At 66.6% G+C, this 55,209-nt stretch carries 57 protein-coding genes, 1 tRNA gene and 2 pseudogenes; 28 read left to right on the top strand and 32 right to left on the bottom strand.

Annotated elements, in window-relative coordinates:
* Positions 1–378: HpcH/HpaI aldolase/citrate lyase family protein (locus AX672_RS16975; protein WP_202189364.1), on the top strand; the 378-nt coding region annotated here is incomplete at its 5' end.
* A 23-nt stretch (positions 379–401) separates the two neighbouring features.
* Here AX672_RS16975 and AX672_RS16970 read toward each other — a convergent pair.
* Positions 402–477: transfer RNA gene (locus tag AX672_RS16970), tRNA-Lys, on the bottom strand.
* Between the two features lie 34 nt (positions 478–511).
* Complete coding sequence (folK, locus tag AX672_RS16965; protein ID WP_066653550.1) at positions 512–1,000, bottom strand: 2-amino-4-hydroxy-6-hydroxymethyldihydropteridine diphosphokinase; 489 nt, start codon at positions 998–1,000, stop codon at positions 512–514.
* Positions 1,001–1,022: 22 nt separating this feature from the next.
* Between folK and AX672_RS16960 the strand changes: the two genes are divergently transcribed.
* Positions 1,023–1,676 carry a uracil-DNA glycosylase gene (locus tag AX672_RS16960; RefSeq protein ID WP_066653567.1) on the top strand — a complete coding sequence of 218 codons (654 nt, stop codon included), beginning with the start codon at positions 1,023–1,025 and terminating at the stop codon, positions 1,674–1,676.
* A gap of 52 nt (positions 1,677–1,728) precedes the next feature.
* The gene (locus AX672_RS16955) at positions 1,729–1,974 is read left to right on the top strand and encodes a hypothetical protein (RefSeq protein ID WP_066653548.1); all 246 of its coding nucleotides are present in this window, start codon (positions 1,729–1,731) and stop codon (positions 1,972–1,974) included.
* A 42-nt stretch (positions 1,975–2,016) separates the two neighbouring features.
* Here the strand turns inward: AX672_RS16955 and AX672_RS16950 are convergent, their stop codons facing one another.
* The 5 genes from AX672_RS16950 to AX672_RS16930 all read right to left on the bottom strand — a co-directional run bounded on the left by AX672_RS16950 (position 2,017) and on the right by AX672_RS16930 (position 6,575).
* Complete coding sequence (locus AX672_RS16950; RefSeq protein WP_066653546.1) at positions 2,017–2,517, bottom strand: YciE/YciF ferroxidase family protein; 501 nt, start codon at positions 2,515–2,517, stop codon at positions 2,017–2,019.
* Between the two features lie 90 nt (positions 2,518–2,607).
* Complete coding sequence (gene aguB, locus AX672_RS16945; RefSeq protein WP_066653544.1) at positions 2,608–3,471, bottom strand: N-carbamoylputrescine amidase; 864 nt, start codon at positions 3,469–3,471, stop codon at positions 2,608–2,610.
* A gap of 9 nt (positions 3,472–3,480) precedes the next feature.
* A complete protein-coding gene (locus AX672_RS16940) occupies positions 3,481–3,960 on the bottom strand; it encodes an AAC(3)-I family aminoglycoside N-acetyltransferase (RefSeq protein ID WP_066653542.1) in 480 nt (159 codons plus the stop codon).
* Positions 3,960–4,934 (bottom strand): agmatine deiminase family protein, encoded by a 975-nt coding sequence (locus tag AX672_RS16935; RefSeq protein ID WP_066653540.1) that lies wholly within the window; start codon positions 4,932–4,934, stop codon positions 3,960–3,962. The genes AX672_RS16940 and AX672_RS16935 overlap by 1 nt, the downstream gene beginning before the upstream one ends.
* Before the next feature lie 15 nt (positions 4,935–4,949).
* The gene (locus AX672_RS16930; RefSeq protein ID WP_066653565.1) at positions 4,950–6,575 is read right to left on the bottom strand and encodes a M28 family peptidase; all 1,626 of its coding nucleotides are present in this window, start codon (positions 6,573–6,575) and stop codon (positions 4,950–4,952) included.
* Positions 6,576–6,733: 158 nt separating this feature from the next.
* On the opposite strand from AX672_RS16930, the gene AX672_RS16925 reads away from it, so the two are divergent.
* The 5 genes from AX672_RS16925 (at position 6,734) to AX672_RS16905 (ending at position 10,965) form a co-directional block, all read left to right on the top strand.
* Complete coding sequence (locus AX672_RS16925; RefSeq protein ID WP_066653537.1) at positions 6,734–8,710, top strand: alpha/beta hydrolase family protein; 1,977 nt, start codon at positions 6,734–6,736, stop codon at positions 8,708–8,710.
* Between the two features lie 151 nt (positions 8,711–8,861).
* Positions 8,862–9,359 carry a phage tail protein gene (locus AX672_RS16920; RefSeq protein ID WP_066653533.1) on the top strand — a complete coding sequence of 166 codons (498 nt, stop codon included), beginning with the start codon at positions 8,862–8,864 and terminating at the stop codon, positions 9,357–9,359.
* Positions 9,360–9,371: 12 nt separating this feature from the next.
* Positions 9,372–9,887 (top strand): phage tail protein, encoded by a 516-nt coding sequence (locus tag AX672_RS16915; RefSeq protein ID WP_066653530.1) that lies wholly within the window; start codon positions 9,372–9,374, stop codon positions 9,885–9,887.
* 11 nt (positions 9,888–9,898) lie between these two features.
* Positions 9,899–10,423 carry a phage tail protein gene (locus AX672_RS16910; protein WP_066653527.1) on the top strand — a complete coding sequence of 175 codons (525 nt, stop codon included), beginning with the start codon at positions 9,899–9,901 and terminating at the stop codon, positions 10,421–10,423.
* 23 nt (positions 10,424–10,446) lie between these two features.
* Positions 10,447–10,965 (top strand): GNAT family N-acetyltransferase, encoded by a 519-nt coding sequence (locus tag AX672_RS16905; protein ID WP_202189363.1) that lies wholly within the window; start codon positions 10,447–10,449, stop codon positions 10,963–10,965.
* Here AX672_RS16905 and AX672_RS16900 read toward each other — a convergent pair.
* Both AX672_RS16900 and rpsD read right to left on the bottom strand, forming a co-directional pair.
* Positions 10,959–11,246 carry a DUF6916 family protein gene (locus tag AX672_RS16900; protein WP_066653525.1) on the bottom strand — a complete coding sequence of 96 codons (288 nt, stop codon included), beginning with the start codon at positions 11,244–11,246 and terminating at the stop codon, positions 10,959–10,961. The two genes, AX672_RS16905 and AX672_RS16900, sit on opposite strands and share 7 nt — an antisense overlap.
* A 9-nt stretch (positions 11,247–11,255) precedes the next feature.
* On the bottom strand, positions 11,256–11,870 hold the full coding sequence (rpsD, locus tag AX672_RS16895) for a 30S ribosomal protein S4 (protein ID WP_066653559.1): 615 nt from the start codon (positions 11,868–11,870) through the stop codon (positions 11,256–11,258).
* 233 nt (positions 11,871–12,103) lie between these two features.
* Here rpsD and AX672_RS16890 point away from each other — a divergent pair, with 233 nt between their 5' ends.
* Entirely contained in the window at positions 12,104–12,421 is a 318-nt protein-coding gene (locus AX672_RS16890) for a chorismate mutase (protein ID WP_066653522.1), read from the top strand.
* Between the two features lie 9 nt (positions 12,422–12,430).
* Here the strand turns inward: AX672_RS16890 and AX672_RS16885 are convergent, their stop codons facing one another.
* From AX672_RS16885 to rpiB, 5 genes are read right to left on the bottom strand one after another with little or no spacing between them, the layout of a single operon-like run.
* Complete coding sequence (locus AX672_RS16885) at positions 12,431–13,162, bottom strand: RNA methyltransferase (protein ID WP_066653519.1); 732 nt, start codon at positions 13,160–13,162, stop codon at positions 12,431–12,433.
* On the bottom strand, positions 13,159–13,647 hold the full coding sequence (gene nrdR / locus AX672_RS16880) for a transcriptional regulator NrdR (protein ID WP_066653516.1): 489 nt from the start codon (positions 13,645–13,647) through the stop codon (positions 13,159–13,161). Before nrdR ends, AX672_RS16885 begins: the two co-directional genes overlap by 4 nt.
* 3 nt (positions 13,648–13,650) lie before the next feature.
* A complete protein-coding gene (locus AX672_RS16875; protein ID WP_066653509.1) occupies positions 13,651–13,890 on the bottom strand; it encodes a hypothetical protein in 240 nt (79 codons plus the stop codon).
* A 1-nt stretch (position 13,891) separates the two neighbouring features.
* A complete protein-coding gene (glyA, locus tag AX672_RS16870) occupies positions 13,892–15,205 on the bottom strand; it encodes a serine hydroxymethyltransferase (protein ID WP_066653506.1) in 1,314 nt (437 codons plus the stop codon).
* The gene (gene rpiB / locus AX672_RS16865; RefSeq protein WP_066653503.1) at positions 15,202–15,648 is read right to left on the bottom strand and encodes a ribose 5-phosphate isomerase B; all 447 of its coding nucleotides are present in this window, start codon (positions 15,646–15,648) and stop codon (positions 15,202–15,204) included. Before rpiB ends, glyA begins: the two co-directional genes overlap by 4 nt.
* A gap of 158 nt (positions 15,649–15,806) precedes the next feature.
* Here rpiB and AX672_RS16860 point away from each other — a divergent pair, with 158 nt between their 5' ends.
* The 8 genes from AX672_RS16860 (at position 15,807) to AX672_RS16825 (ending at position 22,020) form a co-directional block, all read left to right on the top strand.
* Positions 15,807–16,376: a sigma-70 family RNA polymerase sigma factor gene (locus AX672_RS16860; protein WP_066653500.1), complete on the top strand. Its 570-nt coding sequence runs from the start codon at positions 15,807–15,809 to the stop codon at positions 16,374–16,376.
* Positions 16,373–17,101: an anti-sigma factor gene (locus AX672_RS16855; RefSeq protein ID WP_066653498.1), complete on the top strand. Its 729-nt coding sequence runs from the start codon at positions 16,373–16,375 to the stop codon at positions 17,099–17,101. The genes AX672_RS16860 and AX672_RS16855 overlap by 4 nt, the downstream gene beginning before the upstream one ends.
* A 125-nt stretch (positions 17,102–17,226) precedes the next feature.
* Positions 17,227–17,778 carry a fasciclin domain-containing protein gene (locus AX672_RS16850; RefSeq protein ID WP_066653496.1) on the top strand — a complete coding sequence of 184 codons (552 nt, stop codon included), beginning with the start codon at positions 17,227–17,229 and terminating at the stop codon, positions 17,776–17,778.
* A gap of 267 nt (positions 17,779–18,045) precedes the next feature.
* On the top strand, positions 18,046–19,263 hold the full coding sequence (locus AX672_RS16845) for a DUF3419 family protein (protein WP_066653489.1): 1,218 nt from the start codon (positions 18,046–18,048) through the stop codon (positions 19,261–19,263).
* Positions 19,264–19,268: 5 nt separating this feature from the next.
* Positions 19,269–19,919 carry a class I SAM-dependent methyltransferase gene (locus AX672_RS16840; protein ID WP_066653487.1) on the top strand — a complete coding sequence of 217 codons (651 nt, stop codon included), beginning with the start codon at positions 19,269–19,271 and terminating at the stop codon, positions 19,917–19,919.
* The gene (locus tag AX672_RS16835) at positions 19,919–20,356 is read left to right on the top strand and encodes a DUF3429 domain-containing protein (RefSeq protein WP_231731413.1); all 438 of its coding nucleotides are present in this window, start codon (positions 19,919–19,921) and stop codon (positions 20,354–20,356) included. Before AX672_RS16840 ends, AX672_RS16835 begins: the two co-directional genes overlap by 1 nt.
* Positions 20,357–20,395: 39 nt before the next feature.
* A complete protein-coding gene (gene recF, locus AX672_RS16830) occupies positions 20,396–21,466 on the top strand; it encodes a DNA replication/repair protein RecF (RefSeq protein WP_066653482.1) in 1,071 nt (356 codons plus the stop codon).
* Between the two features lie 32 nt (positions 21,467–21,498).
* On the top strand, positions 21,499–22,020 hold the full coding sequence (locus AX672_RS16825) for a TetR/AcrR family transcriptional regulator (RefSeq protein WP_066653479.1): 522 nt from the start codon (positions 21,499–21,501) through the stop codon (positions 22,018–22,020).
* 3 nt (positions 22,021–22,023) lie between these two features.
* Here AX672_RS16825 and AX672_RS16820 read toward each other — a convergent pair whose 3' ends face one another.
* The gene (locus AX672_RS16820; protein ID WP_168727528.1) at positions 22,024–22,434 is read right to left on the bottom strand and encodes a hypothetical protein; all 411 of its coding nucleotides are present in this window, start codon (positions 22,432–22,434) and stop codon (positions 22,024–22,026) included.
* 156 nt (positions 22,435–22,590) lie between these two features.
* Between AX672_RS16820 and gyrB the strand changes: the two genes are divergently transcribed.
* Positions 22,591–25,077 (top strand): DNA topoisomerase (ATP-hydrolyzing) subunit B, encoded by a 2,487-nt coding sequence (gyrB, locus tag AX672_RS16815; RefSeq protein WP_066653475.1) that lies wholly within the window; start codon positions 22,591–22,593, stop codon positions 25,075–25,077.
* Positions 25,078–25,296: 219 nt separating this feature from the next.
* Here the strand turns inward: gyrB and AX672_RS16810 are convergent, their stop codons facing one another.
* From AX672_RS16810 to AX672_RS16750, 14 genes and pseudogenes are all read right to left on the bottom strand, one after another.
* Positions 25,297–25,644, bottom strand: coding sequence for a copper-binding protein (locus AX672_RS16810; RefSeq protein ID WP_082730619.1), 348 nt, complete (start codon positions 25,642–25,644; stop codon positions 25,297–25,299).
* Positions 25,641–28,787 carry an efflux RND transporter permease subunit gene (locus AX672_RS16805; RefSeq protein WP_066653471.1) on the bottom strand — a complete coding sequence of 1,049 codons (3,147 nt, stop codon included), beginning with the start codon at positions 28,785–28,787 and terminating at the stop codon, positions 25,641–25,643. Before AX672_RS16805 ends, AX672_RS16810 begins: the two co-directional genes overlap by 4 nt.
* On the bottom strand, positions 28,784–29,995 hold the full coding sequence (locus AX672_RS16800; protein WP_066653469.1) for an efflux RND transporter periplasmic adaptor subunit: 1,212 nt from the start codon (positions 29,993–29,995) through the stop codon (positions 28,784–28,786). Before AX672_RS16800 ends, AX672_RS16805 begins: the two co-directional genes overlap by 4 nt.
* Positions 29,992–31,221: a TolC family protein gene (locus tag AX672_RS16795; RefSeq protein WP_066653467.1), complete on the bottom strand. Its 1,230-nt coding sequence runs from the start codon at positions 31,219–31,221 to the stop codon at positions 29,992–29,994. The genes AX672_RS16800 and AX672_RS16795 overlap by 4 nt, the downstream gene beginning before the upstream one ends.
* Before the next feature lie 97 nt (positions 31,222–31,318).
* On the bottom strand, positions 31,319–31,609 hold the full coding sequence (locus tag AX672_RS16790; RefSeq protein WP_066653465.1) for a hypothetical protein: 291 nt from the start codon (positions 31,607–31,609) through the stop codon (positions 31,319–31,321).
* A 98-nt stretch (positions 31,610–31,707) separates the two neighbouring features.
* A complete protein-coding gene (locus tag AX672_RS16785; RefSeq protein WP_066653463.1) occupies positions 31,708–32,073 on the bottom strand; it encodes a hypothetical protein in 366 nt (121 codons plus the stop codon).
* Positions 32,074–32,239: 166 nt separating this feature from the next.
* A complete protein-coding gene (locus AX672_RS16780; protein ID WP_066653460.1) occupies positions 32,240–32,932 on the bottom strand; it encodes a class I SAM-dependent methyltransferase in 693 nt (230 codons plus the stop codon).
* Positions 32,933–33,059: 127 nt separating this feature from the next.
* Positions 33,060–34,316: a sodium/calcium exchanger protein gene (locus AX672_RS16775; protein WP_231731411.1), complete on the bottom strand. Its 1,257-nt coding sequence runs from the start codon at positions 34,314–34,316 to the stop codon at positions 33,060–33,062.
* A gap of 62 nt (positions 34,317–34,378) precedes the next feature.
* On the bottom strand, positions 34,379–34,768 hold the full coding sequence (locus AX672_RS16770; protein WP_066653557.1) for a DUF190 domain-containing protein: 390 nt from the start codon (positions 34,766–34,768) through the stop codon (positions 34,379–34,381).
* 14 nt (positions 34,769–34,782) lie between these two features.
* Positions 34,783–36,567, bottom strand: a pseudogene (locus AX672_RS16765) (efflux RND transporter permease subunit); the annotation flags it as partial.
* Positions 36,564–36,866: pseudogene (locus AX672_RS18380) on the bottom strand (ArsR/SmtB family transcription factor); the annotation flags it as partial. The pseudogenes AX672_RS16765 and AX672_RS18380, both read right to left, overlap by 4 nt.
* Before the next feature lie 263 nt (positions 36,867–37,129).
* The gene (locus tag AX672_RS18725; protein ID WP_066653457.1) at positions 37,130–37,756 is read right to left on the bottom strand and encodes a hypothetical protein; all 627 of its coding nucleotides are present in this window, start codon (positions 37,754–37,756) and stop codon (positions 37,130–37,132) included.
* A gap of 176 nt (positions 37,757–37,932) precedes the next feature.
* Positions 37,933–40,257, bottom strand: coding sequence for a hypothetical protein (locus AX672_RS16755; RefSeq protein ID WP_168727526.1), 2,325 nt, complete (start codon positions 40,255–40,257; stop codon positions 37,933–37,935).
* Positions 40,247–41,332 (bottom strand): hypothetical protein, encoded by a 1,086-nt coding sequence (locus AX672_RS16750; protein WP_066653452.1) that lies wholly within the window; start codon positions 41,330–41,332, stop codon positions 40,247–40,249. The genes AX672_RS16755 and AX672_RS16750 overlap by 11 nt, the downstream gene beginning before the upstream one ends.
* 108 nt (positions 41,333–41,440) lie before the next feature.
* On the opposite strand from AX672_RS16750, the gene cueR reads away from it, so the two are divergent.
* A complete protein-coding gene (cueR, locus tag AX672_RS16745) occupies positions 41,441–41,842 on the top strand; it encodes a Cu(I)-responsive transcriptional regulator (protein ID WP_066653552.1) in 402 nt (133 codons plus the stop codon).
* Here cueR and AX672_RS19285 read toward each other — a convergent pair.
* Positions 41,805–42,356: a DUF2306 domain-containing protein gene (locus AX672_RS19285; RefSeq protein ID WP_066653449.1), complete on the bottom strand. Its 552-nt coding sequence runs from the start codon at positions 42,354–42,356 to the stop codon at positions 41,805–41,807. The genes cueR and AX672_RS19285 overlap by 38 nt on opposite strands.
* Before the next feature lie 288 nt (positions 42,357–42,644).
* Here AX672_RS19285 and AX672_RS18960 point away from each other — a divergent pair, with 288 nt between their 5' ends.
* Together AX672_RS18960 and AX672_RS16730 are read left to right on the top strand one after the other, a co-directional pair.
* Positions 42,645–43,265 carry a hypothetical protein gene (locus AX672_RS18960; RefSeq protein ID WP_066653446.1) on the top strand — a complete coding sequence of 207 codons (621 nt, stop codon included), beginning with the start codon at positions 42,645–42,647 and terminating at the stop codon, positions 43,263–43,265.
* Positions 43,266–43,275: 10 nt separating this feature from the next.
* Positions 43,276–44,178 (top strand): 3'-5' exonuclease, encoded by a 903-nt coding sequence (locus AX672_RS16730; RefSeq protein ID WP_066653437.1) that lies wholly within the window; start codon positions 43,276–43,278, stop codon positions 44,176–44,178.
* Positions 44,179–44,191: 13 nt separating this feature from the next.
* Here AX672_RS16730 and AX672_RS16725 read toward each other — a convergent pair whose 3' ends face one another.
* On the bottom strand, positions 44,192–45,034 hold the full coding sequence (locus AX672_RS16725) for a hypothetical protein (protein ID WP_066653435.1): 843 nt from the start codon (positions 45,032–45,034) through the stop codon (positions 44,192–44,194).
* Positions 45,035–45,083: 49 nt separating this feature from the next.
* Positions 45,084–46,148 carry a hypothetical protein gene (locus tag AX672_RS16720; RefSeq protein ID WP_066653430.1) on the bottom strand — a complete coding sequence of 355 codons (1,065 nt, stop codon included), beginning with the start codon at positions 46,146–46,148 and terminating at the stop codon, positions 45,084–45,086.
* 204 nt (positions 46,149–46,352) lie between these two features.
* On the opposite strand from AX672_RS16720, the gene AX672_RS16715 reads away from it, so the two are divergent.
* From AX672_RS16715 to AX672_RS16685, 7 genes are all read left to right on the top strand, one after another.
* The gene (locus tag AX672_RS16715) at positions 46,353–46,751 is read left to right on the top strand and encodes a hypothetical protein (protein ID WP_168727525.1); all 399 of its coding nucleotides are present in this window, start codon (positions 46,353–46,355) and stop codon (positions 46,749–46,751) included.
* Positions 46,742–47,500 carry a hypothetical protein gene (locus AX672_RS16710; RefSeq protein WP_066653420.1) on the top strand — a complete coding sequence of 253 codons (759 nt, stop codon included), beginning with the start codon at positions 46,742–46,744 and terminating at the stop codon, positions 47,498–47,500. The genes AX672_RS16715 and AX672_RS16710 overlap by 10 nt, the downstream gene beginning before the upstream one ends.
* Positions 47,490–48,230: a hypothetical protein gene (locus AX672_RS18955; RefSeq protein WP_202189362.1), complete on the top strand. Its 741-nt coding sequence runs from the start codon at positions 47,490–47,492 to the stop codon at positions 48,228–48,230. The genes AX672_RS16710 and AX672_RS18955 overlap by 11 nt, the downstream gene beginning before the upstream one ends.
* Positions 48,230–50,440 (top strand): DDE-type integrase/transposase/recombinase, encoded by a 2,211-nt coding sequence (locus AX672_RS16700; protein ID WP_066653413.1) that lies wholly within the window; start codon positions 48,230–48,232, stop codon positions 50,438–50,440. Before AX672_RS18955 ends, AX672_RS16700 begins: the two co-directional genes overlap by 1 nt.
* A complete protein-coding gene (locus AX672_RS16695) occupies positions 50,437–51,525 on the top strand; it encodes an ATP-binding protein (protein ID WP_066653410.1) in 1,089 nt (362 codons plus the stop codon). The genes AX672_RS16700 and AX672_RS16695 overlap by 4 nt, the downstream gene beginning before the upstream one ends.
* A gap of 132 nt (positions 51,526–51,657) precedes the next feature.
* A complete protein-coding gene (locus AX672_RS16690) occupies positions 51,658–53,289 on the top strand; it encodes a TniQ family protein (protein WP_066653407.1) in 1,632 nt (543 codons plus the stop codon).
* Positions 53,289–55,133 (top strand): TniQ family protein, encoded by a 1,845-nt coding sequence (locus tag AX672_RS16685; protein WP_066653405.1) that lies wholly within the window; start codon positions 53,289–53,291, stop codon positions 55,131–55,133. The genes AX672_RS16690 and AX672_RS16685 overlap by 1 nt, the downstream gene beginning before the upstream one ends.
* The last annotated feature ends 76 nt before the right edge of the window (positions 55,134–55,209 follow it).

Genomic DNA, 55,209 nt, shown 5'->3' with positions numbered 1-55,209 from the left:
GCGAGTACGTCGCGCGAGCTCGACGGCAGCTATACCGCACCCTATCAGCTCGCGCGGTCGCTGACATTGTTCGGCGCGCATGCGGCGGGCGTGCCAGCGATCGAGACGGTCTATCCCGATTTTCGCGATATCGACGGGCTCGCCGCCTATGCCGCGCGCGGGCGCCGCGACGGCTTTACCGGCATGATGGCGATCCACCCGACGCAGGTGAGCGTGATCAACGCTGCTTTCACCCCGAGCGCCGAGGAAATCGCCAAGGCGCAGGCGATCGTCGATCTGTTCGCCGCCAATCCCGGCGCGGGGGCGCTCAACCTCGATGGCCGGATGGTCGATGCACCACATCTCAAAGCAGCGAAGGCCTTGCTCGCACGCGCCTGATCGAGACGGCTCGCGCTTCGGCTTGGTGGGCCCGTCGGGATTCGAACCCGAGACCTACAGATTAAAAGTCCGTTGCTCTACCGACTGAGCTACGGGCCCGCACCGTGCACGGATGGCCGCGAAGGGCTGCGCGTTAGGCTGGACGTCGCTTGCGGTCAATGGCGGACAAGTGCCGTATCGTGCGCCCGGTCAGCGGGTCGCGCCAGCCGGGTGCGATCTGCGCCAACGGAACAAGCACGAAACGACGCGTCCGGTAGGCGGCATGCGGAATGACCAGCCCCGGCGACGCCCATGCCCCGCCCGACCACAGGATGATGTCGAGATCGAGCACCCGCGCGCCCCAACGCTGGCCACGCCGCCTGCCGAAACTGGCCTCGATCGCCTTCAGTCGCGCGAGCAGCACCGGCGGCGGTGCGTCGCTGGCAATGATCGCCGCCTGATTGGCGAAGCGCCGCGACGAGGGTCCGACCGGGGCCGTTGTGATCACGCGCGAGGCCGCCAGGACGCCGCCGACCGCGTCCAGCGCCGCCGCAAGCGTTGTCTTGGGGCTGCCGTGGCGGCTGCGGCGGTTCGAGCCGAGCGCGATGACGTAGCGACCGGCAGCGTGGCTTGTGAGCGGCATGGACCCCGCCTATCCCGGCCCCATGCCCGCGCCAAGCCCGCTTCCTGCCACCGAGCCGCCGCGCGACTGCCCGCGCTGCCCGCGCCTCGTCGATTATCGGGCAGCATGCCGGACCGAATTTCCCGATTGGTGGAATGCACCGGTCCCGGCCTTTGGCGACCCCGACGCCTGGCTCGCGATTATTGGCCTTGCACCCGGCAAGCATGGCGCCAATCGCACCGGGCGACCGTTCACCGGTGATTTCGCGGGCGATCTGCTGTTCGCGACGCTGGCGAAATATGGCTTCGCGCTTGGGACCTACGACGCGCGCGCCGATGACGGCCTGCAACTGCGCGGCGCGATCATCCTGAACGCCGTCAAATGCCTGCCGCCCGAGAACAAGCCGACGCCCGAGGAAAGCCGCAATTGCCGCCCGTTTCTCGAAAGCCAGCTGGCAGCGCTGCCGAAGCTGCGGGTCGTGGTCGCGCTGGGGCAGATCGCGCATCAGTCAGCGGTCAAGGCACTGGGCGGCAGGCTGCCCAAGGCGCGGTTCGCGCATCTGGCCGAACATGCGCTGCCGAGCGGGCAGACCCTTATCGATAGCTATCACTGCAGCCGCTATAACCAGAACACCGGGCGACTGACGGCAGCGATGTTCGGCGCAGTGTTCGAACGCGCCGTCGCGTTCAGGCCGTGACAGAAAATGGCGGCGGCGTTATGAATTTGCTCCCATGTTCAGGGAGTTCGCAATGCGTCTTATCCTTGCCGCCACGATACTGCTCGCCGCTGTCGCCGCGGATGCGCGCGGGAAGCCCAAGTCCGCCCTCGGCCAACCCGATTGTCGCAATGCGAGTGCAGGGCAAGTGAAGACGCAGCGCGGTGCTGGTCCGCAGCGGCTCGACCAGCTGCCCGATGCGCAGCTGATCCGCGCGGTCGATTACCGCGAGGGTGGCTGTTCGAAGCCGATCCTCGTCAACCGCACCACCGCGCGCTGAAAGGGGAACCGGCGGGCACATCGGCGCCCGCCGGCCCTGGCCTTATCCGGCGGGCTGCATCGCCTTGGCATTGGCCTTTGCGTCAGCGAGCGCCGTCAGCGCGTCGTCGGTCGCATATTCTTCCTGCAGCGTCGCATCGAGCAGCGCCGCTGCGTCCTTCATCCCGAGTTCGAGAGCCCAGCGCTTCAGCGTGCCGTAGCGCGCAATCTCGTAATGCTCGACGGCCTGTGCTGACGAGATCAGCCCGGCATCGAGCGCCGCCGTGCCCTTGTAGTCGCCGAGAATGTCTTCACCCTCGGCGAGAATGCCATTGATCGCGTCGCAGGTCTTGCCCCGCGCGGGCTTGCCGATCAGCTCAAACACCTGCTCCAGCCGGTCGATCTGGCCTTCGGTTTCGATGTAATGCTTCTCGAATCCAGCGCGCAATTCTTCTGAATCGGCGCCTTTCATCATCTTCTTCAGACCCTTCAGGATATGCTTTTCGGCATAATAGATGTCGCGCAGCGTATCGTGGAAAAGGTCGTCGAGCGTCTTCTCGGCCATGTCCGGTCCTCCGTGGGCGCCCCGCCGCATGAAGGACACACCGCATGGCGGCGCATTAAGTTCCGGTCGCGCCGGCGCGGCTGATCTGGATCAGATATCTTGCACCAGCCGCCCGTAGAGTTCCGGGCGGCGATCGCGGAAGAAGCCGAAGGCGGCGCGGTGGCGCTTGACGCGGTCGAGGTCGAGCGTCGCGGTGATGACGCCTTCCTCGTCGCGGCCGAGTTCGGCAAGGATGTCGCCGCGCTCATCGGTGATGAAGCTGGTGCCGTAGAAAATCTGGCCATGTTCGTTGCCGATGCGGTTGGCCGCGACCACCGGCACGACATTCGACACCGCATGCCCCACCATCGCCCGGCGCCACAGCCGCGCGGTATCAAGGCTTTCGTCATGCGGCTCGCTGCCGATCGCGGTCGGGTAGAACAGCACTTCGGCGCCCATCAGCATCATCGCGCGCGCGGTTTCGGGATACCATTGATCCCAGCACACGCCGACGCCGAGCGTCGTGCCCGCAGCGCCATCGGTAGGGCTGGGCCACACCTTGAAGCCGGTGTTGCCGGGCCGGAAATAGAATTTTTCCTCATAGCCCGGGCCGTCGGGGATGTGGCTCTTGCGATAAACGCCCTGCACGGCGCCGTCGGGGCCGATCATCGCGAGGCTGTTGTAGTGATGCGGGCCGTCGGCTTCGAAAAAGCTCGTCGGGATGGTGACGCGCAATTCTGCCGCAAGCGCCTGCATCGCCAGCACCGCCGGATGCTCGCCGACCGGCCTGGCGGTCGCGAACAGCCCCTCGTCCTCGACGCGGCAGAAATATTCGCCCTCGAACAACTCGGGCGGCAGGATGACCCGTGCACCGCGACCGGCTGCTTCGCGCACGCCATCGCTCACCTTGGCGACGTTGGCGCTGACATCATTGGTGAAGCTCAGCTGGAGCGCGGCGACGGTGATTTCGGTCATGCCCGCTATTTAGTCGATCGGGCCAATTTCGCCAGCATCGGCAGGCGCAATATCGAAATGCATCACGTCTTCGCGGCTGCCCAGCTTGGTGTAGAGCGCGACCGCCGGGTCGTCACCGTAATCGGCCTGCACAAACAGCGTCCAGCAATTGCGAGCAGCGGCGTGGCGGCGCAGCGCCTCAATCAGCGCCGTGGCGACCCCGCGACGGCGGCAGTCGGCGGCAACCGCCAGATCGTAGAGATAGAGTTCGCGGCGACGCTGTTCGAGCTTGTCGAGTTCATAGGCGACTGCAGCGCCGACAATGCGGTCGCCCAACTCCGCCACCAGCGCGACGACGGACTCTCTGCCAAGCGCGTCGCGCAACCAGGCGTCGTCGGGCGGTGCATCAGCATAATGCGCCGGGTCCTCGAACGCCGCGGCAAACAGCGCGTTCATCGCGCGCGCGAGATCGACATCCGCCGTGCCGAGCCGCCGGATCGTCGCAGGCATCAGCCGGGTATTTGCTGGCTGATGCAGTGGAAACTGCCGCCGCCGGTCAGGATATGATCGGCACGCAGGCCCACAACCTTGCGGGTCGGGAAAATCGCCTGCAACGCCGCGACTGCCGCCTCATCGTCGGGCGCGCCATAGATCGGCACCACCACGGCGGCATTGCCGATGTAAAAGTTCATGTAGCTCGCCGGCACGATTTCCTCGTCGCGTAGGATCCGACCCGGCGAGGGCACGCGGACGAGTTCGACGTCCGCACCCGAGAAGCGGACACGTTCGGCCGCGAGCTGATAGACGCGCCAATTGGGGTCATTCTCGGCCGCTTCGGGGATCGCCAGCCGACCCGGCGCCACGAAGCGCGCAAGATTGTCGACATGGCCGTCGGTATGGTCGTTGAGGAGGCCATTCCCCAGCCAGATCACGCGCGAAAAGCCGAGATCGTCCTTCAGCCGCTGGACAATATCGTCGCGGCCAAGGCCGGGGTTGCGGTTGTAATTGAGCAGGCATTGCTCGGTGGTGACGACAAGGCCGGTGCCGTCGCCGTCGATCGCGCCGCCTTCGAGGATCCAGTCGCAGCGTTCGGTTTCGATCCGCCGCGCCTTGGCCAGCCGTTCGCCGATGTCCTCGTCGCCGGGCAGGTCATATTTGCCGCCCCAGCCGTTGAAGCCGAACAGCCGCGCTTCGGCTTTCGATACCATGATCGGCCCGGTGTCGCGCAGCCAGATGTCGCCGAACGGCTCGAGGATCACTTCGGCGAAGGGCGCGAGCTTGCGCGCGGCGTCGACGGCATCGACGTCGGCTGCGACCAGCAGCACTTTCTCGCCCGCGCCATCGGCATGGACGGCTGCTGCAAAGGCGGCGACTTCCTCGCGCGCAGGCTCGATATCGTCGAGCCAAAGGTCGGTATGGCTGGGGAAGCCGATCCAGACGGCCTTGTGACGTTCCCATTCAGCGGGCGGGACCGGAGTCGCCATGGCGAGGCCTTTCGTTCAGCGGCCGGCGCGCTGCTGGTCGCGCACGCGGCGGAATTCGCTGCTCTTATACCAGTTCGGCCAGCTTTTGCCCTGCGCGAGTTGACGACCGAGGCCAAAATAAACGTCGAGGTCCTGCACGGCGCCCGACCAGTCCCACGCCGGATCATATTCGTCCTGCGGCTTGTGATAGCGGTTGGCGATGTAATCATCGCTGGCCGCCTGACCAGCCGCGACCCCGCCCTTGACGCGGTCCAGCCCCGACTTGGCATCGAGCATTGGCACGCCGAGCTTGGCGAAGCTGAAATGGTCCGACCGGAAATAGCTGCCGCGCTCAGGATGCGCCTCGGGCTTGATGACGCGGCCCTGCGCAGCAACAAAGGGCTTTACCAGATCCTCGAGTTCGGATTTGCCCGCGCCCGTGACCACAAAGTCCCGCACCGCGCCGCCGACGTTGAGCGAATCCATGTTCACCCCGCCGACCGTGCGGGCGAGCGGATAGACCGGATGCTCGGCATAATATTGCGAGCCGAGCAGCCCCGATTCCTCGGCCGTCACCGCCAGAAACGCGATCGAGCGCGCCGCCGGCCCGGCCTTCACATGCGCCTGCGCGAGTGCGATCAACCCGGCAATGCCGCTCGCATTGTCGACCGCGCCGTTGCAAATGCCATCGCCCTTCACCGGCGTGCAGCGGCCGAGATGATCCCAATGCGCGGTATAGAATACATAGTCGCCCGGCGTAGTCTTGCCCGGCAGCACGCCGATGACATTCTTTGATTTCTGCCGCTTGATCGTCGCGGTCATCGACACCGACGCCTTCAGCCCGAGCGGCACCGCCTTGAAGCCCTTGACCTTGGCGGCTTCGCTCAAGCCCGCAAAGTCCTTGCCGGCGCTGGCGAACACGCGCTCGGCGGCGCCCTTCTGCATCCAGCCGATCGCCGCGCTCTGGTCGAGATGATCGCCCGGCACGTCGAGTTCAAGCGACGGCCGCGTGTTGCTCGATTCGACCACCCCCCAGCCGTAGGCGGCCGGTTCGGTATCGTGGACGATGATCGCCGCCGCCGCGCCCTGCCGCGCGGCTTCCTCATACTTGTACGTCCAGCGACCGTAATAGGTCATCGCCCGGCCTTCGAAGAGGCCCTCGCGACCCGGCGTCTGCCAGTCGGGATCGTTGACGAGGATGATCACTGTCTTGCCGCGCACATCGACGCCGGCATAGTCGTTCCAGCCGCGCTCGGGGGCATTGATGCCATAGCCGACGAACACGACGTCGCTGTCCTTGACCGCGATCTGCGATTGCACGCGGTAGCTGCGCACCACCATGTCGGTGTTGGGCGCAAGGCTCACCGGCGCGCTGCCGCCCGAAAAGACCAGCGGGCTGATGTTGGCGAAGGTCGATTCGACCATCGGCACGTCCTGCGTCCAGCTGCCCTTGTTGCCGGGCTTCAGCCCCGCCGCCTTCATCTGCGCGATGATATACGCGACCGTCTTGTCCTCGGCGGGCGTCGTCGGCGCGCGGCCCTCATAGGCATCGGAGGACAATTCCTTGTCGACCGCCTTCAGCGTCGCAACCGAAATGCGCGGGGCAGGTGCCGCTGCCGACAGCAGGGCGATCGGCAACAGGCATAAGAATGGCACGCGCATCGCGGCTCTCCGGATCGAATGGTGCATGACACGCACTTTTGGCAGGGCAGGTCGCAGCGCGCAAGCGAGCGACACGCGCACCAAAATGTCGAGCAAGCGCTTGAGGAGGCGCCCGACTCCGGCCAGACTGACACCATTCCGGCGGGGGGGAAAGACTCATGGTCAGGTCGCTCGTCGTTGCACTTGCTCTATTGCCGACAGCGGCCTTCGGCGCGCCCAGCCCCGAGGCGATCGCCTTTGGCGCGCGCCCGTCGGTCGAGCAGGTCAGCCTTTCGCCCGATGGCAGGAATCTGGCGGTGATCGCGCCGGTCGGGGCGCGCGGCAACTATGTCTATGTCGTCAATCTCGAAGGGCCGCCCCAGACAAAACTGGTGATGCGATCGACCGGGTCGCCCGACCGGCTGCAATTTTGCCGCTGGTCGACGAATACGCGGCTGATCTGCGGCATTTACTTCATCGCCTACGATGGCGAAAGCATGACCAGCTTTACGCGGCTGGTGTCGATCGGCAGCGACGGCAGCCAATTGAAAGTGCTGACCGCGCGCACTGGCGAGAATGCGCTGCAGGTCAATTATCGCGGCGGTGAAGTGATCGACTGGCAGGTCGACGGCGATGACGGCAAAGTTCTGATGACGCGCCAATGGATTCCCGAAGTCACCACCGGCTCGACGATTGCCGAGCAGCGATCGGGGCTGGGAGTCGAGCTGGTCGATACGCGGACTCTCGCGCGCCGCACGATCGAAGCACCGCGCGACACCGTCGTCGGCTATATCTCCGACGGCCATGGCCAAGTCCGGATCATGGCGATCCGGCCCCGCAATAGTGACGGCTATTTCGGCAACAAGACCAATTACATGTATCGCAAGAAGGGCAGCAGGGACTGGCTGCCGCTGGTGTCCGAGACCTTCACCCCGGATGGTCTAGGCATTGGCTTTCGGCCGATCGCGGTCGATCGTGATCTCGACGTGGCCTATGGCTATGACGCGGAAAATGGCCACACCGCGCTGTTCAAGATGGCGCTCGACGGCAGCATGAAGCGCGAACTGGTGTTCGCGCGGCCCGACACCGATGTCGATGATCTGGTCCAGATCGGACGGCAAAATCGCGTGGTCGGCGCGAGCTTTGCGACCGAGCGCCGCCAGAACGAAATGTTCGATCCGGCCTTGCAGCGATTCTCCCGCGGCATGGCCAAGGCAGTGCCCGACAAGCCGCTGGTCTCAATCATCGACGCCAGCGCCGACGAGCAATCGCTGCTGCTATGGGCGGGAAGCGATTCGGACCCGGGCAGCTTCTATCTCTACACACGAGCCGACAAGCACCTTACCGAAGTGCTGCCGGTGCGCGCCGAACTCGCGACGCGCCAGCGTGCGTCAGTCAAGCCGGTCAGCTATCCGGCAGCCGATGGCACGATGATTCCGGGCTATCTGACGCTGCCACCGGGCAGCGATGGCAAAAATCTGCCCGCGATCGTGCTGCCCCACGGCGGCCCGGCAGCGCGCGACGAATGGGCGTTCGACTGGCTGCCGCAATTCTTCGCCGCGCGCGGCTATGCCGTGCTCCAGCCTAATTATCGCGGATCGTCGGGCTATGGCGACGGCTGGTACCAGAAGAACGGCTTCAAGAGCTGGCGCACGGCGATCAGCGATGTCAACGACGGCGGCCGCTGGCTCGAAAAATCGGGAATCGCAGCGCCCGGCAAGCTGGCGATCGTCGGCTGGTCCTATGGCGGCTATGCGGCGCTGCAACGCGCCGTGCTCGACCCGGATTTGTTCAAGGCGATCGTCGCCGTCGCCCCGGTCACCGATCTCGAGATCCTGCGCAGCGAAAGCGAACGCTATCTCAACCACGCCATCATGGACAAGTTCATCGGCAAGGGGCCGCATATCGAGGAAGGATCGTCGGCACGCCACGCGGCGGCGATCACGGCCCCGGTACTGCTGTTCCACGGTGACCAGGACCAGAATGTCGGCGTGCGTGAGTCGCGCATTATGGCGGCACGGCTGAAGAGCGCCGGACGCAGCGTCGATTATGTGGAGTATAAAGGGCTCGATCACTATCTCGACGACGGCGGCGTGCGCGCCGAGTTGCTCGACCGTGCCGATTCGTTCCTAGGGCGTGCGTTGGCCATCAAATGAGCGCAGTCATTGTCGCCTCGCGGGAAAGCGAAGGCTTTGTGATCGAAGCATAAAGTTTGTCCGCGCCCAGCCGTCGGTCAGGGCGATCATCAGTGGACACCGCACCAAAAATCAGTCAGCTTGTTCGAGACAAAAAAAAGGGGGGAGCCAGATGGCAGAACCGTTTCTAGCCGAAATCCGGATGATGTCGTTTGGGTTCGCGCCCAGAGGCTGGGCGCTGTGCAACGGCCAGCTCCTGCCGATCAACCAGAACCAGGCGTTGTTTTCGCTGCTCGGCACAACCTATGGCGGCAATGGACAGATAAACTTCGCGCTGCCCAATCTTCAGGGACGCACGCCGATCCACGTCGGCAGCGGGCACACGCTGGGCGAAGCGGCCGGCGCAGCCACGGTGACACTGACTCAGCAACAGTTGCCGCAGCACATCCATGGCGCGACCGCAACGAGTGCGGCCGGGACGACCGCGACGCCGACCAATAACCTGCTGGCGAGCTACCTGAACGGCTACGCCCCGGTCGCCGCGCTGACGACGCTCGCGCCGGGGTCCATCACGTCGATTGGTGGCAGCCAGGCACACGAAAACCGGCAGCCGTTTCTGACGATCAGCTTCTGCATCGCGTTGCAGGGTATCTTTCCGTCGCAGAACTGAGGGAGCAGACCAATGGCACAACCCTATGTCGGCGAAATCCGCATGTTTGCGGGCAATTTCGCTCCCTCTGGCTGGCTCTTCTGCGACGGATCGCTGCAGCCAATCTTCGAATATGAAACGCTGTTCCAATTGATCGGCACGACCTACGGCGGCGATGGACAGAATGACTTTGCCATGCCCGACCTGCGCGGTCGGGTGCCGATCCATCAGGGGACGGGAGGCGGCGGTGGCTATGTGCTGGCGGAAACTGGTGGCCTTGAGCAGGTGACGCTGACGGTCAACCAAATCCCGAACCATACGCACAGCTTCGTCGCCACGACCGCGTCCGGCACGTCGAATAACGCGACCAACAGTCTGATCGCGGCCAGCCCGTCGGTCGACATGTTCGGCGGGATTTCGCCCGACGTAAGCCTCAACGCGGCGGCCATCGGGCAGGCAGGCAGCAACCAGCCGCATACCAATTTCCAGCCCTATCTGTGCGTCAACTTCATCATCTCGCTGTTCGGGATTTTCCCCAGCCCCAATTGAAGGACTGTCCGATGGCTGACCCATTTGTCGCGGAAATCCGCATCTTCCCGTTCAATTTCGCCCCACGCGGCTGGGCTTGGTGCGATGGCCAGCTATTGCCGATCTCGCAGAACACGGCGCTCTTCTCGCTGCTGGGAACGACCTATGGTGGCAACGGCAAATCAAACTTTGCGCTTCCCAATCTGCAGGGTTCGGCGCCGATGCATCCCGGGCAGGGGCCGGGGCTGTCATTGCACGACCTGGGCGAAACTGGTGGTGTCGAGAATGTAACGCTGCTGGAAAGCGAAATGCCGGCGCATAATCACAGCATGCGCGCCAATAGCCAGGACCCCGCCGATGTGCAGGCGCCCTCACCAAGCGTCTTTCTGTCGCTGAGTTCCAAGGGGCGCGGCTATGCGCCCTCAGCCAGCCCGACACCGATGGCGTTCCAGACGGTTGCGCCCACCGGCGGCAGCCTGCCGCACAATAATATGATGCCGTACCTGACCTTTTATTTTAACATTGCGCTGCAGGACGTCTTTCCGCCGCGGGGCTGAGCGTCATCGCGTCCGCAGCCGACTTGCGCCTGCCGATTCCCGCCGCGACAGCGATCGGCGTTTCGCTGCGTGTCATGGGCGATGCCGACTTGCCCTTTGCCGCAGCCGTCTATGCCTCGACACGGCAGGAAGAGCTGGCCCCTACGGGTTGGCCGCAGCCGATGATCGATGCCTTTCTGGCGCAGCAGCATGCCGCCCAGCACGCGCATTACACCGCGCATTATCCCGGCATCCAACGCTATGCGATCCAGCGGGCAGGCGACGACATCGGCCGGCTTTACCTGTATGAAGGCGCCACCGACCTGCGCATTGTCGATATTGCGCTGCTCCCCGAAGCGCGGGGCGGCGGCATCGGCGCAGCACTGCTCGCCGATGTGATCGCTTATGCGCAGGCGCGCGGGCTAGCCGCGTCGATCCATGTCGAGCAGCAAAATCCGGCGCGACGGCTGTATCTGCGGTTGGGCTTCGTGTTCGAAAAGACCGCCAACGACATTTACGATTTATTGATTCGCCACCCGGCACCAGCGCCCGTCGATCAGTAGAACACGGCCTCATAAATCAGGCCATCGGCTTCGGACGCGACCGGCACAATGAAGATGTCGACCGGCTCGGCCCCCTCCGCCACAAACGAATAAATCGCCTGCGGCAGATAGGGCGCGCTGGGTCCGACGAATTCGAGCCGGAACGACCCACCGGGCCGTCCTGAATCGTTGAGCGGTTCAAGCGCCCGAAGCGTGAGCGGCACGGCGCCGCCGTCGCCGAGCGCAACCTGATAGGTCGTGCCCAGCTTGTCGGCGAGTTGGTCGTGCGTCAGCCCGGTCATGGGCAATCCTTAGCGCGAATAGAATTCGACGACCAGATTGGGTTCCATCTTCACCGGATAGGGCACTTCATCGAGCGTCGGGACGCGCGTGAAGGTCACCTTGGCGGCGCCGTCGGGAGCGACATAATCGGGGATCTCGCGCTCGGCGAGTGCCTGCGCTTCCATCACCAGCGCCATTTCCTGCGCCTTGCTGCCCAGCGTTACTTCGTCGCCCGGGAAAATGCGGCGCGAGGCGATGTTGCACTTCACGCCGTTGACGCGGACATGGCCGTGGCTAACGAGCTGGCGCGCAGCGAACACCGTCGGCGCAAACTTGGCGCGATAGACGATCATGTCGAGCCGCTGTTCGAGCAGGCCGATGAGATTCTGGCTGGTGTCGCCCTTCATGCGGCTGGCTTCGTGATAGCAGGCGCGGAACTGCTTTTCGGTGACGTCGCCGTAATAGCCCTTCAGCTTCTGCTTCGCGCGGAGCTGGAGGCCAAAGTCCGAGGTCTTGCCCTTGCGGCGCTGGCCGTGCTGGCCGGGGCCATATTCGCGCTTGTTGACCGGGCTCTTCGGGCGACCCCAGATGTTTTCGCCCATCCGGCGATCGAGCTTGTACTTGGCGCTCTGGCGCTTCGACATGATGTTTCCTTCAATTGCGACAACGCCCCACGCCACCATGACATGGAGCTTCCCGGTCATCGCGCTGCTGGGTCGTGGGAGACGGCAGGGCCACCGCTTCACCGGGGTGCGGGGCCAATTGCGAGCGCGCGCCTTTCGCAGAGCCGCGCCGCCGCGTCAAGCCTTGCTGTCTCGTGCCCGCAACACAGGGTCGCGGGCTGGACAAGGGGGCGCGCGCGGCTATCAGAGCGCGCATGACAGATTCTCCCTCGGGCACGCTTCCCGGCCCCGCCTGCACGACGATGGCCGAAGTGCGCGCCGGCGTCGACCAGGTCGACCGCGAGCTGGTGGCGCTGCTTGCCCGCCGCTTCGCCTATATGGACGCCGCCGCCCGCATCAAGCCGACGCGCGAGGCGGTGCGCGACGAGGCGCGCAAGGCACAGGTGATCGCCAATGTCCGCGCGCTGGCGCGGGAAGCCGGCATTCCCGACACGGCCGTCGCCGCGCTCTGGGAGACGCTGGTCGAAGCGTCGATCGCCTATGAGTTCGAGGCTTTCGACCGGCGCGGCTGAGCGCTGAAATCAGTCCCGCCCGCGATCGCGCGGGCGCTCAATCGCTGACAGCACGCCGCGCAGGGTGCGGATTTCCTGGCTCGACCAGCCCGGCTTGGTGAGCAAGGTGCGCAACGTCCGCCGCGTCGTTGGCACGCGATCGGGCGGGAAGAAGAAGCCGGCGCTGTCAAGCATTGCCTCAAGCTGGCCGATCATGCCGTCGAGCTCCTCCTGCGGCGCCGGCAGCGGCAGATCGACTTCGGGCGGCATCGCGAGCACCTCACCCTTCGACCATTCATAGGCAACGAGGATGACGGCCTGGGCAAGGTTGAGCGACCCGAAGTCGGGATTGATCGGCGCCGTGATGATCGTGCGGGCAAGCGCGACATCGTCGGTTTCGAGTCCTGCGCGCTCTGGGCCGAACAGGATCGCGCTGCGCCCCGGCTGGGTGCGGATCATCCCCGCTGCCTGTTCAGGCGTCACGACGGGTTTGGTCACCCCACGCTTGCGCACCGTTGTCGCATAGACGTGATGGCAGTCGGCGACTGCTTCGGCGACGCTATCGAACAGCTGCGCGCGTTCGATGACAATGTCGGCGCCCGACGCGGCGGGGCCCGCGGCGGGATTGGGCCAGCCGTCGCGCGGGCTGACCAGCCGCAGCTCGGTCAACCCGAAATTGAGCATCGCCCGCGCTGCCTTGCCGATATTCTCCCCAAGCTGCGGACGCACCAGCACGATTGCGGGCGGCGGCGATCCGTTCATCCCCTGCCAGCCTCGCTGATGCCGACTTCGCTGACGTTGCCGGCAAATTCCTCGAAGTCGCGGGCTTCGCGGAAATCCTTATAAACGCTGGCGAAGCGGATATAGGCGACCGAATCGAGCGCCTTCAGCCCTTCCATCACCATTTCGCCGATCAGCTTGGACGCGATTTCGCTGTCGCCCAATGTTTCGAGCTGGCGCTGGATGCCGCTGACGAGCTTTTCGATCCGCACGGCGTCGATCGGCCGCTTGCGGCACGCGATCGCGACCGATCGCATCAGCTTGTCGCGATCGAACGGCTCGCGCCGCAAGCCGCCGGTGCCTTCGTTCTTGACAACGACCAGCTCGCGCAACTGGATGCGCTCGAACGTCGTGAAGCGCGCGGCGCATCCCTCGCACTGGCGACGCCGCCGGATCGCGGCGCCGTCCTCGGTCGGGCGGCTGTCCTTTACCTGACTGTCTTCATGACCACAGAAAGGACAGCGCATCGCCTAGCGGTTCGACTTTCGCAAAGCCGCGTAGCCCGCGCCGAGCAGCGCGCCGGTGACGATCGAGATCGGCAGCACGATCGCGGCAAGCGCACCGACGGCGGCGCCGCCGATCAGCTTGTTGCCGTTTTCGCCGCCGATCAGCTTGCTGGTCTGATCGACCGCAGCGTCAAGCGCTTCGACGACATCGTCGCCAACCGCGCGCATCGTGTCTTCGAGAGTGGTCTTGGGCTTGTCTTCCATGTCAATTCTCCGGGTAGATCGGGAACCGGTGACATAGTGCAATAACACGCTGACGTACAGCCTCTTCGACCTGCGCATCGCCCTGTTCGCCGTTTTTGGCGAGTCCGTCGAGCACATCGGCGACCATATGGCCGATTTCGCGGAACTCGGCGGGGCCGAAACCGCGTGTCGTGCCAGCGGGCGAGCCGACTCGGATGCCGCTCGTCTTGGTCGGCGGCAGCGGATCGTTGGGGATGCCGTTCTTGTTGCAGGTGATGCCGGCGCGTTCGAGCGCCTCGTCGGCGTCCTTGCCGGTCACACCGAGCGGCGTGAGGTCGACCAGCGCCAGATGCGTGTCGGTGCCGCCTGCGACAAGATTGCAGCCGCGCTCGTTGAGCGTTGCCGCCAGCACTTTCGCATTTTCGACGACCGCGGCGATATATTGCTTGTAGCCGGGCTGGAGCGCTTCGCCGAACGCGACTGCCTTGGCGGCGATGACATGCATCAGCGGGCCACCCTGCAGCCCCGGGAACACTGCCGAGTTGAGCTTCTTGCCGAGCGCTTCGTCGTTCGACAGGATCATGCCGCCACGCGGCCCGCGCAGCGTCTTGTGCGTCGTCGTCGTCACGACATGCGCGTGCGGCAGCGGCGACGGATGCAGGCCCGCCGCGACGATGCCCGCGAAATGCGCCATGTCGACGAGAAAATAGGCGCCGACCTCGTCAGCAATTGCCCGGAATTTCGCGAAGTCGATTTGCCGCGGATAGGCCGATCCGCCCGCGATGATCAGCGTCGGCTTATGTTCGCGCGCCAGCCGCGCAACCTCGTCGTAATCGATCAGATGCGTGACCGGATCGACGCCATATTGGACCGCGTTGAACCACTTGCCGCTCATCGCTGCCTTGGCACCGTGGGTCAGGTGGCCGCCCGCGTCGAGGCTCATGCCGAGAATCGTGTCGCCCGGCTTGGTCAGCGCGAGCATGACGGCGCCATTGGCCTGTGCGCCCGAATGAGGCTGTACGTTGGCGTACGCACAGTCGAAGAGCGCCTTCGCGCGGTCGATCGCGAGCTGCTCGACTTCGTCCGACGGGTGGCAGCCCTGATAATAGCGCTTGCCCGGATATCCCTCGGCATATTTGTTGGTGAAGACCGATCCCTGCGCCTCGAGCACGGCTTTGGAGACGATATTCTCGCTCGCAATCAGTTCGATCTGGGTCTGCTCGCGGGTCAGCTCATGGCGGACGCCGGCGAACACCGCCGGATCGGCATCGGCCAGCCCCCGCGTGAAGAAGCCGTCAGGCTGAACGTCGTGCAGGTCGCGCGGATTGGTGCTCATGCAGAAATTCCTTCGGTCTGGCCGAGCTTGGCGACCCGGGCGGCATGGCGACCGCCTTCGAAATCGGTGCTCAGAAATGCAGTAATGCAGGCGCGCGCCATTTCCTCGCCGATCAGGCGTGCGCCCAGCGCAATGGCATTGGCGTCATTGTGCTGACGCGCCAGCGTCGCGGACAGCGGCTCGCTGACCAGCGCGCAGCGGCAGCCGGGAATGCGATTGGCGGCAATCGAAATGCCGATGCCCGATCCGCACAGCGCGATGCCGCGCTCGGCCGACTCGTCGGCAATCGCTGCGCCGAGCTTGCGGCCATAGTCGGGGTAATCGACGCTTTCCGAGCCGTGAGTGCCGAGATCATCGACCACATGACCCTGATCGCGCAGCCAGGCGGCAAGCGACTGTTTCAGCGCAAAGGCAGCGTGATCGGACGCGATGGCGATGCGCATGGTCGGCGCGGCACTCCGGGGGCAGGGACTGGGCAGGCGGCGCTTCTAGCGAACCCGCACGCGCATTACCACACCCGCTTTCGCCGCGCGGTCGGGCACGGGAATATCGCTTGCAAAAACAATTGTCGGGCGGGGTCGCTGCGGCTAGGCAACGGGGCGTGACGCAGTCTTTGCCCGATGCCAATGCCGCGCGAGCCAAGCTCGCCGAACTGCTGTGGCGCATCGGGCAGGAAGACCGTTCGGCAATCTCCCCGCTTTATACGCTCACCAGCGCAAAACTTTTTGGCATATGCTTACGTATCTGCGGGGAAAGGCAGGCTGCGGAAGATGTGTTGCAGGAAGTTTATCTGATCGTGTGGAAGCGCGCGGCCGGTTATGACCCGGGGCGAGCGAGCCCGATTACCTGGCTGGCGACGATCGCGCGCAACCGGGCGATCGACTGGCGTCGTGCGCAGGGCAACCGCGCGATGGCGGTGCTAGACGAAGCGCTGCCGGTCGCCGACGATCGCCCGCTCGCATCCGATGTGATGCTGGCGGATGAGTCGGACCGGCGGCTGCACCTCTGCCTCGACCAGCTCGAGGACAAGCAGCGTGATGCGATCCGCACCGCCTTTTTCGACGGCGTCACCTATGCCGAACTGGCCGAACGGCTCGGCGTACCGCTCGGCACGATGAAAAGCTGGGTCCGGCGCGGGCTGATGCGGCTGAAGGAGTGTGTCGAGGCATGACCGACACGCCGCTACCCCCCGACGACGACGCGCCGATGACGATGGCCGCCGAATTCGCGCTTGGCCTGCTCGAAGGCGAGGAACGCGCAGCGGCGATGCGCCGGGTGCTCGCCGAGCCCGGCTTTGCCGCCGAGGTCGAACGCTGGCGTGATCATTTCGGCGTCATGTTCGCTGCCTGGCCCGAAGCCACTGCCCCCGCCGACGGCGCCGCCCGGATCGAAGCCGCGCTGATCGCCAAGCCGGTCGTCGCCAATGACAATGACGGGTCGGCATTGTGGAAGGGAATCGCGGGCGCCACGTCGCTCGCCGCCGCTGTTCTGGTGGGCGTGCTCGTGCTGCGCCCCGCACCGACCCCACCGGCGCCGCAGATCGTGCGCGTGTCGACTGGTCCGACGCTGGTCGCCGCCATTGCGCCAACCGGCAAGGGGGCACCGATCGTCGCCGTCTATGATGCCAGCCAGAGCGCTTTGCGGATCGCCGCTGCGGATCTTGCCGACAAGCGGCATAGCGCCGAATTGTGGGTGATCCCGGCGGGTGAAAAAATACCGCATTCGCTGGGCGTTTTGCGTTCCGGGTCGATCACTCAGGTAGCGCTGCGTCAAGGGAACCGGCAGCGCGTGAGTGCCGGGGCAACACTGGCGATCACGATCGAGGCGCCGGGCGGCTCGCCCACCGGCCTGCCGCAGGGCCCTGTCATCGCTGCCGGGCCGCTCACCACCATTTGACTTTTTGCATTTGATTTTTGCGCGAGGTCATTTCGCGTGCGAAACGCAAATGCATCTTTTTGGCACGCGATACGTATCTCCGCCGCACCCTTGAGAGGTGCGTCCCCCAAAGGAGATTTTTCGCGATGAACACCGCTCTTCGTTTTTCGCTCGTCGCCAGCGCGTTCGCGCTCGGTGCGGGCTCGCTGATCGCCGCCACCAACCCGATGGTCGGCGGCGCCGCGATGTATCCGACCAAGAACATCGTCGAGAACGCCGTCAATTCGAAGGATCACACCACGCTCGTCGCCGCGGTGAAGGCCGCTGGCCTGGTCGAGACGCTGTCGAGCAAGGGCCCGTTCACGGTGTTCGCGCCGACCAACGCGGCGTTTGCGAAGCTGCCCGCCGGCACCGTCGACACGCTGCTGAAGCCTGAAAACAAGGGCACGCTGACGGCGGTCCTCACCTATCACGTCGTCGCCGGCAAGGTGAGCGCCGCGCAGCTCGCCTCGAAGGTCAAGATGGGCGGCGGCAAGGCGATGCTGACGACCGTCCAGGGTGGCACGCTGACCTTCGCCAAGGCCGGCAACGGCTACACCGTCACCGACGCCAAGGGCAACGCCGCCAACATCACGATCGCCGACGTCAACCAGTCGAACGGCGTCATCCACGTGATCGACGGCGTGCTGCTGCCGTAAGCTTTACAAAAAAAATCGTCCGCGGGGTGCAACCTTTGCCGGTTGTGCCCCGTAAACTAGCTGTCCCCTTCGAGTGGACGCCCAAGGCACCGTTTGTCCCCCCCTTGACGGTGCCCGATCGGGGCCTGCCCGCCATGTGCAGGCAGGCCCCATTTTGTTGCGGCGGCACCATGGGATCGGCGCAGTGATTGTCAGCCGCCTCGGCTTGGCCTATCGGGAATGCCACGGCCCCCTGTCCGTTTCGGGGCGCTGAGGAGATCGACCGGCATGAAACCCCCGCGCAACCGCGCTGTCCGCAGTGCGGTTCACCGTCATGACCATCTGAGCAAGCAGGGCCTGCTCGAACGCGCTTTCACCTTCGCCTTTCGCGGGCTGGTCTATGCGCAGATCTGGGAAGACCCGGCGGTTGACCTCGAAGCGCTCGCGGTCACGCCCGATTGCCACATCGTCCAGATCGCGTCGGGTGGCTGCAACGTGCTCAGCTATCTGACCGCCGACCCGAAAGCGATCACCGCCGTCGACCTCAACACCGCACACATCGCGCTCAACAAGCTGAAGCTGGTCGCCGCGCGCGAGCTGCCCGACTATGCCGCTTTCTACCGCTTTTTCGGCCGCGCCAACACGCGCGAGAATATCGCCGCCTATCGCAAATATGTGCGGCCCCACCTCGACGAGACAACGCGGCGCTATTGGGAAGGGCGCGACATCATCGGTCGCCGCCGCATCTCGGGCTTTGCCAAGGGTGTCTACAAGCGCGGGCTGCTCGGCAATTTCATCGGTGCGGCGCATCTGCTCGCGCGGCTCAACGGCGTGAACCCGAAAGTGATCCTGCGCGCCTCGTCGATCGAGGAGCAGCGCGAGATTTTCGACCGCGACTTCGCGCCGTTTTTCGACAAGGCGTTCGTGCGCTGGCTGACCGACCAGCCCGCGTCGCTGTTTGGCCTCGGCATTCCGCCCGCGCAATATGAAGCGCTGGCAGGCGATTCGAAAATGGCGGTGGTGCTGCGCGAGCGGCTCGAAAAGCTCGCCTGCGATTTCGATCTGCGCGAGAATTATTTCGCGTGGCAGGCTTTCGGTCGCGGCTATCAAGACGCGCCCGATGCCGCGCTGCCGCCGTATCTTCAGCAGGATAACTACGATGCCGTGCGCGCCCGCGCCGACCGCGTCGAAGTCCGCCACGCCAATTTCATCGATTATCTGAAGTCGATGCCCGATGCGTCGCTCGATCGCTATGTGCTGCTCGACGCGCAGGACTGGATGACCGACGAGATCCTCACCAGTCTATGGACCGAAATCAGCCGCACCGCCAAGCCCGCCGCGCGCGTGCTGTTCCGCACCGCGGGCGCGCCGTCGATCCTGCCGGGCCGCGTGCCCGATGCGATTCTCGATCGCTGGGATTACCGGGCTGACGAGTCGCTGGATTACACCCGCCGCGACCGCAGCTCGATCTATGGCGGCGTCCATCTTTACGTGCTGAAAGGCTGAGCAGCATGGCAGCGACCGGCGATCATGCCGGGCATATGGATGCGATCTATCGCAGCCAGCGCCACATCTATGATCTGACCCGCAAATATTATCTGCTGGGGCGCGATCGGCTGATCGATGAACTTGCGCCGCCGCGTGGCGGCACGGTGATCGAGATCGGCTGCGGCACCGGGCGCAACCTGATCGCCGCCGCGCGGCGATGGCCCGATGCGCGCTATTTCGGGATCGACATCTCAGAGGCGATGCTGGCCACCGCGCGCGCCAATGTCGCCAAGGCGGGGCTGAGCGACCGGATCATCCTTGCGCAGGGCGATGCGACGGCGTTCGACGCAACGGCGCTGTTCGGGATCGCGCAATTCGACCGCATTTTTCAGAGCTATACGCTGTCGATGATCCCCGACTGGCAGGGCGCGTTGCGCGAAGGGGCGAGCAAGCTTGCCCCCGGCGGGCGGCTCGACGTTGTCGATTTCGGCCAGCAGGAGCATTTGCCGGGCGCGTTTCGCGCGCTGCTGTTCGGCTGGCTCGCCCGGTTCGACGTGACGCCGCGCGCCGATCTGGCGGCCGCGCTTGATCGGATTGCGGCGGCGACCGGCCTGTCGGCGCGCTTCACGCCGCTGTATCGTGGCTATGCCTGGGCGGGGCGGCTGAGCGCCTGATGCCGCCGACGCTCGCTCGCCTGCTCGGTTTCGCCGGACTGCTGCCGCTGATCGCCGCCGTGCTCGTGCTGCTCGAACGCAACAACGAGCTGCGCTATTTCGCGCTGTCGATGGGCTATGCCTATGCCGCGCTGATCCTGAGTTTTCTGGGCGGCATCTGGTGGGGTTTCGCCGCGCGCGCCAAGGAGGCGCCCGGTTGGCTGTGGGTCGCCGCCGTCCTGCCCTCGCTGATCGCGCTGGCGAGCTTCCTGCCCTGGGCGACGGGTGAACCGTGGCCGGGCCCGTCGCTGGTGGTGATCGGCGTCGCGCTGATCGGCGCGCTCGGCGTCGATTGGCAGTTGCAACGGATGGGGCTTGCGCCCGACTGGTGGCTGCGCCTGCGGCTGCCCTTGTCGATCGGGCTCGGCAGCCTGTCGATCGCGATGGCGGCGCTTTAGCAGCGCGACATTCGCGCGAGTTGAGCTAAGGCTGAGGCCGTGCTGACCCGGCTGGACCTTACCGATTTCCGCAACCATGCGACCGCGAGAATCGCGCCGGGACCGGGCTTTGTCGTCCTCACTGGCGAAAATGGCGCGGGCAAGACCAACATTCTCGAAGCTGTATCGCTGCTGGCGCCCGGTCGCGGGCTGCGGCGCGCATCGCCGGGCGAAATGGCGCGGCAAGACGGCCCTGGCGGCTTTGCGATCGCCGCCACGCTCGTGCCCGATGTCGAGATCGCGACGGGCACCCAGCCCGATGCACCCGAACGGCGGCTGGTGCGGGTCCAACGGGCGCCCGCCGCCGCAACGTTGCTTGCGGAATGGCTGACGGTGCTGTGGCTGACCCCGGCAATGGACCGGCTGTTCGTCGAGCCGGCGAGCGAGCGGCGGCGCTTTCTCGACCGGCTGACGCTCGCCTTGCACCCCGGCCATGCTGTCCACGCCAATCGCTACGAAGCGGCGATGCGTGCGCGCAACCGGCTGCTTGCCGACATGATCGACGGCGGCCAGCCCGATCCGGCGTGGCTATCGGCGCTCGAAGCCCAGATGGCCGAGCATGGCTTTGCGATCGACATCGCACGGCGTGAGGTCGTGGCGCTGCTGACCGACCGGCTCGCCGATCAGGCCGACGGGCCGTTCGCGCGCCCGGACCTGCGCATCGACGGCTGGTCAGGCACCGGGCTTGCCGAAGAACTCGCCGCCGGGCGCCGGCGCGACGCAGCCGCCGGCCGCACGCTTGCCGGCCCGCATCGCTGCGACTTGCTCGTCACGCACCGCGCCAAGCAGCAACCGGCCGCGCTATGTTCGACCGGCGAGCAGAAGGCGCTGCTGCTCGGCCTCATCCTTGCCCATGCCGAACTGGTGACGGGGCAGACCGGGCGCGCGCCGGTACTGCTGCTCGATGAAGTCGCCGCGCATCTCGATCCGCGGCGGCGCGCGGCGCTGTTCGACCGGCTGGCGCAGCGCGGCCAGGTGTGGATGACGGGCACCGAACCGGCGCTGTTCGACGGGATCGGCACGGAGGCAACACGCCTCCACATTGCCGACGACGGCATTCACACGGCTTGACCCGGACGCCGTAGCGTCCGAAACCGGACGTCATGAAGCCAGACAAGCGCCAGGACCTGCTCGACCGGCTGACCGACCATGTGCTCGACAACGGCATCGGCGACACCGGCTTGCGCACGCTGGGCAAGGCGATCGGCACCAGCGACCGGATGCTGCTCTATTATTTCCCCGACAAGGCGGCGCTCATGACCGCGCTGATGCAGAATGTGGCGGCGCGGCTGATGGGCGATCTTGGCGAGCTGGCCGCCGGACCGCCGCAGTCCGCCGCCGTGCTGGCGCGCGAGCTGACGACGCTCGCCACCGGGGAGGCGTTCTGGCGCTATATGCGCTTCTGGCTTCAGACGGCGGCCATGGCGGCAGGCGGCGATCCGGTGTGCCGGTCGGTCGGCGAAGCGATCGGGCGTGGCTTTCTCATCTGGATCGCCGGGCGGATCGACGGCGATCCGGCCCAGCGCGACCAGCAAGCCGCCATGCTGTTGCAGTTGATCGAAGGATCGATCCTGCTCAAGGCCATCGGGCTCGACGATGTGGTCAAGGTGGCGACAGCGCCGTAAGCGCTATCGCCCGCGCGGCTGCATGATGAAGCCCAGCGCGAGTGCCACGCCGACGGCCCAGAGCAGCGCCCCGGCACAGCCGCGTGCGAGCGCCGGGTCCGCAGAGTAAAGCGCCGGGAAATAACCGATCACGATGCCGTCGATCAGTAGTGCGGTCATCGCCACCACCGCGACCGACCCGACGGTCTCGCTGCTTGGCAGGCCGGCAAGGCGGGGCGTCAGCGGGATCAGTGGGACGGTGCCGACGATGACCAGCGCATAGGCAACGAGTTGCGTGGTCCCGTGCAGCCCGTCGATCGACGCCAACCAGCGGAGAATGACCACGCCGATCGCCCAGAGGATCGTGCCCCAGGCGATCAGCACGGCCATCGGCTTCAGCGCCATGACAGTTGGTGCAGCAGTTGCTTGGGCCATCGGACATCTCCCTTGTAGTGTTCGCTACAAGCGTACCAGCCTTCTGTAGCGAACGCTACAATAAACACTGAGCGGGGAAATGGGCGCGGCGCGGGCGGGCCAAGGCCACCATCCATTTTGCTTTCGTTCCGCCAAGCGAATCCCTATATGCTCGCTATGGCAGAAGACCCCAATACCAACGACTATGGCGCCGATTCGATCAAGGTGCTCAAGGGCCTCGACGCGGTCCGCAAACGCCCCGGCATGTACATCGGCGACACCGACGACGGCTCGGGCCTGCACCATATGGTGTTCGAGGTTAGCGACAACGCGATCGACGAAGCCCTTGCCGGCCATTGCGACCGGATCGACATCACGCTCAATCCCGACGGCTCGGTTTCGGTAGAGGATAATGGCCGCGGCATTCCGACCGGCATTCACTCAGAAGAAGGCGTCTCGGCCGCCGAAGTGATCATGACCCAGCTGCACGCCGGGGGTAAGTTCGAGAATACGTCCGACGATAACGCCTATAAGGTCAGCGGCGGGCTGCACGGCGTCGGCGTATCGGTGGTCAATGCGCTCAGCGAATGGCTCGACCTGACGATCTGGCGCGACGGCCATGAACATTACATGCGCTTCGCCCATGGCGACGCGGTGGCGCCGTTGAAGATCGTCGGCGAAGCGCCGGGCCGCAAGGGCACGCGCGTGACGTTCCTGCCCTCGCCTGCGACCTTCAAGATCACCGAATTCGATTTCGACAAGCTCGAGCATCGTTACCGCGAGCTCGCTTTCCTCAATTCGGGCGTCCGGCTGTTCCTGACCGACGCCCGCCACGAGGAGGCCAAGACCGTAGAGCTTTACTACGAAGGCGGAATTGCCGCGTTCGTCAAATATCTCGATCGCAACAAGGTGCCGCTGATGCCCGAGCCGGTGGCGATCAACGGCACGCGCGACGATGTGACGATCGACGTCGCGCTCGAATGGAACGACAGCTATTACGAAAACGTCCTGTGCTTCACCAACAACATCCCGCAGCGTGACGGCGGCACCCATCTCGCCGCCTTCCGCGCGGCGCTGACACGCACTCTCAACAATTATGCCGACAAGTCGGGGCTGCTGAAAAAGGAAAAGGTCACGCTCACCGGCGACGACATGCGCGAAGGCTTGACCGCGATCGTCTCGGTCAAGCTGCCGGATCCCAAGTTCAGTAGCCAGACCAAGGACAAGCTCGTCTCGTCCGAAGTCCGCCAGCCGCTCGAAAGCCTGATGGCCGACAAGCTTGCCGAATGGCTCGAGGAAAATCCGGCGCATGGCCGCGCGATCGTGGCAAAGATCATCGATGCCGCCGCCGCCCGCGAAGCCGCGAAAAAGGCCCGCGAACTGACGCGGCGCAAGGGCGTGATGGACATCGCCTCGCTCCCCGGCAAGCTCGCCGATTGTCAGGAGCGCGATCCCGCCAAGTCCGAACTGTTTCTGGTCGAAGGCGATTCGGCAGGCGGCTCGGCCAAGCAGGGCCGCGACCGCCATTTCCAGGCGATCCTGCCCCTGCGCGGCAAGATCCTGAACGTCGAGCGCGCCCGGTTCGACCGGATGCTGTCGTCGAAGGAAATTGGCACGCTCATCCAGGCGATGGGCACCGGCATTGGCCGCGACGACTTCAACGTCGAGAAGCTGCGCTATCACAAGATCGTCATCATGACCGACGCCGATGTCGACGGCGCCCATATCCGCACCCTGCTGCTGACATTCTTCTATCGGCAGATGCCTGAAATCATTGCCAACGGGCATCTCTACATCGCTCAGCCGCCGCTCTACAAAGCGTCGAAGGGCAAGTCCGAAGTCTATCTGAAGGACGATGCCGCGCTCGATGAATTTCTGATCGACAATGGCGTCGCCGGGTCGGTGCTCGAAGGCGCCGGTGGTGCGCGCTCGGGCGCTGATCTGCGCGCGCTCGTCGATCATGCGCGGCGGATGCGCACGCTGATGCGCTATGTTCCGCGCCGTTACGATGCGACGATCGTCGAAGCGCTGGCGATGGGCGGCGTGCTCGATCCCGCGCTCGGCAGTGCGGCGCGGGCCGATCTGCTCGCGGCGACCGTCACCGCGCTCGACGCCGCTGACGAAGATGCGCGCTGGGCCGCGACCCTGACCGACGAAGGCAGCATCCATTTCAAGCGCGTGTGGCGCGGCGTCACCGATCACCACATCATCGAAGCTGCCTTCCTGCTGTCGCAGGAAGCACGCAAGCTGCACGCACTTGCCATCGAGCAGCGTGACGCCTTCGCGCGGCCCGGACGGCTGATTTCGGCAAAGGCGGCGGCCGCGCTGACCGAAGGCGATGCAGCGGCGGAGGACGACGATGCGCCGGCTGCGACAGTCAAGGGCGAAACCATGGTGGCGCGGCCGAGCCAGTTGCTTGACGCGATTCTGGCGGTCGGCCGCAAGGGCCTGTCGATCCAGCGCTATAAGGGGCTCGGCGAGATGAACGCCGACCAGCTTTGGGAAACAACGCTCGATCCGCAGAACCGGTCAATGCTGCGGGTCGAAGTCGAACAGGCCGATCTGGCCGACGAGATTTTCACCCGGCTGATGGGCGACGTGGTCGAGCCGCGCCGCGAGTTCATTCAGGACAATGCGCTGAGCGTCGCCAACCTCGACGTTTGATTGTGAACTCTTAACGGACCCAATTAGGCTCCCGTTGGCCTCAATTGGACGGTTATTGGACTCGATTAAGCCGGCGGGACGTTCTGCAGTCGGCGCGCAATGACGGGCATTCGCGAGTCCTGCGCGGCATCGACCGGTCAGCGCATTGGTCGCCGACCGGTCGTTCACGACACCCGCGGCGGCCTACCCCGGCCACAGGTCGCCGCAACCGAAACTCTCTCACCGCTTGGTGATCGACGTCAGCCTTCCAGTCTTGCCGTCCCAATCGAAGGCGAAGTCGACCTTGTCACCCACCTTCAGCCCATCCATCGTCCCCGGCTTGCCGGAGAACGTCATCGTCATAGCCGGCCAACCGAGCTCGGTCACCGGCCCGTGCTGGAGCGTGACCTCGCCGGAGTCGGCATCGATCTTGGTGACGGTCCCGCTGCCGTGGCTGGACTTAGCCTCTGACGACATGTTCATGCCCGCCATCGACCCGTTGTCGGGTCCGGGCGCCTGCGGCGCCGGCTTGCCGCACCCGGCGATCACGAGTGGCAGAGCCACCGCGAGCAACATCCTGTGACTCATTTCGCTACTCCTTCGTTGGGATTGGAATGATGGCTGCCTCGTCGCCGCAACAGCAGGTATGCAGCCGGGATCACGAGCATCGACAGCAGCGGTGCGGTCAGCATGCCGCCAACCATCGGCGCGGCGATGCGGCTCATCACCTCGGAGCCCGTGCCGGTGCCGACGAGGATCGGAAGCAGACCGGCGAGGATGACCGCGACCGTCATGGCCTTCGGCCGGACCCGCAGGAGGGCCCCCTCGCGCACCGCCGCCTGGACCGCCTGTCCATCCGGTGACGGTCCGCGGTCGGCAAGTGCGTGCTTCAGGTATATGAGCATGACCACGCCAAACTCGGCCGATACGCCCGCGAGCGCGATGAACCCAACGCCAGTCGCGACCGACTGGTTGTAGCCTAACAAGTAGAGCAGCCACACACCGCCAGTCAGCGCGAACGGCAGCGTCCCCATCACCAGCGCTGCCTCGTCCAGCCGCCGGAACGTCGCGTAGAGCAGCAGGAAGATGATCAGCAGCGTAGCCGGCACGACGATCTTCAGCCGTTCGACCGCTCGCTGCAGGAACTCGAACTGGCCGGTGTAGCTGACGCTGATCCCAGGCGGCAGCTTCACCCGCGCGCCGATGGCCTGCTGGAGGTTGCCGACGATCGTGGTCAACGGTGCGCCCCGGCCGTCGACGTAGATCCATGTCACCGGCCGGCCGTTCTCGGTGCGCAGCATCGGCGGCCCGTCGCTGACCGAGATGTCGGCCACCGTGCCCAGCGTCACCTGTTGCAGTGACGGGGTGAGCACCGGCAGGTCGCGCAGGGCGTCGATGTTGTCCCGGAGCTCGCGCGGATAACGGACGCTGATCGGATAGCGCGCGAGCCCCTCGACCGTCTGGCCGACCGTCTCGCCGCCGACCGCGCTCGAGACGACCGACTGCACGTCGGCGACGTTGAGTCCGTAGCGCGCCGCCGCCGCGCGGCTGATGGTCACGTCGATGTAGCGCCCGCCGGTCAGACGTTCCGCTAGGGCTGAACTCACCCCCGGCACGGTCTTCGCGACCTGCTCGATCTCCCGCGCCGTCGCGTCGATCTCGGCCAGATTCGAGCCCGACACCTTGATGCCGATCGGACTTTTGATGCCCGTCGACAGCATGTCGATACGATTGCGGATCGGCGGGATCCAGAAATTGGCAAGCCCCGGCACCCTGACCGCCCGGTCGAGTTCGTCGATCAGCTTCGCCTGAGTCATGCCGGTCCGCCACTGGTCCTTTGGCTTGAACCGGATCGTCGTCTCGAACATCTCGAGCGGTGCGGGATCGGTCGCCGTGTCGGCGCGTCCAGCCTTGCCGAACACGCTTTCCACCTCGGGCACGGTCTTGATCATGCGGTCGGTCAACTGGAGCAGCTGACCCGCCTTGGCCGTCGAGATGCCGGGCAGCGCCGAGGGCATGTAAAGCAGGTCGCCCTCGTTCATCTGCGGGATGAACTCGCCGCCGAGCTGGCTGATGGGCCAGATGCTAGTCGCGAACACGAGACCGGCGATCACCAGCGCCTGTTTCGGTCGCGCCAGCACCCAATCCAGCGCGGGGCGATAGGCGCGCGTGAGCACGCGGTTGATCGGGTTTGCGCTTTCCGAAGGAATGCGTCCCCGGATCAGGTAGCCCATCAGCACCGGGATCAGCGTGATCGACAGGATCGCCGCTCCGGCCATGGCGTAGGTCTTGGTGAAGGCGAGCGGCGCGAACAGCCGCCCCTCCTGACCCTGCAGCGAGAAGATCGGCACGAATGAGAAGGTGATGATCAGAAGCGAGAGGAACAGCGCCGGCCCGACCTCGGTTGCCGCTGCGGTGATGACGCGCCAGCGTTCCGGACCCGACAGCGTCTCGTCGGGATAATCGCGATCCCAATGTTCGAGATGCTTATGCGCGTTCTCGATCATCACCACCGCCGCATCGACCATCGCGCCGATCGCGATCGCGATGCCGCCGAGCGACAGGATGTTGGCGTTGAGTCCCTGGACGCGCATCGCCATGAACGCCGCCAAGATGCCGAGCGGCAACGTCAGGATCGCGACCAGCGCCGACCGCGCGTGCCACAGGAACAGCCCGCAGACGAGCGCGACGACGATGAACTCCTCGATCAGCTTGCCGGTCAGGTTATCGACCGCGCGGTCGATCAGGCCCGAACGGTCGTAGGTCGTCACCACCTCGACGCCGGGCGGCAGGCTCCTTTTCAACTCGGCGAGCTTGGACCGCACGCCATCGATGACCTCGCGGGCGTTCTTGCCTTGCCGCATGACGATGACGCCGCCGGCGACCTCGCCCTGGCCGTTCAGTTCGGCCACGCCGCGGCGCATGTCGGGACCGACCTGGACCGTAGCGACGTCGCCGAGCGTCACCGGTGTGCCGCCAACATTCTTGAGCGGGATAGCCCGGAAATCGTCGAGCGAGGCGAGATAGCCGGTCGAGCGGACGATGTATTCGGCCTCGGCCATCTCAAGCACCGAGCCGCCGCTCTCCTGGTTCCCGCGCTTGAGCGCCTCGATCACCGCCTCGTGGGTGATGCCGTAGGAAGCAAGTTTCTGGGGATCGAGGATGACCTGATACTGCTTGACCATGCCGCCGATGCTGGCGACCTCGGCAACGCCCGGCACCGTCTTCAGCTCGTAGCGCAGAAACCAGTCCTGGATGCTGCGGAGTTGGGCGAGGTCATGGCGCCCGGTGCGGTCGACCAGCGCGTATTCGTAGATCCAGCCGACACCGGTCGCGTCGGGACCGAGCGACGCCTTTGCCCCATCGGGCAGACGGCCCTGAACCTGGCTCAGATATTCGAGCACGCGGCTGCGCGCCCAGTAGAGGTCGGTGCCCTCGTCGAACAGCACGTAGACGAAGCTGTCGCCGACGAACGAGTATCCGCGCACGACTCGCGCGCCCGGCACCGACAGCATCGTCGTCGCGATCGGATAGGTGACCTGGTCCTCGACGATGCGGGGCGCCTGCCCCGGATAGGTCGTGCGGATGATGACCTGCACGTCCGACAGGTCGGGCAGCGCATCGACCGGGGTCGACCTGACCGCCCCGATGCCGATCGCGACGAGCGCGAGCGCCGCGAGCAGGACGATGACGCGCAGCCGGACCGACGCCTCGATGATCCGGGCGATCACTTGGCGTCGCCCGAGATCGGACGCGCCTGGATGCCGGTCAGGCTCGCCTCGCTGTCGAGCAGGAACTGGCCCGAGGCGACCACCTTCTCGCCGGCCGAAAGTCCGGCGAGTATCTCTGTCTGGCCGCCGGCGTCGCGCCCGACGCGCACCTCGGCGGGGCGGAACCGGCCCTTCCCGTCGGCGAGCATGACGAGCGTGCGCTTGCCGGTGCGGATCACCGCCTCGCTTGGGACCAACAGCGCCGAACGCGATGTGTCGCCGAGATGGACGGTCGCGAACATGCCGGGGCGCAGCCGTCCGCCGCGGTTTGCGAGTTCGATGCGCACGGTCAGCGTCCGGCTGTCGGTCTGCGCGGTCGGCAGCACAGCGATCACCCGACCCGTGAACCGCTCGCCGGGGAAGCCCGCGAGTTCGGCGGTAGCCGCCTGGCCAACCCGCACGTCGGCGGCGCGGACTTCAGGCACGGCGGCGTTCAGCCATACCGTGCCGAGGCCGTTGACTTGGGCGAGGGTCTGCCCCGCCGCGAGCGTCACGCCGGCACGCGCGTCGAGCGTCGTGATGACGCCGCCGATCGGGGTGCGGACCGTGGTCATGCCGCGTCCGCCCGTCGCGCCGCCGGGTCCGCCGAGCAGCCTGAGGCGCTGTCGCGCGGCCGCGATCAGCGCCGGATCGCCTGTTTTCGCCACCGCGGCGTATTCGCCTTGGGCACCGCCCCATTCGGGCACCAGGACATCGGCGATCGGCGCACCGGCTCGGATCACGTCGCCAGGCGCCCGCCCATAGACGCGTTGGACGAATCCGGCGGCGCGCGCCTGGATGATCGCGACGTCGCGCTGGTTGAAGTCGATCGCGCCGGTGACGTCGAGCGAACCGGCGAGCATGCCGTTGGTCACCGTCGCCAGCCGGATGCCGAGGCCCTGCATCGACGACGGATCGATCCTGACGCCCGGAACAGCGGACGGGCCGCCGCTGTCGTCGGCGTATTTCGGGATGGTCTTCATGCCCATCGACGACAGCGAGTCCGGGTTGTCGTAGTGCTCGCCGGGAACCATGGGGTCATAATAGTATAGCGGCTTTCTGGCCGGCCCGCTGGCGCTCGATGGCGCGGACTTGGTCCCCGCAAGAAAGTATCCACCCGCGCCTGCGGCGAGCGCGACGGCGGCGAAGGCGGCGGCGAGTTGCGAACGCTGAAGCGAATTGAGGGTCATCGGTCGGCGCTCCCGAACAGGAGATTGAGCCGCACGCCATCGGCGGCGACGGTGGCTTCCCGGTCGAGCGTGTCCAGCATCGCTTCAGCCAGCGCGGAGTGGGCGTCGACGAGGTCGACGAGGCTGGCCCGGCCGGCGGCGTAGCTCGCCACCTCCAGCGTCACCCGTTCCTGCGCGAGCGGCTGGAGCACATCGCGCGCGCGCATCCATTGGTCGTGGTGCATGACGTGGTCGGCGAGGCCGGCCTCGAGGTCGGCGGTCAGCGCGCGCAAGGCGGCGTCCGCGTCGGCGCGGGCGCTGCCGGCGTCGGCCGCGCGCGCCGCGATCAGCGGGTCCTGCCGGCGCTTCTTGAATAGCGGAAGCCCGATCGTCACGCCTGCCGACACATAGTCCCCGAAGCGTGGGTCACGCCGCTGATAGGACAGGTCGACGCCGAGGTCCGGGCGGCGGTCAGCCTGCGCGAGCCGCAGGTCGGCGTCCGCGCGGCCGGCCAGCGCTGTCAGCAGGGCGAGCGAGGGGTGCCGTTCAAGTCCTGCACGGAGCTCCACTGGATCGACGGTCAGGTCCGGAACCGCGCCGGCGATCTCGGGTTCGGCCTCGCCGGTCCAGCGGGTCAGGTCCGCCTTCGCGCGCGCGACGGCCGACACCAGCTCGTCGCGGCGATCCTGCAGGCGGGCGAGCGCCGCGCGTCCCGCAAGCGTCTGTGCCGGACGAGCGTTGCCCGACGCCACCGCGCTGGGGGCCGTCCGGACGATGCGGCCGAGCCTGGCGAGCACGTCGTCGAGCGCGGCGAGCCGCCGCTCCGCATAGGCTAGGTTGATCCAGGCGATCGCGGTCTGCACCTCGACGGTGCGGATCTCGACGAGCGTCCCGGCGTTGGCGACCGCGATGTCGGCGTCGGCCCGCCCGCGCTGGGCGCGGCGCTTGGCGAGGTTGGGGATGTCCTGCGATATGCCGACCCGCCCCCAGGTAAAGTTGTCGCGCGAGGGTTGGAATGCCAGCGGCCCCGATATCGGGAAGCTGTCGATCCCGAGCGCGAGCTTGGGATCAGGAAGTTGCCCGGCGGCGATGCGGGCCGAGCGCGTCGCGTCGGCGCTCAGCGCCTTGGCCTTGACCGAGGGAGCGCCTGCCTTCACCTTGGCTAGCGCGTCGTCGAACGTCAGCGGTCCGGCCAGCGCCGCCGATGGCAGCGCCGCAGCGAGCAGCAATATGCATAGTGTCTTCATCACGGTATCCCGATGGATGGGAAGCGGACGCGGTCCATCGCGCGGAAGCGCAGCCGATGGGCCCGACCACCGGCTGCCCCCCGCGTCGATGGCCCGTTCAGCCTCTTGGGTCGGCGCGATCCGTCGCGGACATGCCCATGCAGGCGGACGCCTGCGCTTGGCCGCCCCACATCATCGGGCAGTCGCAGGCCGAGTTGGTCGCCCTGGCGTCGCCGACCCACACGCGGACCGGCGCGCGCGTGGGCGCGCGGGGGCCGTAGGATGGCTGGGCTCGCCACTCGAAGTGGCCGGTCTGCGAAGCGGGTGCCGTGTCGGCGAAGGCAGGAAGAGCCGAGACGGACCAGGCGAATGCAGCCGCCATCGCGGCGGCGCGGACATAGGTGTTCATGGTAATTTCCTTGATTTTGACGCGGTGGGGCGTGGGACGGTCACCCCGCGGCGCGTGCTGGGCACGACACGGCGAGGCGCGATCCGGCACCGTTCGGTTCAACCAAGGAGTGTGGGGGGCTCGGGTTCCGGTGCGGTCGACCTGCCGTGCAGTGCCGCTATGGTTGAGGGTCTATCCAGCCGCTTGGTCGCGACGCTGGGGGCGATCGCCGAAGTCCCGTCGGCGAGCATCAGGCTGGCGCCCGAGGCCATCATGGCGATGCATCCGCCCATGCCGCACTTGCAGGGCTTGTGCTCTGCGTCTTTCGACATCTTCGCCATGCAGTCTGGCATCGCCGCCATGTCGGCCTGCGACATCTTCGCCATGCTCATCGCGGCCATCGGGGGAGTCGCTGCCTGCACCGGTCGGCCAGCGAGGCCGACGATCACTCCCAGAAGGAGAAGCAGGGTGGCGATACGCTTCACGTCTTCATCCTGTGGTTTTCGGGTCAGGCTGTCAATCGGACTATGCGCTGTGTTCCGCGAGAGGGAGCCGTTCGGTTACAACCGACATCAACATGGTGTGTCGAATTCCTCCGTGCTCGACCCCGCCCCGGGGAAGGGGCGGCGCACCGCTCCCGTCCTACTCCCGCTAATACTTGCGGGCCGAGTAGATCGAGATGGAGCCTGTGATGGTCCGGATCACTTCATGCTCCACCACGCGGGAAAATCCGGCTTCCGCGAACAGGCGGGGTAGCATGCCATCGGCGTTTGGCTGCGTGTTCTCGAACCCATCGAGGCGCTGAATCTGCTTGAACAGGAGCCGCATCAAGCGGCTGCGCTGCTCCCCGTAGTCGGCGACCACGATCAAGCCGCCGGGCCGCAGTGTCTGAAACATTGCGGCCAGGATCGCCCGTTTCATGGGAAGCGGGCATTGATGCAGAACCAGGCTCGATGTCGCCTTGTCGGCCGTTCCGATGCCTGCCTCCGCCAGCTCGTCGCCCATCGCCTGAAGCCACTCGACCGCAGCGCCGGCATTTGCCGCTTTCGCGCCAGCGATCGTCAGGACCGCCGGATCGGGATCGACGGCGATCACGAGCACGTCGGGGCAGGCCCGCTTCAGCATGATCGCGAAGCTGCCCGTGCCGTACCCGACATCGACGATCGTCTCGCCTGTGCTCGGCGCGGTCAGCCGCAGAAGCGCGGCTCGCCAGCGTCGCTCGCGAGTCAACACGGCTATGGCAAGATCGTAGAGACCAGTAAGCTCGGCGCGACCTGCTGCGGGCACGAAGTCGCGCGCGGGCGTGGGAGCCGGGTCAGCATCGCCTGACCGTTTTCCAGTCATTTGGCCACATTCCTCCGTGGTCGACCCCCCGCCCCGGGGATGGGACAGGGCGGGGAGGGCCGCATCGCCGCACTGGGCGCTTTGTGCGCTCCAAAGCCACCCCTGCATCTGGTGAAGCAGCGGTCAGCTATGGACGGCGCTCAGAACCGGAAGCGGCGTCCGACCGCTGCTCATCGTCGATCGCTCGGTTCCACAACGGCTTCGCCAGCGCTGGCAGGGATCTGACATTCAGCGCGAAAATGACCGCCGCAAGCCCGATATAGGCCCACGCAAGCCAGGTGAGGCCGGCGATCGTTCTGGCCTCGTCGCCTTGCCACAGCACCGCCAGCGTCACCTGGACCGCGAACAGCCCGGCGAGCGCTGCCGCGCTAGCGAGGCCTAGCCGAAGTCGGAGCAGCAAGGCGATGCCGAAAAGGGACTGTGCCGCTGTCAGGAAGAACTCCTCGTGCTGGCGCGCGTCGAGCGGCAGGGGCGAGAGCTGGCCAGCGCCCAGGCTCAGGGCGAGCGGCAACATGCCGACGAGCAACGTCCACTGGTTGATCTTGTCGGAAATCATGGTCGCCATGCCGGTTTCAGCGCGTCCGGACAGGACAAACAGGACAGCGATCACGACGGCTGGCGCTTCACTGGCAAGGGGAGCCAACCACTGAATCAGAAGAAATTCATCGAAGCCGAGCAGTCGCCCCGAATCGACCATCGCTTCGGCGAAGGGTTCGGCGGAAACGAGGATCACCGCGGCGGCGACCACGGTTAGGGCGCCCATCGCGAGCCATTGCCGCGCAGCTGGCAACTCGGCGAGGGCGGCTGCGGGGCCTGGCTCGTCATCATCGTCGTCCTCGGCGCCTTCACCCTTGTCGCTGGCCCGCCACATATACACGCCGAACAGAGCGACGAGGATGACGGTGTCAACGACCGAGATGGCGTCCTTCAGAAGGATGGTGAAGGCATAGACGCTAGGCAACAGGAGGAAGAGAACCTCGGTCCGGTTGGCGGGGAGCAGGGGGATCGCGCGCTCGCGCGTCCTGTGCCAGTGGAGCAGCACCAGCAACGGCCAAGCGAGGCCGACGAGCAGGCGGTTTGCCCCGGTCATGTTCGCCGCGGCGTAGTGAACGTAGTTGGAGCCCGGGTTCGCTCCTGCCGAGTAGGCGTAATAGAAATCCACGGCATATTCGGGAAGCACGGTGATCAGCGCGACGATCGCAACGATCAGCCCCGCCGATATTCGCTTCTCGGCCGCCTCTGCTCCCCATGACAGGAAGAAGCCGCCCGCGAGGATCGCGGCGCCGAACAGGAAGGCGTCGAGGATGGGATTGGGTCGCCACCCCTCGATCCTGAGCACTATCGCCGGGATCATCGCGGCGGCCGTGATCGCGACGAGCGTCATAAAGCGCCGCATGGAGGGGCGGGGCTCACCGGATGGTCGCATGTCGGACGTTCTATCCATTGTTATCCCTCCTTGCTGGACTGTTGCGACGCGCCGTCGCCGGAGTGCTGGTTTGGCTCGACGAATAGCGCCGATGCCGCCTCCCCACCGACGATTTCGACCGCTTCCAACGTGATCAGGGCGATACCCGGAACGTCGCCCAGCGTCGGGGCGAAAGCGCGTAGCCGTTCCTCCTGGTCGATGATCTCGACGACCACGGCTCGGTCACTCTCGAGAACATGCCGCCTGTGGACGTGAGCCGATCGGCCGAAACCGATCAGCGCCTCCAATACCGTCGCTCCCGCCAACGTCGCATCCCGCGCTCGGGACGCGACAACTTCAAACACCTTGCGGTCGCCGAAATAGGCAGCCTCATCAGTGTAAACGCGGAGCAGCTTTGTTCGCTCGCTCATGGTCGCCTCCTTCATCACGCGAACCTGGACACGCCGGCTTCGGGGTCTCTGGGCGTGGTCCGCCGCTCGCCCCAGCCCAGCACCACACGGGCGATGGCGGGAAGGACGAGCAGCGTCAGGATCGTGGCGGCGACCAGACCACCGATCACCGTAGTGGCCAATGGCTTCTGCACCTCGGCGCCGGTGCCGTGCGCGAGCGCCATCGGCACGAAGCCGATCGCGGGCACGAACCCGGTCATCACCACCGCGCGCATTTTCTCGCGGCACCCGTCAATGATGGCCTGCTCGATCGGCGCTCCTTGCTCCAGCCGCTCGCGGATCGCCGTCATCACGACGAGTCCATTCAGCACCGCCACACCGGCAAGGCAGATGAATCCAACGGCAGCCGACACGGAAAACGCGATGCCCGTCAACGCCAGGGTGAACACGCCGCCCGCCAGCCCCAATGGCACAGCGAGGAACACTGCGGCCGCTCGCGAGAACCCGCCCAAGGCCATGTAGAGCAGCCCGAAGATGGCGAGGAAGCACAAGGGCACAACGATCGCGAGCCTGCGGCTCGCATCCTGTAGGCTCTGGAACTGCCCGCCCCATTCGAGATAATAGCCGGCTGGAAGCTGGACCTGAGCGATTTTCGCCTGTGCTTCCGCCACGAACGATCCGGCGTCCCTGCCCAGAAGGTTGACCTGGATAGCGAGGCGCCGCTTGCCGTTCTCGCGTCTGACCTCGTTCAGTCCTTCGGTGATGCGTATCTGCGCGACTTGCGCGAGCGACACCTGCTGACGAGACTGGCCCGGTTTTTCCGGAAGTAACACTGGCAACGCTTGGATTTCATCCAAGTTGATCCGCGTGGTCTCGGGGACTCGCACCGTAATGTCGAACCGCCTGTCGCCCTCGTAGAGCAGCCCGGCTTCGCGTCCGCCCAACGCCGCCGATACCGTGTCGGCGACTTCTCGAACGGTCAGGCCGTAACGGGCGATCGCAGCCCGATCGAGCTTGACATCGAGCGTCGGCGCGCCGCCAACTTGGTCCGCCTTGACGCTGCCCGCGCCGGGAATCGACTGCAGGATGCGGACGATCTCGGCGGCGGTCTGGGCCATTTTGTCGAGATCGTCGCCGTAGAGCTTGATCGCGACATCGCCGCGCACGCCGGCGATCAGTTCGTTGAAACGGAGTTGGATGGGCTGGCTTACCTCGTAAAGCTGGCCGAGTTGGCCTCGAGCGACTTTCTCGATACGCTCGATCACGTCTGCCTTGGAACGCACGCCCGCGGGCCACTGATCCTGAGGTTTGAGGATTACATAAGCGTCCGACATGTTCGGCGGCATGGGGTCGGTCGCAACCTCCGCCGTGCCGGTCTTGGAAAACATCAACGCCACTTCGGGGAGGCTGGTGACAGCTCGCTCCACGCCGCGCTGCATCGTCAGCGATTGTTCGAGGCTCACGGATGGCACGCGCGTCGATGCGAGCGCGATATTCTTTTCGTCGAGCTGGGGAATGAACTCCGAGCCTAGCAGCCCGAAGGCAGGCACCGCCGTCAAGAAGAAGGTGAAGCCGCCGAGGATAAAAGGCCACGGCCGCGCCACCGCCTTGTTGAGCAATGGCAGGTAACGATCCTTGGCCTTGGCGATCAGCCACACTTCCTTCTCGGCGACGCGGCCTCGAATTAGGAGCGCCACCATGGCGGGCACGAAGGTAAGCGCCAAGATGAAGGCCGCGACGAGCGCGAGCATGATGGTGATCGCCATCGGCGAGAAGGTCTTGCCTTCGACACCGGTGAACATGAGCAGCGGCGCGAAGGTTCGCACAGCTCGGCCCGACCCTGGCAACAGTCCTTCACTAGGAAGACCATCAGCGCGCGAAGCGCGTCCATGTCGACGCGCTGGACCAGGTTGCGTCCGCGCTTTTCGGATTGGACGAGGCCGGCCTTGGCGAGCACGGCGAGGTGCGTGGAGAAGGTGCTCTGGCTCAAGCCGGTCGCGTCGACCAGCTGACCTGTTGTCATCCCGTCCGGCTCGTGACGGACGAGGATCTGGAAAGTGTTCAGGCGTGTCGGGTGGGCGAGCGCGGCGAGAGCGACCAAAGCTGCTTCGTTGTCCATCCATCGAAATTGCCCGATGGAACGAGGTTCGTCAACACTCATCGGGAAATGTCGATACATTTTGCCGGACCTTTAACCGCAGCCGCTTGGTCTTAATCGGCGATGGCCGAACATAGGCGATGCTAGATCCGGCCTCGATGGGCCGAACGATGGGCGCCATGCAGTTAGGATATCCCTGGCCCGGCTGTCGGGACACGGACTTCGCGTCGTTCGAGCAGGCTGCAAGGCGGCGGCTCGCCAAATGGCGACACCGCCGCCTGCCTTCACGCCACAGTCGTGGGTTGCCGGCGTCCAGCCTTCGCCTCCGCCTTGGCGCGACGGCGGCGTTCGGCGCGGTTGCCGGCGGGCCTGTACTCGGCGATGCGGTCGAGCGCCTTGCCGAGCGCGAGCGCGCCGTCCGCGTATCCGAGCCGGGCGAGCGCGTCGACGGCATGGATGTTGTCGTCGGAATACATCCAGTCGTAGAACCGGTCGCGCGCGGCGGAAGACGCAAAGCGGTGGACGTATAGGGGTTGGTAGAACAGCCCCTGCGGACCGTGCATGGATTCCGAGATCGCGATTTCGACGGGGTCGTCCAGGCGGGTCACCATCGTGCCGATGCATTCCGCCGGTGGCTCGGCCTCCATGCGCTCGCGCATGTGCTGGTAGAAGGCCGCGGGGCCCAGGGCCTCGGCGAGCTGGCCCCATTCCTGCCAGCGGTCGCGGCGGATCGCGACCCAGCGGAGCAGCGCGGCCATCGACCGCGCGTCGCCGGCCTCGCGGTGCCAGAGCGGTTCGACGGGCCCTTTGGCCTCGAGCATCGCCTGCGTGGCTAGCACGATGCGCAGCGGGTTCCGGTTGTCGATGAGGATGCGGTAGTGTTCGTCGTTGTCGATGCGGTCCTGAAGCATTTCAATGTCCTTCGATGGTCATGTCCGGCCATCGACGTTCAGAAGCCTTTTTTCCTCCTGTTGCCGTTGGCAACCATTGCAATCCCACTTCCCCGGAAACGGCCCGCGACCGGTCGGTCGGACGTGCCGCGTCTTGCGCCCCATGGATGGACGTGACGTGGCGGGCGGCAGTCACGTCATTCCCCATCCGGCGCGGCCGTGCCGCCTTCGCGACCGATCGCGCCGAGGCGGAGTTCGAGCACCGGGCCGTCGTCCCATTCCAGCACCTGGCGGAAGCCGACGACGAGGCTGCCGACGGTCGCCTCGGTGCCGTCGTCGAGTTCGTAGGCGAGGCTGACACGGCCGCCGGCGACGGGCGCGTAGCCGATCCGCCGCAGGTGCCCCGCCGAGGTCAGCCAGGCGGTGCCTCGCGGGATGTCCGCCGCGAAGACCTCGACTCCCTCGATCGTCACGACGTGGCGCCCGCGCTCGCGAGGCGTCCGATGGTATGAGACGGCGAAGCCGGCGAGGGGGTCGTCGCGTCCGAACGGCAGCCGTCCGAGCCGGTCGATCGAATCCTGGTGCGCCACGATGAGGATCGGCCTGTCGCCGACGCGGCGCACCAGATCCGGCATCGCGCGCCAGAACGACGGATCGTCGAGTTCGCCGTCCGCGTCGACCGATTCCCTCGGCATCCGCGCAAACGCGGCGAACGCGTATCCACCCGCCGCTTCGCGGGCGTGCTTGGCGATGAATTCGGTCCAGTTCGCGCTCGCCTGCTCCATCTCCGGTCGGACCAGCTTGCCCTTCCCGATCCCGTTGAACAGCGTCCGCCGCTCGTCGCCCTGGCCCTGATCGGCGAGGAACACACCCACCTCGTCGAAAACCGGCACCATCGCCGGCTCGGCGAGCACGTCGGCCTCGATGGCGGCCCGCAGCTCCTCCATCGCGGGCGCGTCGATCTCCTTTGCCAGTAGCCGTTCGCGGCGGCGGCGCGCGATCGTCGCGGTGGCGTCGTCCATCACGCGGACGAGGTTCGCGATGGCGGTCACGGGGTCGGCGTCCGGCGCCAGCGCCTGGATAGCGCGCGGCAGGCCTGGCGGCTGGGTGGCGAGCATGTGCCGGTAGCGGTCGAACTCCATCAGCACGTCGCGCAACGACCGGTCGCCGAGCGGCGGCAGCGCCTCGTCCGCCGCGATCGCGTCCAGGTCGTCGGCGACGCCGCCGGACCCCTCGCTGGGCGCGAGCGCGGCGATCAGGGCCATGTCGCCCATGACCAGCTGCTCGCGGTCGTGCATCGTGGTCGGCGTGTAGACGCGACCGGGGACGACGGCGTCCTCGCGCATGTTGTCCATGCTGGAGACCAGCCTGTCGAGCCAGTGCCCGTGGGTCCCGTCCTGATAGCGCTCGCCGACGAGCTGTAGCCTGATCAGGCCCTCCACGACCGTCTTGAAGTCGAGGCCGCCCGCGTTCGGCTCCGTCGGGTCCGAGCCCATGCCGCTGACCAGTTCGCGCGCCGTGACGGCGGCAAGATCGCCGACGGCGCCGCCGCCGATCGACCAGACCAGCATCATCGCCGCGGTGACGAGCAGTACATCCTGCCGCGCCCCGTCGACGATCTCGGCGAAGATGCCGCCGGGCGCAGGTTGCGGCAGGAACGGATGGTCCATCCTCGCCGATCGGCTGGCCGCCGCGGCCCAGCCGCCTTCGAGCAGTTCGGGCATCAGCAGCCAGGGGAAGCGGTCGAGCCCGTCGCGCTGCACGTCGAGCAGCGCCGAACCCGGCCAGCGGACCAGTGCCTCGCGGAACAGGCGCGCGCCGGTCTTGTCCCCGTTCCACACGGCGACCGCCAGGCAATACGCTGTGTTGCCGAGGTGCTGGCGCAGGAAGGGCCACGCCGAGACGTAGCGCGCCCATACTTCCTCGGCGGTCGTGCCGGCCTCGACCTGCCATCCATAGACCGGCGACGCGGTGTTGAGGTTCGCCTCCCATCCGCCGACCATGCTAGGCAAGACCTTGGCGAGGGCGCGGGCGTCCGAACCGCTCAGTCCGACGTGTTCGCCAGCGGCGTTGGCGTCGCCCTCGATGATCGACCGGCGGGTCACCCAGGCCTCGATCGCGTGCATCAGTATGGGCTGGAGATCCAGGATGCCCTCGACGACCGTCTTGGACAGCCGGATGCCGGGTTCGGCGTCGAGCAGGCGATATGGGACGTAGGCGAGCGCGTCGAGGAAGCGCTGTTCGTCCGGGATGCGCTCGGCAGCGCGGTCGAACAGCCGGCGGTATTGGCGGATCCAGTCTCTGTGGGGGGCGTGCCAGGCCGCGCCGCTCACCTCGGCGTAGCTGAAGGGTCGTCCCTCCTCGGTTTCGGTCGCATGCAGGCCGAGCAGGAAGCGGTGATAGCGGACGAGTTCGTCGAGCGCGCCCTCGAACGCGACTGGTGCGCGGCGGTCGATCTGGGCGATGGCGCGGTCGGCCAGCTCCTCCATGATCTGCTCGGGTGTCGGCAGGTCATCCCTCATCGCGGCGCTCCTCGAAGCGGAACGCGCGGCGCAGCGCCCACCGCTCGAACGCGGTGAGCGGCACGCCGCCGTTGCGCCGGCACCATGCGACCCTGCCCCGCATGGAGCGGTCGAGCGCCGGCGTGAACCAGATCCGCGGCCCGGAGCGCGCGGCGCCCCCCGTCGGTGCAGGTTCAGCCGAGCAACGCTTCGCCCATCTGGCCAGCACCCACCGCACGACGCCCATGTGCACGTCGACGAGCACGGTGCTGGGCGCGAACTCGCGCTCGATCTCTATCTCGCCGCCGGTCCCGAACGAATACCCGAAGAAGGCGCCCGGCATGCCCGGGTCGGCGCGACCGCCGGCCGCGCCATAGACCTGCTGGCGAAGGCGGTCGGTGAGTTGCCGCGGCACGACCACGTTGGCGGTGTATCGCTCCCGCAGGCGTTCCCGCGCCGAACGCTGCACGAAGCGGAACGTCACCGACACGAAGTGCGCGACGGCCCACAGGTTGACGACGAACCAGGCGGTGTGCGCCGCGACCAGCGCGAGCTTGAAGATCGGCGAGCCCGATCCGCCCCCCAGTCGGTGTAGGGCTGTCTGCAGCGGCCATAGGAACTGGACGGACAGGACCGCGGCGAGCGCGATGCCGCTCGCCGTGATCCCGAAGAACATCGATTCGTGGTAATACACCTTCACGTCGGTGGTCGCGTCGTCGCGCTGTGCGATCAGCGTGACAAGCGCCAACGCCAGCGAGATGATGCCGAGCAGGCCAATCTGCGCTCCGAGCAGATAGCTCGGCACGGTCTTGACGATGTCGACGATCTGGGCCGCCCGCGCCGTCGACACCACAGCGGCATCGGGAGCAACGATCTGGGACCATGCCTCGACGTTGAGCACGGCGAGGTCGACGATCAGGTAGCGGGCCAGGAAAAGGCTGAACGGCGCGCCCATGAGGCTGCGCAGCAGGCGGTGGCCGGCGGGATAGCGCGCGCGGCGCGCGACCGGGTTGCCCGCGAGCTGCCGCCGGACCTCGTGCGCCACGAACCTGTTCACGCTGTCGGTCGGGCCGCCCGGGCCCCAGCCGATCCCCATCCTACGCCACGCCCCCAATCCGCCCCGGTGGCGTCATCGCGGGTGATGCCGTGCCATTCGGGTTTTTCAGCTTCTCGTTGGAACGGCGCCATCATACAAGTGGAGGTGATGAACATCGGCCAGGCATCGAAGGCGAGCGGCGTCTCGCAGCGGATGATCCGTCACTACGAGAAGCTGTCCCTGATCCCGGCCCCGCCGCGTCGCGACAGCGGCTATCGCGACTATTCGGACGCCGACGTCCATCGGCTACGCTTCATCGCCAACGCGCGCGACCTGGGCTTCCCGATAACCGAGATCGCCGACCTGCTGTCGCTGTGGCACGACCGCGGCCGGGCGAGCGCGGACGTCAAGGCGCTGGCGCTCGCCCGCGCGGCCGATCTCGGCCGCAAGGCGGTCGCCCTCGAGCGCATGCGCGCGGCGCTCGTCGATCTCGCTGGCAAATGTCACGGCGATGATCGGCCCGATTGTCCGATCATCGATACGTTGTCGGGGCACGTCTCTCCCAATTGAGATGCCACCTGCTGCCGTTGTGGCCCACGACTATCGGGTGCCGAAATGACGCCCAGATGATCAACGGAATCCCGAGGGCCCCAGGCAGAAGCCAATAGGCAAGGCTCGGAAGTTCCTTCCACAAGGGCAAGACCTTTCCGTTGTCCACGTAAAACGCGGTAAGCATGAGAACGTATGAAGCGCCCATCGACACTAGGTGGAGGCGGGGCTTTCGTCGCAGACGTCGGCCCGTGTAGGCGCATGTGAGGGCCAGCACGCCTAGGATGAAAAGCGGATAGTCCTCGGACCACCGCATGGTCGACAATGCTGCCATCGTGACACCCACGCCGGCGAGAAGCCAGAAATAGGCTTTGCCGAAGGTTGAGTGCCGCCCGCGACCTTTTTGGCTGAGCATTGCCATAAGGCCGGACAACACTACCGCGATCCCGAATAGGATGTGGATTACCACGAGCGTAACGAAAATCGGGCTGCTCGACGGGATCGGTAAGCCGAGGATTGTCGTGCCGCTCGCCATGCTTCACTTTATCACGAACAAGGCCGGGTGGTTAGGTCAGCTTGATTGGAGGTGATCGTTACGATTTGCGGTTAGCTCCGTGGTGATCCGGTATGGGGCGGCGGTGCTGAATCTTTCCAGCCCGACACGCCGACAGGTCCACGCACTTCCTGTGCTCGACCCCGTGTTCTTTGTTCGTTCTTGACAGAACCCTAACATCATGTCAGGGTTTAACTTGCACGGGCGATTTCGTGCATCGGCGCTTCTGCGTGCCGGACGACCGAAGGGAACTGACGAAAGGGACGACCGATGCAAGAGAATGTCATCGCGGAGGCGCAGGGCCTGCCGCAGCTCATGGATATGCTGACCAACGTGGTCGTGACGCTGGACGCCGTCGGGGCGGATTCATACTCCGACGTGTTCCTCTACGTCGCGGGGTGCCGCGATGGGCGGCCGATGGGCGAGCTCTCGCTCGAGCGCGGCGACATGTGGATCTCGACGCACGCGGACCACCGTCCGACGCCGGGCTACGTGCGGGCCAACGACGTGGCCGATCGGCGGGCGCTGCTGCTCGCGGACCTCGTCTACCTCATGTGGCACTGGCGCTGGGACAGCGCCGAGGCCGCGCGGGTCCTCGGTGTCGGCGAGCAGATCCTCGACCATTGGATCGGCCAGGCGATCGAGGACGGCGGCGACGGCATCCCGCCCATCGTGGCGCAGCGCGCGCGTCGTCTGATCGTCGTTGAGCAGCTGCGCCTGATCGCCGGGGTGGAGGATGCCGCGACGGCCGCCTGGGTGCGTGACGCACGGGCGGCCTTCGGCGGCCGCTCGATCCGCGACCTGCTCGTCGATGACGGCGAGGTCGGGTTCCGCCGCGTTCTGCTGCTGCTCCTCAACCAGGTCGCCGCGACCAGCCACACGGTTCACTGAGGGTCGCGTCGTGGACAGGCCGAACGAGGTGGAGGTCGAGCGGGCGCGGCGGTTGCTGCTGGCCGATGGCCGGTTCAGGGTGCTCGAGCGTGTAGCGCTGCCCACCCGGCGGGTGTCGCTCGGCCCGACGGCGGGATCGTGGATCGGCGTCTGCCTCGACACCGAGACGACGGGCCTCGACCCGGCGAACGACGCCATCATCGAACTGGCGCTGCGGCGTTTCAGGTTCACATCGACCGGGGAGATCGTCGCGCTGGACGCGCCGTTCTCTTGGCTGGAGGATCCGGGCCGGCCGCTGGATCCGGCCGTGTCGCGGCTTACCCGCCTTTCGGACGCCGACCTCGCCGGCCGGACGATCGATGACGGTGCCGCCGTCGAGCTGATGCTGTCCGCCGCGCTGGTCGTGGCGCACCATAGCCGGTTCGACCGCCCGTTCGTCGAGAAGCGCCTGCCGGCCGTCGCCGGCTTGCGCTGGTCCTGCAGCATGGAGGAGGTCGGCTGGGCCGAGGCGGGTTATGAAGGCCGCGCGCTGCGCTGGCTGCTCGATCAGGCGGGCTTCTTCTACGAAGCCCACCGGGCGGGTGACGATGTCGATGCGCTGATCGAGCTGCTCCGCCACCGGTTCAGCGACGAGTCGACGGTGCTGTCCCAGGTCATCGCCGGTGCCCGGCGGACCGGCTGGCTCGTCCGGGCGAGCGGCGCGCACTACGACCGCAAGGATGTTCTTCGCCGCCGCGGATATTTCTGGAACGGCGCGTCCGGCGAGTGGATGCGCGAGGTCGCTGACGAACTGCTCGACGACGAGCGCGAGTGGTTGCGGCTGGAGGTGTATTCGCCCGGGCATCAGCCGCGGGCGTCGGGACCGACCGTCGACAGGATCGACGCCGGCAGCAGATACCGCCGCCTTCAGTGACGCGGCACCGGGTTCAGCGCCACGGCGATGCGACGAGGTCGGACCGGTCGTGCCCGGGAAGGATTGCCGAGAACCTGCTCGGCAGGCGAGCCAGCGAGCGTTCGGGCACATCGATGATCGCCCGCGTGTAGCTCGGCCCGGTCCAGGCCTTCAGCACCTCGTATCGACGTTGAGCCAGCAGCGGATGCCCGACCAGAGCCGACACCGGCCTTCCGCTCAGGCCCACGGCGATGGTCGCGGGAATCCGGCGGCCGCGCGCGACGATTTCATGCCGGGTCGAAAGGAACGTGTCGTCGCCACCCTCACGGTAGACGACACCGCCGCCCAGGTCGATCGTCGCGCGCAGCAGGTCGCCGACGGGTGGGCGCTCTACGCGGAGCGACGCGATCCACTTGGGGGTGCCGGTCGCCGGATCCCTAAGGTAAATGTCGATCGGCAGCGCGTTGCTGTGGATGGGCGCCCACCGCACGCGGTCGAGCATGTCCTCCGCAGGCATTCTAGCCATCGCCAGCGCATCGCGAAGGACCCGCGAGCAGCGCCAGGCCCACGCCGGTGGGTCCCATGGCAAGCTGCCGTCGATCGTTATCAGGCTTTCGCGGATCTCGGCACCGCGACATGCCCGCAGGATATCGGCAAAATCCTGCAGCCGCCTGGCGCGGCGCTTGGGCCCGAAGGCGTCCGGGACGATGACCCGGCGCTGGTCGACCTGGAGGAGATATCCCAGAGGGTGGCCGCATCCGACCGTCGACGGTGGCAGCCTGGTGAGGCCGGCGCCCGCGATCGCTGCCGCCACCTCGTCGTGCCTGTGCGCCGGCAGCAGGTCGAGCAGCCATTGGATTTCGGGATGTTGCGGCATCCGCCGACGATAGGCGGGCGTCGCGGTATATTCGGTTAATGGGAGGCGCTCAGTTCCGGTCCTCGTCGAGGTCGAATAGCAGCGGCCGACCGCCGCTCTCGCCGAGCCGTTCGACGAGGACGGTCGCGAGGTTGGTGACGACGACGGACCTCGCCTGTTTCAGCGAGAGGACCGGATGCGTCGCCGGATCGAAGCCGGCCGTAGCACCGTCTTCCTCGTGACCCGCACGGGCGAGCAGGCGCAGCCGGCCGAGACGCGGCCCGATCAATCGGGCGGTCGGGGCGCCGAACGGAAGTTCGGGCGAGCGGCGTCCCGACATCACGATGCCGGACGACTGGAACCGCTTGATCAACCTCGTCCAGTCCGCCGCATAGGTGGATCCGAAGACGATCCGCGGCCGCACCGCGGCGCCACCCAGCTTCGCTGACCGGAGCGTCGCGTCAACGATGGCGGCGACGACCATGTCGGCACTTGGCGGCGCAAGGGCGACGGCGTGGCCGATCGGCGCGCCCGTGAACAGGTCGATCGCCAGCGTGAGGGTCGGCCGCCTGGGGGATGGTCGGTCCTCGGCGAAGATGTCGACCAGGCAATGGTCGAAGACGATGACCTCGCCGAAGCGGCGCGCCACCTCGTTCGCCTCGCGTCGGATCACCTCGCCGTTCTCGGTCTCCTCCCGGGCGATGGCCTGCAGCACGAACCGGCGCAGCGTCTCTCGCGCCGGCGGCTTGGTCTGATCGCCCCAGCCGCGCGCGACGGCGTCGACGATGACGTTCGGGGTGCGTTCGCGGGTCGAGCCGAGGGCACTGCCGATCCTGGCCTCGATCTCTGCGACGCGCTCGGCCTTCACCGACGGCCGCTTCGGCACGACCGGTTCGCTGTATGGCGCCAGTGGGACGGGCGATCCCGTCCGCTCCCACAGCTTGCATAGACCGTAGAAGCGCGACCGGCCGATCCCGAGTTCGGCGGCGAAACGATCGGCCTGTTCCGCCGAACGCCTTTCCAGCGCTAGGTAGCGCTTGATCACCTCCATGCGTGTCAGCGCCACCGCGCGCTTCTCGAGCGTCAGCTCGAGCCAGCGCGGGTCATCCCGCCAGTCCTCGCCATCGACCGTCATGAACGCCCCTGCATCATCGCGCGCGACGATAGGCGATCGTTCCTGTGGCAGCAAGAAGCGCGTCAGCGCGTGCTGCCACGAAGGAACGTGATCGGAATGGGATTGACAGGGCATAGCTTTTCCTCTCTTATTACTATCACGTTCAAGCAGGATGAGTCATCTGATATGAGTGGAATGGAATGTGAGGTTGCGACAGTGCGACTGATGACGAGAATGGTTCCGACGATGCGGCCTTCCGCAAAGGGCGTGGTGGAGCGCCACCACCGCGCGATGGTGTTCGAGCAGGCTCGCAGGGCGATGTCGGCGACGGCGTCGGAGCCGGGGTCGGGCGTTCTCGGCCCGCTCGCCATCCACGCCACGCTTCGCCCCGTCGGCTCGTTCGCCACCGAAGCCGCGCTGGCGCTGCTGGGGGAATCGGCGGCCCCGGTGCCGTTCGACGCCGTCGTCGCGGCTCTCGGCTCGCGCGTCGCGGCGCGCTACGCGGTGCTCGAACTCGTCGGGCGCGGGGCAGTCCGCGTCCTGACGCCCGGCTATCTTTCCGGCGCGACGCTGGTGGAGGCCTGCCAGCATTCCGCACCGGCGGGAGGTGGCGGATGGCACTGAGGTTCGACGGATGGACGTTCGCGGGCGGACGTCTCAGCGAAAGGGTCGAGCGGGTGCTCGCCCACGCGATCGGCACCGAGTTCCTCCCTTCGATGCCGCCCTGCGCCAAGCGGGCGCACGACCGAGCGCTCAGGGAGCTCCGCGATGCAGGGCTGCCCTACGTGTCCTGCGAGGCGGTGCGGCGGCGGATGGCGGTGATCCAGCGCTGGTTCGATCTGCGCCGGGAGATGAAGCTGGCGTTCAATCGCCAGATCCCGCTCGACCTGATCGTTGTCGACGCGAACGGCGCGCCGATCGGTAGGCCGCTGATTACGCTCTCGGGAACGGTTCGGGTTGAAGGGGATCGGGGTTGGCTCGATGCGCGGGCCGAGGTCAGCTTCCCGAGCGCCGCGTCCAGGACGCCGATGGGCGTGTGGCGCGCCACGGAGTGGAGGGACGGTCCTCCCCATTTGAAGGACAGGGCGGCGGAGTGGGGCGTCGGTGACGCTCGTGGCGGATCGGGACGCGCCACCTTCCCCCGGCGCGCCCGGCTCGCGCGGGTGGTGGACGACGCGAAGTCCGTTCTGGGCATCTTCCACAGGCGCGGCCACGCCCTGTCGTTCGGATTCCTGGTGTCCGAGCTCGGCTCGCGCTGCGGGGTAGAGGCCGCCGTCCGCCACCTCATCCGGGAAGGCAAGCTCTGGTCGCCCGAGGAACACGAGTTCGGCGACGACAGCATGATCCACTTGGCATCCGACGATGCCTACTGACGGCGCGTTGGTCGCGAGGCCGGACGGACCGCAGGAACCGATGCCGGTCCCCGCGCTGCGGAACCGGCATGGTGCGGGTGCCGGCTTCCTGCTGCCGGACCTCGCATCCGATCTCGTCCGTGATCCGTCGCGCCGCACCAGCTCGCAGTCCTGCACCGGCGAGTTCATGTCGTTGACGACCTCGAAGCGGCTGGTGTTCGAGAGCGCCGGCGAGCGCGACCTGCTGGTCATGCTGGACGTCGACTACCGCACGGTCGAACTGGTTTCGCAGCCCGAGCGGTTCCGCGTCCACAACGGTTCGCGGTGGACGACCTACGTGCCCGACGTGTTCGCGGCATCGGTTCATGGAGAGCGCTGCTTCTTCCAGGTAAAGCCGGGCGCACGGTTCGGCGCCGACCCCACGCTCAAGGGCCGGCTCGAGTCAATCGAGGCCGAGAGTGCCGCCCGCAACGCCATCCACCGCCTCTGCCCGCGCGAGGCGCTGCGCGTGGGCACGCGGCTGTCCAACGCCAGATGGATCCATGCCGCGGCGACCGCGATCGACCCCTTCGAGGCGCGCAGGGTCTACGCCATCCTGCGCAGCTTCACGTCGCCTTGCCCCATAGGCGACCTGCGCGCCGCAGGCCTCGACGTGCGGCTCCGCAACTGCCTGCTCGGCCTCGTCGGGCACCGCGAGGTCGCGATCGCGCTCGGCGCGGCCATCGACGACGAACTGGAAGTCTATTGGTGATGGAACACGCTCCCTCCAACAGACTGGCGATCGGCGTCGGTGACACCCTCCAGATCGGTGAGCCCTCCGGCAATCTCCTGAAGGTCGTCCGCCGGACGCGCGGGGGTTGGGTCGTCCAGCCGCACGGTTCGGACACGACGGAGTTCGTGGCGGATCTCGATCTGGTCGTCGCTTACCACGGCCGGCGCCTGCGGCGTTGGGCATGCGACCTCGAGGGCCTCGACGAGCGCGTCGCCGCCAAGCTCAAGTCGGCGTTCGACGCCTGGCCCCCGCACTGCCAGCGCGAGTGCCTTCGCCGGCTCGCCTTCGTGGAAGCACTCGATGCCGTTCGCAACTGCCACCGCAGCGTCGAGGCCGCGGCGACCGCGGTGGTCCCGGATGTCTGGGAGCGCATGTCGTCCGAATGGCAGGACCGCGAACGCGAGGCCGCCTCGGCCACAGCCGCCAAGGTGCGGCAGCGTGACGGCGCGGAACCCGACGCCGAACCGGCGCGGATGAAGGTCGTGGCGAGGCCGCAGCCATCGACTGTCTCGACCTGGTATTCCGTCTGGATCGACTCCGGGCGCAACGAGCTGGCCCTGATGCCGGACTACGGAAAGCGGGGCTATCGCGATCCCCGCTACCCCGTGGCGAAGTCAGAGGACGAGACGGACACCTACCAGCTCATGGAGGAGGCCGCGAAGGGCGCGTATCTTGATCTCATCAAGCGCTCCAAGCAGGTCGCCTACGAGTTCTACCGAAAGCTCTGCGAGGCGAGCGGCATCCCGGTCGTGGCATCCCGCACTTTCCGACGCTTCCTGAAGAAGCACTACGACGACTACGACCGCTGCGCCGCGCGCGAGGGAAAGAAGGCGGCTTGGCTCAAGTTCGGGATCTTCGTGCTCCGCGACCTGCCCGACCGCCCGCTGGAGGAGGTGGAGGTCGACCATTGCCTCGTCGACCTGGTGATCGTGGACGAGAACGGCCGCCCGATCGGCCGGCCCTGGATCACCGTGTTCCTGGACCGCGCGACCAAGTGCATCGTCGGCATCCACGTCAGCTTCCTGCCTCCAAGCTACATGACGATCCAGCGCGCCCTCGCGCACAGCATGTATGAGAAGGATCTCTCGGCGTTCCCCGGGCTAAAGAACGACTGGCCGTGTTTCGGTCTGGTCGAATGGCTGATCAGCGACCGCGGCAAGGAATTCCTGAGCCGCAGCTTCCGGACCGCCTGCCTGCTGCTGCACGTCTACCCCATCGCCCTGCCCGGCAGGAAGCCGTGGTTGAAAGCCGCGGTCGAGCGCATATTCCGCACCGTCCACGCCCGTGTTTTCGACCTCCAGGAAGGGACGACCAAGGCATGGAACCCGGACACCTACAACTCGGCGAAGCGCGCGAAGGTGTCCCGGCCCGAGTTCGACCGGATGTTGGTCGAGTGGATCGTCGACGACTACCACCAGGCGCCGCACCCGGCGCTCCGCCGCAAATACGGCCGGGAAATGACGCCGCATGAGGCCTGGACTCTGCTCGTGGAGCGCTATGGCGTCCGCTGGGCACCCGACCCCGACAACGCATACCGCATCACCGGCGAGATCTTCGAGCGCAAGATCCTGTCGACCGGAATCCACATCAAGAATCAGATCTACGTCGACGAGCCCCTGCTCGCGCGCCTCCTGCGCCGCACCGGCGCGAAGGACCGCATGTGGACGTTCCGGCGCGACCGGGCCGACCTCGGGCGCATCTGGATCCTCGTCGAGGGCGAGGGATGGCTGGAGATCCGCAACATCGACTTCGCGCTGACGGACGGCGTCTCCGAGCAGCAGTATGCGATCTGGCGGGGCGACGCCATCGATCACATCGGACGCGACGAGGCGCCCTGCGTCGAGGATCTGGCCGAGGCCCGCCTGCGCGTGGAGGCGGCGCGCGCCCAGGCCCTGGAGGGCGGCACCACGCTCGCCACCGCGTTGAAGTGGGCGCGTTACGGGGACATGGGCGACACGTTCACACCCGTGCCGGGCTTCGGATCTTGCGGTCGGCTGCTGGCGGCGTCGGCGCAGGCGCAGGCGTTGCTCCCGGCACCGCCGGCCGACGCAACGCCGGCAGACGACGATGTCGATCCCGCCGACGAGGCCGGCGACACGCCTGCCGTGACGACCCTGGAGGCCGGCGCGTCGCTGCTCGCCGACATCGAATCCGAGGCGATGCGGCTGATCAGGGAGATGCAGTCGTGAACGAATTGACGGGATACGAGCCGGGCGAGGTCGCCGCAGCGACGCTCGCGGCCAGGCTCGAGAACGGCATCATCCCGCATCCGTCTATGAAGACGGCGCAGAAGGCGCTGCGCATGCACCAGCTCCGCAGCTTGCCGCTGGATGGACGTGGGCCGCAGCCCGGACACCTCCTGATGCTGACGGGCGCGCCCGGCGCCGGCAAGACCACGCTGCTGCGGCAGCACAAGCGGCAATTCGACGATGTGCGCGACGAGGACGGCCTTCGCATCACCGCCGTGCTCGCGGAGATGCCGAGCCCCTGCACCAAGAAGGGCGTGGTCGAGGCGATCTTCCGCGCGATGCGCCACGAGGTTCCGCGCGACTGGAACTCGGCGGACATCATCGAGGAGATCGCGAACCTGGTTCAGAAGCACCACACCCTCCTCATCATGCTGGATGAGGCAGACCGCATCTTCGGCGTCGACACGGACGCGGTCGCCAAGTTCCTCGTATCGCTGCTCAACGTCGTGCAGGCGCAATTCGTGCTGGCCGGCGCGCCGCGCATCCTCAACCTCAACACCGGCTACGGGCTCGAACGCCGGACCGAGGAGGACATCGTGCTCGCGCCCTACCGGTGGGACACGTCGGAGGGGCAGCGCAACTTCCGCGCCCTTCTCGAGGTGTTCGACATTCGGCTCGGCCTGGGGGCGCCAGTCGGCTTGAAGGAGTTCGACCTGGCGCGGCGGATCTACGTCGCGACGGGGGGTCACGTCGGAATCGTGTCGAAGCTGCTCGTGGCGACCCTGCGCCGCGCGGCGGAGGGCGGACGGGCGTTCGACCGGACGCTGCTCGGCGAGGTCTGGATGGATCTTCGCCGAAAGGATGTCGAGCAGGAGGCGATCGACTTCGACTGCGATGTCCTGCTCAAACCCGCGAAGCCGCAACCTTCCGTCCCGGCGTCCCAGAACCCGTTCCTGTGCAAGTCGGACAAGGTGAAGGACATCTGGATCGCGCAGATCGAGGCGGCAGCGCGGGCGGCGGCGGACGCCGAGGCCCAGCGCAGGGCTCGGCGCAGGATCGGCCAGCAGTCGGTCGCGAAGGCCTGAACGGTGGACGGACGCTTCCCCCTCACCCTTCGCGGCCGCGAAGGTGAACCGTGTCACGCGGCCGCCACGCGCCTTGGATCGCGGTGGGGTGTCGGGGACGGTTTCCGACTGGCGAGGGATCTCGGTCATCCGATGCCGGAAATGGTCACGGGTGTCGGCGTCCGGCCCTTCGCCGAGAAGGCCGGTCTTGATGCAGATGTCGTCGCTTTCCACTCACCGGTAATTGAAGCCGCTTCGCGCACCGTGCGCTTGCGCGCCCAGGCGTTGAGGCTGGGCGATTGGTCCGTCCGTTCGCGACGTCGCTGCCCGCTCTGCATCGACGAGGACAAGGCGGAAGCGCGCAGGATGGGGATCGAACCGACCTGGTGGGCGACCAGCCTCGCCTGGTGGGACATCCGGTCGGTTGACGTGTGCCACCGCCACGGCGTCCGCATGACCGACGAGTGCGCCGCGTGTGGCCAGCGACAAACATGGCGAGGTGGCCTGCTCCGTTGCGTTTGTGGGGCCGAGCACGGCTCGAACGCCGCGGAGGAAGGCGACCCCGCGGTCGCGTCCTACATTCTATCGCGCCTCTCCTACGTGCCTCCCGTGGCCGTCCCGGCGCTCGACGGAATGGCGCTGGTCGACGCCATCAGGACGATGGAGTTGCTCGGCGCGGCGCGGCTCGATTGGCGGCCCGTCAAACCGCGCCGTCCAGACGCCGACCTGCCCAGCGATCGTATTCACGGGCTCCGGCTGGCCATGGATTGGCCGATGAGCTTCCGCGCGCTGCTGGACGGACTCGTTGTCGCGCGGCCGGTCGACAGGGCCGATGGACTTCTGTCCGCCTACGGATGGCTGTATTCCGATATCTGCGTGGGCGACGCGCCGCGCGCGGCCGCGGAACTTGTCGCCCCCGTCCTGCGCGAGCATGCCGTAGCCAACGGGATCATCGCGCGCGACGAGGAGCGGCTTGGCGCGACAGTTCCGCATACCATGAACGCCACGGCCGTCGCGCGACGAATCGGTCGGTCCTACGCCACCACACGCCGCATGCTGGAGGCTACCGACGGGATCCCGGAAGGTTCCCGTCGCGGCGTGCCGTTCGCGCTGGACTTGGCTTTGGTCGACGATCTGCTCGGGGCGGTGGCCCCGACGGCGGCGCAACAGCGGGCGGCGTTGGGGGTTGGGCGCGGCCAGGCGCGCCGCCTCGTCAACGACCCGATCGTCCTCGGTTCGCTGCCCGGCGGGACCACGGCCGTCGCGGACGCGCTGCTCCACGAGGTTCTAGCTCGAGCGGAGCCGCGGCCCGGACGCGACCTCGTTTCACTCCCGCTCGCCTGCCGCAACATGTCCGTCCCGCTGAATGTCGCTTGCCGCGAGGTGCTGGAAGGGAAGCTGAGGGTGTCGAGGTGCGGAACGGCAGCCGACGGGCTGTCGGCTGTGGCCGTCGTCCAGTCAGACCTGGCTGCGTTGCGCGCCACGAAGGACTCCCTGTGCGTGCAGGATGTCGCGAGGCTGCATGGCATCCATCATGAGGCGGCACGCAGCCTCATCCGCATGGGCGTGTTCGGTGCGCGAGACCCTGATGGTCGAGTGAGTTCGTCATCGGTGTTGGACTTCTTCCGCGACCATGCCACCGCCGCCGACTACGCCCGCGCACGGCAGACCTCGCCGAAGCGCGTTCGCGAGACGTTGGAACTTCTGGGGATCCGCCCAGCATTCGGACCTCCGTCCTGTCGTCAGCTGATCTATCGCCGCGACGACCTTCCCGTCATCCACTGATGTCCAATCGCGGGTTCGTCCGGACCGTCGATCCGTCGCGGGTTGATCTGGCGCCATTGACCGTCCGGTTTCGCCCCGACGAACCGGCAGCGTCCCTGCTGGCCCGCCTCGCTGTGCGGCGGGGGAGCCGAACCGTCACTGGATACCTTGCCACACTGCCCTTCTGCCCGAGCCGGCTGGCCGCCGACGTCCGGACCGGTCGGGCGCTCGACACCCTTGCGCGGATATCCGGTATCACGGTGTCGCTGATCGAGGCATCGACGCCGGTCAGGACGCCGCAGGGGTATTCGTTGAGCGGTGTGTTGCTGGAAGACCGCGGACATCTCGCCCATCCCCGCACGCTCGGCCGCGTGTGTCCGCAGTGCTTGGCCGAGGACCGCGATGAGCTGGACGGTCCGGTCGAGTGCAGACCCCATCGACGCTTCTGGTGGGGTTCCGAGGCGATCAGCGGCTGCCCGCGTCACCGGATTCCCCTCCTTGCGACCTGCCCGCACTGTTCCGCCCCGCTCTCGCTCAAGAACCTGCGTCCGGACGTCTGCCCGTGCGGTGCCCACTTCGCCGACTTGAAGGCGGATGGAGAGGTCACGGGCTATGACGCGCAACTGCTCGCCATGATGCGGGGCATGGAAGGCCCGTCCTGGGCCGATGGGCTAAGTGCCGACCTGGCCGCCGGCCTCGCCCTGCGCACCGGGATCCTTGATGAGCATGGCTCGAAGGTCGGCCTGGTTAGGACTCTTCCGCTCGGCGATCGGATGGAGTTGACGGCGCGGGGCGGCTCGATCCTCGAAAAGGGCCCGGACGCGTTCTCCGGCGCGCTCGATCGGGCGGCTCGCCGCGGGCTCCTAAGGACGCCTGGAGAGGCATATGGCGATCTCTACAAGTGGCTCGACCGCAGAGGCGCTGCGGCGTTGTCGCCTTTCCGGGAGGCCGTCTTCCACCACGCCGGTCGGTCGCTGAAGTGTGGTCATTCGACGCGACTTTTCGGACGCACGATTAGGGAGGTGCCTACTTCCGCCGCCGTCGCTCCGTTCGAAGAGGCGCCTGTGTTGTCGGGACGTGCGGCGCTCGAGCAGGCCATAGCCCGTGCCCGCGCGGTGTTCGGCCCTGGTCGCAAGTCCGATGTGCAACAGATCCTTGGACTGAGCCGCAACCAGTTCCGCGGAGTGATGGAAAGAGGCGGCAATCCAGATCTACTGCCGGGGGCCCGACCGTCGACCCCCAAGACCCACTTCTACGATCTGGAGGGCGTCATCAACCTGTTCGAACGTGCGCTGAGCGCGCCGGTTTTCAAGGTCGTTCCGCCCCACCTGATCCGTGTCGTGGATGCCAACAAGCTGTTTCGACGCTGGGTGACGGTCTATTGCGCGCTGCGCCAGGGCAGGCTGCAGGTCGCTGGCACACTGTCAGGTGAATCGGGCTTGTCGGCCTTGTTGGTGGAGCGCAACGACGTGCTGGCGTCCGTTCCGCCCGGGAGAGCCGCGGATGACGAGCCGTCCGCCACCCCTGCGGAAGCTGCCGAGATGACTGGATTGAACACAGTCACCCTGTCCAAACTGCGCGCGGCGGGACATCTACGCTTCGTCAGGCGCGCGGCGCGCAACGGTCAGATCGCGCACGGACCCGCCCTGGCTTCGCTCGCCGATCTCGAGCGGAATTTCATATCGATCGGCGCCTTGGAGAGAGCGACGGGGATCGCTAGAAATATTCTGCTGTCGGCGCTCGCCGACGCTGGCGTGCGATCAGTCGTGTCGGGATCGAAGGACGTGAGGCCCATGTTTCAGCGCCCCGAAGCGCTCACCGTTTTGAAGACCAGCGTATTTGAGTCCAAGCGCGAACCGAAGTAAGTCGAATTGCGGCCAAGGAGGCTCTAATCATGGCCAAGAGGGGCGGTTTTGTGCAGCTTAATTGGGTCTGCTAAGA

The organism is Sphingomonas sp. CCH10-B3 (assembly GCF_001556185.1).
Lineage (GTDB): Bacteria > Pseudomonadota > Alphaproteobacteria > Sphingomonadales > Sphingomonadaceae > Sphingomonas > Sphingomonas aquatica.
This window is presented reverse-complemented; position numbering and strand designations above follow the sequence as displayed.

Bases quoted from the DNA above. Each gene is read 5' to 3' on its own strand.
- AX672_RS16685 (WP_066653405.1), top strand. From the start codon at position 53,289: ATGTCCAATCGCGGGTTCGTCCGGACCGTCGATCCGTCGCGGGTTGAT.
- AX672_RS16855 (WP_066653498.1), top strand. From the start codon at position 16,373: ATGACCGACACGCCGCTACCCCCCGACGACGACGCGCCGATGACGATG.
- AX672_RS16800 (WP_066653469.1), bottom strand. From the start codon at position 29,995: ATGACCCTCAATTCGCTTCAGCGTTCGCAACTCGCCGCCGCCTTCGCC.
- AX672_RS16955 (WP_066653548.1), top strand. From the start codon at position 1,729: ATGCGTCTTATCCTTGCCGCCACGATACTGCTCGCCGCTGTCGCCGCG.
- AX672_RS16850 (WP_066653496.1), top strand. From the start codon at position 17,227: ATGAACACCGCTCTTCGTTTTTCGCTCGTCGCCAGCGCGTTCGCGCTC.
- AX672_RS16935 (WP_066653540.1), bottom strand. From the start codon at position 4,934: ATGGCGACTCCGGTCCCGCCCGCTGAATGGGAACGTCACAAGGCCGTC.
- AX672_RS18725 (WP_066653457.1), bottom strand. From the start codon at position 37,756: ATGCTTCAGGACCGCATCGACAACGACGAACACTACCGCATCCTCATC.
- AX672_RS16755 (WP_168727526.1), bottom strand. From the start codon at position 40,257: ATGAGGGATGACCTGCCGACACCCGAGCAGATCATGGAGGAGCTGGCC.
- AX672_RS16875 (WP_066653509.1), bottom strand. From the start codon at position 13,890: ATGGAAGACAAGCCCAAGACCACTCTCGAAGACACGATGCGCGCGGTT.
- AX672_RS16915 (WP_066653530.1), top strand. From the start codon at position 9,372: ATGGCACAACCCTATGTCGGCGAAATCCGCATGTTTGCGGGCAATTTC.
- AX672_RS16710 (WP_066653420.1), top strand. From the start codon at position 46,742: ATGGCACTGAGGTTCGACGGATGGACGTTCGCGGGCGGACGTCTCAGC.
- AX672_RS16900 (WP_066653525.1), bottom strand. From the start codon at position 11,246: ATGACCGGGCTGACGCACGACCAACTCGCCGACAAGCTGGGCACGACC.
- AX672_RS18955 (WP_202189362.1), top strand. From the start codon at position 47,490: ATGCCTACTGACGGCGCGTTGGTCGCGAGGCCGGACGGACCGCAGGAA.
- AX672_RS16890 (WP_066653522.1), top strand. From the start codon at position 12,104: ATGACAGATTCTCCCTCGGGCACGCTTCCCGGCCCCGCCTGCACGACG.
- aguB (WP_066653544.1), bottom strand. From the start codon at position 3,471: ATGACCGAAATCACCGTCGCCGCGCTCCAGCTGAGCTTCACCAATGAT.
- AX672_RS16925 (WP_066653537.1), top strand. From the start codon at position 6,734: ATGGTCAGGTCGCTCGTCGTTGCACTTGCTCTATTGCCGACAGCGGCC.
- AX672_RS16725 (WP_066653435.1), bottom strand. From the start codon at position 45,034: ATGCCGCAACATCCCGAAATCCAATGGCTGCTCGACCTGCTGCCGGCG.
- AX672_RS16960 (WP_066653567.1), top strand. From the start codon at position 1,023: ATGCCCGCGCCAAGCCCGCTTCCTGCCACCGAGCCGCCGCGCGACTGC.
- AX672_RS16720 (WP_066653430.1), bottom strand. From the start codon at position 46,148: ATGACGGTCGATGGCGAGGACTGGCGGGATGACCCGCGCTGGCTCGAG.
- cueR (WP_066653552.1), top strand. From the start codon at position 41,441: ATGAACATCGGCCAGGCATCGAAGGCGAGCGGCGTCTCGCAGCGGATG.
- AX672_RS16835 (WP_231731413.1), top strand. From the start codon at position 19,919: ATGCCGCCGACGCTCGCTCGCCTGCTCGGTTTCGCCGGACTGCTGCCG.
- AX672_RS16885 (WP_066653519.1), bottom strand. From the start codon at position 13,162: ATGAACGGATCGCCGCCGCCCGCAATCGTGCTGGTGCGTCCGCAGCTT.
- rpiB (WP_066653503.1), bottom strand. From the start codon at position 15,648: ATGCGCATCGCCATCGCGTCCGATCACGCTGCCTTTGCGCTGAAACAG.
- AX672_RS16820 (WP_168727528.1), bottom strand. From the start codon at position 22,434: ATGGCCCAAGCAACTGCTGCACCAACTGTCATGGCGCTGAAGCCGATG.
- AX672_RS16700 (WP_066653413.1), top strand. From the start codon at position 48,230: ATGGAACACGCTCCCTCCAACAGACTGGCGATCGGCGTCGGTGACACC.
- AX672_RS16810 (WP_082730619.1), bottom strand. From the start codon at position 25,644: ATGAGTCACAGGATGTTGCTCGCGGTGGCTCTGCCACTCGTGATCGCC.
- AX672_RS19285 (WP_066653449.1), bottom strand. From the start codon at position 42,356: ATGGCGAGCGGCACGACAATCCTCGGCTTACCGATCCCGTCGAGCAGC.
- rpsD (WP_066653559.1), bottom strand. From the start codon at position 11,870: ATGTCGAAGCGCCAGAGCGCCAAGTACAAGCTCGATCGCCGGATGGGC.
- AX672_RS16780 (WP_066653460.1), bottom strand. From the start codon at position 32,932: ATGACTGGAAAACGGTCAGGCGATGCTGACCCGGCTCCCACGCCCGCG.
- AX672_RS16690 (WP_066653407.1), top strand. From the start codon at position 51,658: ATGCCGGAAATGGTCACGGGTGTCGGCGTCCGGCCCTTCGCCGAGAAG.
- AX672_RS18960 (WP_066653446.1), top strand. From the start codon at position 42,645: ATGCAAGAGAATGTCATCGCGGAGGCGCAGGGCCTGCCGCAGCTCATG.
- AX672_RS16825 (WP_066653479.1), top strand. From the start codon at position 21,499: ATGAAGCCAGACAAGCGCCAGGACCTGCTCGACCGGCTGACCGACCAT.
- AX672_RS16840 (WP_066653487.1), top strand. From the start codon at position 19,269: ATGGCAGCGACCGGCGATCATGCCGGGCATATGGATGCGATCTATCGC.
- folK (WP_066653550.1), bottom strand. From the start codon at position 1,000: ATGCCGCTCACAAGCCACGCTGCCGGTCGCTACGTCATCGCGCTCGGC.
- AX672_RS16750 (WP_066653452.1), bottom strand. From the start codon at position 41,332: ATGGGGATCGGCTGGGGCCCGGGCGGCCCGACCGACAGCGTGAACAGG.
- nrdR (WP_066653516.1), bottom strand. From the start codon at position 13,647: ATGCGCTGTCCTTTCTGTGGTCATGAAGACAGTCAGGTAAAGGACAGC.
- AX672_RS16790 (WP_066653465.1), bottom strand. From the start codon at position 31,609: ATGAACACCTATGTCCGCGCCGCCGCGATGGCGGCTGCATTCGCCTGG.
- AX672_RS16715 (WP_168727525.1), top strand. From the start codon at position 46,353: ATGACGAGAATGGTTCCGACGATGCGGCCTTCCGCAAAGGGCGTGGTG.
- AX672_RS16910 (WP_066653527.1), top strand. From the start codon at position 9,899: ATGGCTGACCCATTTGTCGCGGAAATCCGCATCTTCCCGTTCAATTTC.
- AX672_RS16920 (WP_066653533.1), top strand. From the start codon at position 8,862: ATGGCAGAACCGTTTCTAGCCGAAATCCGGATGATGTCGTTTGGGTTC.
- AX672_RS16770 (WP_066653557.1), bottom strand. From the start codon at position 34,768: ATGAGCGAGCGAACAAAGCTGCTCCGCGTTTACACTGATGAGGCTGCC.
- AX672_RS16940 (WP_066653542.1), bottom strand. From the start codon at position 3,960: ATGCCTGCGACGATCCGGCGGCTCGGCACGGCGGATGTCGATCTCGCG.
- AX672_RS16775 (WP_231731411.1), bottom strand. From the start codon at position 34,316: ATGACGCTCGTCGCGATCACGGCCGCCGCGATGATCCCGGCGATAGTG.
- AX672_RS16930 (WP_066653565.1), bottom strand. From the start codon at position 6,575: ATGCGCGTGCCATTCTTATGCCTGTTGCCGATCGCCCTGCTGTCGGCA.
- AX672_RS16845 (WP_066653489.1), top strand. From the start codon at position 18,046: ATGAAACCCCCGCGCAACCGCGCTGTCCGCAGTGCGGTTCACCGTCAT.
- AX672_RS16950 (WP_066653546.1), bottom strand. From the start codon at position 2,517: ATGGCCGAGAAGACGCTCGACGACCTTTTCCACGATACGCTGCGCGAC.
- AX672_RS16795 (WP_066653467.1), bottom strand. From the start codon at position 31,221: ATGAAGACACTATGCATATTGCTGCTCGCTGCGGCGCTGCCATCGGCG.
- glyA (WP_066653506.1), bottom strand. From the start codon at position 15,205: ATGAGCACCAATCCGCGCGACCTGCACGACGTTCAGCCTGACGGCTTC.
- gyrB (WP_066653475.1), top strand. From the start codon at position 22,591: ATGGCAGAAGACCCCAATACCAACGACTATGGCGCCGATTCGATCAAG.